At 31.2% G+C, this 57,671-nt stretch carries 47 protein-coding genes and 1 tRNA gene (1 of these 48 running past the window's edge); 9 read left to right on the forward strand and 39 right to left on the reverse strand.

Annotated elements, in window-relative coordinates:
• A partial coding sequence (locus LGK95_RS09790) for a hypothetical protein (RefSeq protein WP_226124515.1) occupies nt 1-432 on the forward strand: 432 nt, incomplete at its 5' end.
• Between the two features lie 188 nt (nt 433-620).
• Here LGK95_RS09790 and LGK95_RS09795 read toward each other — a convergent pair.
• Complete coding sequence (locus LGK95_RS09795) at nt 621-908, reverse strand: hypothetical protein (RefSeq protein WP_226124516.1); 288 nt, start codon at nt 906-908, stop codon at nt 621-623.
• Between the two features lie 125 nt (nt 909-1,033).
• On the reverse strand, nt 1,034-1,645 hold the full coding sequence (locus LGK95_RS09800) for a 50S ribosomal protein L25 (RefSeq protein WP_226124517.1): 612 nt from the start codon (nt 1,643-1,645) through the stop codon (nt 1,034-1,036).
• Between the two features lie 582 nt (nt 1,646-2,227).
• Between LGK95_RS09800 and LGK95_RS09805 the strand changes: the two genes are divergently transcribed.
• Nucleotides 2,228-3,331: an AI-2E family transporter gene (locus tag LGK95_RS09805; RefSeq protein WP_226124518.1), complete on the forward strand. Its 1,104-nt coding sequence runs from the start codon at nt 2,228-2,230 to the stop codon at nt 3,329-3,331.
• Nucleotides 3,332-3,379: 48 nt separating this feature from the next.
• Here the strand turns inward: LGK95_RS09805 and LGK95_RS09810 are convergent, their stop codons facing one another.
• From LGK95_RS09810 to LGK95_RS09850, 9 genes are all read right to left on the reverse strand, one after another.
• Nucleotides 3,380-4,819 (reverse strand): MDR family MFS transporter, encoded by a 1,440-nt coding sequence (locus LGK95_RS09810; protein WP_226124519.1) that lies wholly within the window; start codon nt 4,817-4,819, stop codon nt 3,380-3,382.
• Between the two features lie 238 nt (nt 4,820-5,057).
• A complete protein-coding gene (gene manZ / locus LGK95_RS09815) occupies nt 5,058-5,924 on the reverse strand; it encodes a PTS mannose transporter subunit IID (protein WP_226124520.1) in 867 nt (288 codons plus the stop codon).
• Between the two features lie 18 nt (nt 5,925-5,942).
• A complete protein-coding gene (locus LGK95_RS09820) occupies nt 5,943-6,746 on the reverse strand; it encodes a PTS mannose/fructose/sorbose transporter subunit IIC (protein ID WP_404814417.1) in 804 nt (267 codons plus the stop codon).
• A gap of 99 nt (nt 6,747-6,845) precedes the next feature.
• Entirely contained in the window at nt 6,846-7,319 is a 474-nt protein-coding gene (locus tag LGK95_RS09825; RefSeq protein WP_226124522.1) for a mannose/fructose/sorbose PTS transporter subunit IIB, read from the reverse strand.
• Nucleotide 7,320: 1 nt separating this feature from the next.
• A complete protein-coding gene (gene agaF / locus LGK95_RS09830) occupies nt 7,321-7,752 on the reverse strand; it encodes a PTS galactosamine/N-acetylgalactosamine transporter subunit IIA (protein WP_226124523.1) in 432 nt (143 codons plus the stop codon).
• 253 nt (nt 7,753-8,005) lie between these two features.
• Entirely contained in the window at nt 8,006-10,795 is a 2,790-nt protein-coding gene (locus LGK95_RS09835; protein ID WP_226124526.1) for a sigma 54-interacting transcriptional regulator, read from the reverse strand.
• A gap of 259 nt (nt 10,796-11,054) precedes the next feature.
• Nucleotides 11,055-12,446, reverse strand: a complete 1,392-nt coding sequence (locus tag LGK95_RS09840) for an amino acid permease (RefSeq protein WP_226124527.1) — start codon at nt 12,444-12,446, stop codon at nt 11,055-11,057.
• 511 nt (nt 12,447-12,957) lie between these two features.
• The gene (locus LGK95_RS09845) at nt 12,958-13,509 is read right to left on the reverse strand and encodes a GNAT family N-acetyltransferase (protein WP_226124528.1); all 552 of its coding nucleotides are present in this window, start codon (nt 13,507-13,509) and stop codon (nt 12,958-12,960) included.
• A 120-nt stretch (nt 13,510-13,629) separates the two neighbouring features.
• Entirely contained in the window at nt 13,630-14,532 is a 903-nt protein-coding gene (locus tag LGK95_RS09850; RefSeq protein ID WP_264174520.1) for a DUF2156 domain-containing protein, read from the reverse strand.
• A 400-nt stretch (nt 14,533-14,932) separates the two neighbouring features.
• Between LGK95_RS09850 and LGK95_RS09855 the strand changes: the two genes are divergently transcribed.
• Nucleotides 14,933-16,177, forward strand: a complete 1,245-nt coding sequence (locus LGK95_RS09855) for an HlyC/CorC family transporter (RefSeq protein ID WP_226124529.1) — start codon at nt 14,933-14,935, stop codon at nt 16,175-16,177.
• 86 nt (nt 16,178-16,263) lie between these two features.
• Here LGK95_RS09855 and LGK95_RS09860 read toward each other — a convergent pair whose 3' ends face one another.
• The 5 genes from LGK95_RS09860 to LGK95_RS09880 form a co-directional block, all read right to left on the reverse strand.
• Complete coding sequence (locus LGK95_RS09860; RefSeq protein WP_226124530.1) at nt 16,264-17,370, reverse strand: DEAD/DEAH box helicase; 1,107 nt, start codon at nt 17,368-17,370, stop codon at nt 16,264-16,266.
• A gap of 150 nt (nt 17,371-17,520) precedes the next feature.
• Complete coding sequence (locus LGK95_RS09865; protein WP_226124531.1) at nt 17,521-18,765, reverse strand: O-antigen ligase family protein; 1,245 nt, start codon at nt 18,763-18,765, stop codon at nt 17,521-17,523.
• Nucleotides 18,766-19,035: 270 nt separating this feature from the next.
• A complete protein-coding gene (locus LGK95_RS09870; RefSeq protein WP_226124533.1) occupies nt 19,036-19,596 on the reverse strand; it encodes a hypothetical protein in 561 nt (186 codons plus the stop codon).
• Nucleotides 19,597-19,774: 178 nt separating this feature from the next.
• Entirely contained in the window at nt 19,775-20,470 is a 696-nt protein-coding gene (locus tag LGK95_RS09875; protein WP_226124535.1) for an ABC transporter ATP-binding protein, read from the reverse strand.
• Nucleotides 20,463-21,629, reverse strand: a complete 1,167-nt coding sequence (locus tag LGK95_RS09880) for an ABC transporter permease (protein WP_226124537.1) — start codon at nt 21,627-21,629, stop codon at nt 20,463-20,465. The genes LGK95_RS09875 and LGK95_RS09880 overlap by 8 nt, the downstream gene beginning before the upstream one ends.
• A gap of 224 nt (nt 21,630-21,853) precedes the next feature.
• Here LGK95_RS09880 and LGK95_RS09885 point away from each other — a divergent pair, with 224 nt between their 5' ends.
• Together LGK95_RS09885 and LGK95_RS09890 are read left to right on the forward strand one after the other, a co-directional pair.
• Nucleotides 21,854-23,092: an NAD(P)-dependent oxidoreductase gene (locus LGK95_RS09885; RefSeq protein ID WP_226124538.1), complete on the forward strand. Its 1,239-nt coding sequence runs from the start codon at nt 21,854-21,856 to the stop codon at nt 23,090-23,092.
• 115 nt (nt 23,093-23,207) lie between these two features.
• Nucleotides 23,208-23,915: a tetratricopeptide repeat protein gene (locus LGK95_RS09890; protein WP_226124539.1), complete on the forward strand. Its 708-nt coding sequence runs from the start codon at nt 23,208-23,210 to the stop codon at nt 23,913-23,915.
• Between the two features lie 99 nt (nt 23,916-24,014).
• Here the strand turns inward: LGK95_RS09890 and LGK95_RS09895 are convergent, their stop codons facing one another.
• The 3 genes from LGK95_RS09895 to LGK95_RS09905 form a co-directional block, all read right to left on the reverse strand.
• Nucleotides 24,015-27,266, reverse strand: a complete 3,252-nt coding sequence (locus LGK95_RS09895; RefSeq protein WP_226124540.1) for a DEAD/DEAH box helicase — start codon at nt 27,264-27,266, stop codon at nt 24,015-24,017.
• 240 nt (nt 27,267-27,506) lie between these two features.
• Nucleotides 27,507-30,623: an insulinase family protein gene (locus tag LGK95_RS09900; protein WP_226124541.1), complete on the reverse strand. Its 3,117-nt coding sequence runs from the start codon at nt 30,621-30,623 to the stop codon at nt 27,507-27,509.
• Nucleotides 30,624-30,864: 241 nt separating this feature from the next.
• Nucleotides 30,865-31,812, reverse strand: a complete 948-nt coding sequence (locus LGK95_RS09905; RefSeq protein WP_226124542.1) for a VgrG-related protein — start codon at nt 31,810-31,812, stop codon at nt 30,865-30,867.
• Between the two features lie 283 nt (nt 31,813-32,095).
• On the opposite strand from LGK95_RS09905, the gene LGK95_RS09910 reads away from it, so the two are divergent.
• Complete coding sequence (locus tag LGK95_RS09910) at nt 32,096-32,428, forward strand: helix-turn-helix domain-containing protein (RefSeq protein ID WP_226124543.1); 333 nt, start codon at nt 32,096-32,098, stop codon at nt 32,426-32,428.
• Nucleotides 32,429-32,606: 178 nt separating this feature from the next.
• On the opposite strand, the gene gabT is transcribed toward LGK95_RS09910, so the two are convergent.
• Both gabT and LGK95_RS09920 read right to left on the reverse strand, forming a co-directional pair.
• Nucleotides 32,607-33,971 carry a 4-aminobutyrate--2-oxoglutarate transaminase gene (gabT, locus tag LGK95_RS09915; RefSeq protein ID WP_226124544.1) on the reverse strand — a complete coding sequence of 455 codons (1,365 nt, stop codon included), beginning with the start codon at nt 33,969-33,971 and terminating at the stop codon, nt 32,607-32,609.
• A 338-nt stretch (nt 33,972-34,309) separates the two neighbouring features.
• The gene (locus LGK95_RS09920; protein ID WP_226124545.1) at nt 34,310-34,666 is read right to left on the reverse strand and encodes a hypothetical protein; all 357 of its coding nucleotides are present in this window, start codon (nt 34,664-34,666) and stop codon (nt 34,310-34,312) included.
• A gap of 402 nt (nt 34,667-35,068) precedes the next feature.
• Between LGK95_RS09920 and LGK95_RS09925 the strand changes: the two genes are divergently transcribed.
• Nucleotides 35,069-35,647 (forward strand): NUDIX hydrolase, encoded by a 579-nt coding sequence (locus LGK95_RS09925; RefSeq protein ID WP_226124546.1) that lies wholly within the window; start codon nt 35,069-35,071, stop codon nt 35,645-35,647.
• Nucleotides 35,648-35,776: 129 nt separating this feature from the next.
• Here LGK95_RS09925 and LGK95_RS09930 read toward each other — a convergent pair whose 3' ends face one another.
• From LGK95_RS09930 to LGK95_RS09940, 3 genes are read right to left on the reverse strand one after another with little or no spacing between them, the layout of a single operon-like run.
• The gene (locus LGK95_RS09930) at nt 35,777-37,465 is read right to left on the reverse strand and encodes a [FeFe] hydrogenase, group A (protein WP_226124547.1); all 1,689 of its coding nucleotides are present in this window, start codon (nt 37,463-37,465) and stop codon (nt 35,777-35,779) included.
• Nucleotide 37,466: 1 nt separating this feature from the next.
• Nucleotides 37,467-39,341, reverse strand: a complete 1,875-nt coding sequence (locus LGK95_RS09935; RefSeq protein WP_226124548.1) for an NADH-ubiquinone oxidoreductase-F iron-sulfur binding region domain-containing protein — start codon at nt 39,339-39,341, stop codon at nt 37,467-37,469.
• A gap of 1 nt (nt 39,342) precedes the next feature.
• The gene (locus LGK95_RS09940; protein ID WP_226124549.1) at nt 39,343-39,819 is read right to left on the reverse strand and encodes a complex I 24 kDa subunit family protein; all 477 of its coding nucleotides are present in this window, start codon (nt 39,817-39,819) and stop codon (nt 39,343-39,345) included.
• Between the two features lie 301 nt (nt 39,820-40,120).
• On the opposite strand from LGK95_RS09940, the gene LGK95_RS09945 reads away from it, so the two are divergent.
• Nucleotides 40,121-41,626, forward strand: coding sequence for an alanine/glycine:cation symporter family protein (locus tag LGK95_RS09945; RefSeq protein ID WP_226124550.1), 1,506 nt, complete (start codon nt 40,121-40,123; stop codon nt 41,624-41,626).
• Nucleotides 41,627-41,692: 66 nt separating this feature from the next.
• On the opposite strand, the gene LGK95_RS09950 is transcribed toward LGK95_RS09945, so the two are convergent.
• The 3 genes from LGK95_RS09950 to LGK95_RS09960 all read right to left on the reverse strand — a co-directional run bounded on the left by LGK95_RS09950 (nt 41,693) and on the right by LGK95_RS09960 (nt 44,787).
• Entirely contained in the window at nt 41,693-43,927 is a 2,235-nt protein-coding gene (locus LGK95_RS09950; RefSeq protein WP_226124551.1) for an SPFH domain-containing protein, read from the reverse strand.
• A 106-nt stretch (nt 43,928-44,033) separates the two neighbouring features.
• Nucleotides 44,034-44,110: transfer RNA gene (locus tag LGK95_RS09955), tRNA-Lys, on the reverse strand.
• Nucleotides 44,111-44,226: 116 nt separating this feature from the next.
• Complete coding sequence (locus LGK95_RS09960; RefSeq protein WP_226124553.1) at nt 44,227-44,787, reverse strand: nitroreductase family protein; 561 nt, start codon at nt 44,785-44,787, stop codon at nt 44,227-44,229.
• Between the two features lie 200 nt (nt 44,788-44,987).
• Here LGK95_RS09960 and LGK95_RS09965 point away from each other — a divergent pair, with 200 nt between their 5' ends.
• Nucleotides 44,988-46,613, forward strand: coding sequence for a HEAT repeat domain-containing protein (locus tag LGK95_RS09965; RefSeq protein ID WP_226124555.1), 1,626 nt, complete (start codon nt 44,988-44,990; stop codon nt 46,611-46,613).
• A gap of 81 nt (nt 46,614-46,694) precedes the next feature.
• On the opposite strand, the gene nadE (LGK95_RS09970) is transcribed toward LGK95_RS09965, so the two are convergent.
• The 12 genes from nadE (LGK95_RS09970) to zwf all read right to left on the reverse strand — a co-directional run.
• A complete protein-coding gene (gene nadE / locus LGK95_RS09970) occupies nt 46,695-47,498 on the reverse strand; it encodes an NAD(+) synthase (protein ID WP_226124557.1) in 804 nt (267 codons plus the stop codon).
• Nucleotides 47,499-47,654: 156 nt separating this feature from the next.
• Entirely contained in the window at nt 47,655-48,458 is an 804-nt protein-coding gene (nadE, locus tag LGK95_RS09975) for an NAD(+) synthase (RefSeq protein ID WP_226124560.1), read from the reverse strand.
• Between the two features lie 182 nt (nt 48,459-48,640).
• Entirely contained in the window at nt 48,641-49,507 is an 867-nt protein-coding gene (gene rnfB, locus LGK95_RS09980) for an RnfABCDGE type electron transport complex subunit B (protein ID WP_226124699.1), read from the reverse strand.
• A 29-nt stretch (nt 49,508-49,536) separates the two neighbouring features.
• Nucleotides 49,537-50,118, reverse strand: a complete 582-nt coding sequence (locus tag LGK95_RS09985) for an electron transport complex protein RnfA (protein WP_226124562.1) — start codon at nt 50,116-50,118, stop codon at nt 49,537-49,539.
• Nucleotides 50,118-50,741, reverse strand: a complete 624-nt coding sequence (gene rsxE, locus LGK95_RS09990; protein ID WP_226124565.1) for an electron transport complex subunit RsxE — start codon at nt 50,739-50,741, stop codon at nt 50,118-50,120. The genes LGK95_RS09985 and rsxE overlap by 1 nt, the downstream gene beginning before the upstream one ends.
• A gap of 1 nt (nt 50,742) precedes the next feature.
• Entirely contained in the window at nt 50,743-51,327 is a 585-nt protein-coding gene (locus LGK95_RS09995) for an RnfABCDGE type electron transport complex subunit G (protein WP_226124567.1), read from the reverse strand.
• Nucleotides 51,317-52,324, reverse strand: a complete 1,008-nt coding sequence (locus LGK95_RS10000; RefSeq protein WP_226124569.1) for an RnfABCDGE type electron transport complex subunit D — start codon at nt 52,322-52,324, stop codon at nt 51,317-51,319. The genes LGK95_RS09995 and LGK95_RS10000 overlap by 11 nt, the downstream gene beginning before the upstream one ends.
• On the reverse strand, nt 52,321-53,658 hold the full coding sequence (gene rsxC, locus LGK95_RS10005; protein WP_226124571.1) for an electron transport complex subunit RsxC: 1,338 nt from the start codon (nt 53,656-53,658) through the stop codon (nt 52,321-52,323). Before rsxC ends, LGK95_RS10000 begins: the two co-directional genes overlap by 4 nt.
• Before the next feature lie 73 nt (nt 53,659-53,731).
• Complete coding sequence (locus LGK95_RS10010; RefSeq protein WP_226124573.1) at nt 53,732-54,151, reverse strand: SoxR reducing system RseC family protein; 420 nt, start codon at nt 54,149-54,151, stop codon at nt 53,732-53,734.
• 833 nt (nt 54,152-54,984) lie between these two features.
• Entirely contained in the window at nt 54,985-55,635 is a 651-nt protein-coding gene (locus LGK95_RS10015; protein ID WP_226124575.1) for an aspartate/glutamate racemase family protein, read from the reverse strand.
• Nucleotides 55,636-55,684: 49 nt separating this feature from the next.
• Nucleotides 55,685-56,311, reverse strand: coding sequence for a cyclase family protein (locus tag LGK95_RS10020; protein ID WP_226124578.1), 627 nt, complete (start codon nt 56,309-56,311; stop codon nt 55,685-55,687).
• 1 nt (nt 56,312) lies between these two features.
• Nucleotides 56,313-57,671: the 3' portion of a glucose-6-phosphate dehydrogenase gene (gene zwf, locus LGK95_RS10025; protein WP_226124581.1), read on the reverse strand. The gene runs 156 nt beyond the window's last position; the window shows 1,359 of its 1,515 coding nt (coding positions 157-1,515); its start codon lies off the right edge, out of view; it ends in the stop codon at nt 56,313-56,315.

A 57,671-nucleotide genomic window follows, 5' to 3' on the forward strand; every position in this document is an offset into this window, starting at 1 on the left:
AGTCCTTCTAGTTTAGAAGAAACAAAACAGTTAAATAACCAATCAGCTGGAAATAATAGTGCTAGTGGTGCTTCAAATTATGCTACTTCTAATATTTCTGATACATCTAATCTATCTAGCAGCACTAATCCTGCTACTTTAAATGAGACAAAACAATTAAATAATCAATCAGTAGCAAACAAGGGTACTAGTGGTATTTCAAACCAGAGTGCATCTAACCTATCTAGTAGCACTAGTCCTTCTAGTTTAGAAGAAACAAAACAGTTAAATAACCAATCAGCTGGAAATAATAGTGCTAGTGGTGCTTCAAATTATGCTACTTCTAATATTTCTGATACATCTAATTTATCTAGTAGCACTAATCCTGCTACTTTAGACGAAACAAAACAATTAAATGCTCAATCAACTGCAAATAAAGGTACTAGTAAATAATAAATATTAAGGGAAGCCATACAAAATGGCTTCCCTTCGCTTTTTCATGAATACTTGAAGTATTAGTATGTAATGATATTGATATAGAAGAATTGCTTATTTAGAAATGGTAGATGATCCTGACGTAATTCAACCCCTAAAGTTATTTACATAAAAGATTGGTGTCGGATATGTCTTTTATTAAATATCTATTCTTCTATATAAGTTATATTACCATCAAAAATATAAGTTAAAGAAGTTTTTGTACCTTCTAGTGCGTATATCATTTTTTCTATTACGACTTGTTCTTCTTTGCTAGTAGTTATAGAAAGTATATCTTTTTCATTAACTTCAGACTTTAGTCCAAATTCATATATAAAATCATTTATTAATCTTACCCACTCAGATGTATCATTAGAACCTAAACTTTCTTTTTTTCCGAAATCTTTTAAGACCCTATCTAATTGTTTTTTTGAAAATCTCATTATATTCGCCATTCTATTGCCTCCTATTCTAACTCTAAGCTTGTAATTTAAAGTTAACTGTCTAATATATTTATGAATATAAATACATAAAAGGATGAATTTTAAATTCTCATCCTTTTACTATTTAATCTATTTAATTATTCTTTAACTTCTGTTTCAACAGCAACTGCTTCAGCAACAACTTCTACTGGTTCTTCTTCTTCTTGTTCTTTTGCTTCTATTATAGATGCATAAACTTGGTCTTCTTCATCTGTAACCTTTATTTGGCTATCTAAATCAAAGTCTTTGATTGTAATTGTATCGCCGAATACTTTTTGTGATATATCAACACTTAATGCATCTGGCATTATAACCATTTTACCAAAAACATCTATTTCTGATTTTTGAACTTGTAGTTGAAGTCGTTTAGTAACTAAACCTTCTTCACCCTTAAAAGCAATACGTAATTGTAATTTTACTTCCTGATCTAATGAAACAAGTTGTACGTCTATATGATTAATTATTGCTGATACGGGATGTCTTTGAATTTCTTTTATGAATCCAAATTTTTTATCTTCTCCGTATTGAATATATACCTTAGCATTAGAACCATGTTTCTGAAGTATCTTTTTTAAAGCAACTAATTCAAATTTAACAGAAGTCGCTTCCTTATCGTTACCTCCATAAATTACACCTGCAATAAAACCATCTTCTCTAAATCTTTTATTTGTTACAGGTCTTTCAAATGCATTCAAAATTATTTTTTCCATAATAACTCGCTCCTCTTGGCTTATTAGGCCTTTGTGTTTATTATTTTATATACATATGTTACTAATAATAATCCCCAGTGAAAATTGTGCTGAGCTTTAAAATGATGTAATTTTTACTATTAACCTGAAAATTTAATATATATATTGTAGACATATTAAAAGACAACATAAACTACTCTGCTGTCTTTTTGTCTTTGTAAATACATTCGTTGAATTTCCATATTATATCTATCATTTATACAAATAAATAAAAAAAACAGCATCATTACCTAAAAGACAACATTAGTAATTAAAACATATTTATATTATAGCACATTATAGAGCATATAAGCAAACAGAAGTTGTCTACTTCTTTATCAACTTATCCACTAAAATAATCCTTATCTTCTTGAATTTTTTTCCTAATTTCAAGCAAATATTACGCAAAATTGGTACATTACTGCAGAATGACTTTGAATATATTAAATTAGTACTTTTTTTATGCATATTTAAACTTTATTAAATATGGATATTAATAAAGTGTTTTAAGAATGATATAATTAAATAAGTTAAATCATATCATCATTAATTGGAGGGATTACATTGATTCAGTATAAAAAAATACCTTATATAGAACTTATTCCTATTATTATAATAACTTTTCTGATTTTTAGAGTGGTGAATAACGTTGAGAATATAGGTACAATACTTCATAAAATATTTTCATTACTTAGTTATTTTATCTGGGGGTTTGTTATAGCTTATCTCCTTAATCCACTTATGGTATACATTGAAAAGAAAACGAAAATAAAAAGAATTTATAGCATAAGCATTATGTACATATTATTTGTAGGTATAATAATCTTTATTATTACTTTGGTTACTCCTAATGTTATAAAAAGTGCTGTTGATTTATTTAACAATATTCCACAATTTGCACAAAAATCATATAAGTGGTCTACCAAATTTTTGTCTAACAATCAACTGTTAAATAAATACGATGTAACCTCTTACTTAAATAGTTACCTTAATACATTTAATAAAGATATAACGGCATATCTTTCCCCAGGACTACAACTTATAATTAATAACTTAATGGGTATAAGTTCTTTATTTATGAAACTAATGTCTGGAATTGTAATTTCGTTTTATTTTTTATTGGACAAAGAATCAATTATTCATAATCTTGAAAGACTTATCTATTCTGTTTTAAGTGAAACCGTAACATTTAAAATAATTAATTTTTTAAAAATAGCTAATACTACTTTCAAAAAATATTTTGTTGGAAAAATAATTGACTCTATTATTTTTGGAACTATTACTTTTATCGGATTTATAATATTAAAGATACCCTATGCTCTACCTTTTAGTTTAGTAATCGGGGTAACAAATATGATTCCCTACTTTGGTAACATTATGGGAATGATTCCTGCAGTTATAATAACTCTATTCTTTAATCCAATGAAATCTGTAGAATTAGTGTTATTCGTTGTAACCTTAAGCAATATTGATGGGTGGTTCATATCTCCAAAGATTATTGGAGATAAGGTGGGTCTTAGTCCTCTACTTGTAATACTCGGAATTGTTCTTGGTGGTGGACTTTTTGGAATTATAGGTATGTTACTTGGAGTTCCCGCTATAGCCCTAATAAACACCTTATTAGGAGAGTTTATTGATAAACAAATTAAGAACAAAATGATTGGATAATAAATAATACGGATACGCCAATGCATATCCGCATTATTTATTTCTGTATTATTTGCATAAGTCCTTTTTTAACTTCGAATTAAATAAAAAAGAAAGTGCAAGTGATGCTAAAGCAATTATAATAAATGCTATAAATACTTCATGAAGCCCGGAAGTTAAAGATAGCTTTATTTGTTGCATGCTTACTCCACTACTCATAGATTGCTGCGAATACAAATTATTTGGCTCGATGCCTTTTACTCCTAAATTATTAAAATATTTAACAATATTCGTATTTAATATAGCTCCGAAAATGCTTACTGCTATAGTTTGTCCTAGTGTACGAACTAAAGAATTGGTTGCCGTAGCTGCCCCTCTTTTGTTAAATCCAACAGACTCTTGTACTACTATTGTTAACGTAGTAAAAGCTCCTCCAAAACCAAAACCCATAATAAAACCATAAACTATAACTAATACTAATGGAGATTTAATACTTAAAGTAGATATAAATATACAACTGATAAGCAAAATTGAAGTAGATATACCAATTACTATTTTTTCACCATATTTAGGAATAGCTTTAGTCAATGCAATTGAAGATAATAACCATGCAACAGACATAGGTGCCATAGATACTCCAGAAATAGTTGCCCCAAACCCTAAAATGTTTTGAATGTATAAAGGCATATAAACATCTATCCCTATTAAAATTCCTGAAGCTAAAAAGCTTATGGCATTTACAATATTGCTAGTTTTCGTAAAAATATCAAAAGGTATAATTGGCTCCTGTGCCTTTTTTTCTACATGATAAAATAGGAATAATATAGCAATTGTAACTAACATCGCTATTACAATATTACCTTTTCCACCAGTTAAACTACCTAATAAAAACGTTATTATTGCTAATGAAAATAATACTGTTCCGATATAATCTATTTTATGTTTTTTTCTATCAAAAGTTTCAATAAGGTTCTTTTGTATAAGTACTATAGATATTATCCCGAATGGTAGGTTTATAAAGAAAATCCAATTCCAAGAAAGATTGTCTATTAAAAATCCTCCTAAAAAAGGCCCAGCTAAACTTGCTATTCCCCAAACTGTACTTAACCATCCTTGAACCTTTGGCCTTTCGCCGGCTGTAAAAATATCACCTACAATAGTGTATGTAAGAGTAAATATTGCTCCTGCTCCTATTCCCTGAATTGCACGAAAACTTATAAGCTGATACATACTTTGTGATAGCCCACAAAGACAACTCCCCAATAAATAAATTATTATTCCAATTGTAAGAATGTTTTTCCTTCCATATAAATCAGACAATTTTCCGTATATTGGTGTAGATATGGCTGATGTCAATAAATATGCCGAGAAAACCCAACTTATAAGCTCAAATCCATTTAGTTCTTTAACAATGGTAGGTATTGCCGTAGTTACAACTGTTCCTTCTACAGCTGCAAGAAACATTGCCACCATTAATGCAATTACTATACTTCTTTTTTTAGATTCCATGCTTTGTGTCACTTCCCTTAATACGATGATATACATCAATATTTGATACTATCCTATATCATTCTATCATTAATACATGTATATTCGTATATATGCACAAATTATTTTCTCTTTTTTATTTTTTTGTATTCGCTATATTTCACCTCCTTTAAACCGCTCACACTTACCCTCTTATCACTCATTATATAAAAAAAAAACAGGAACCAGAATGACTTCTGATTCCCATTTATAAATATTCTTATTTTAAAATTCCAAGCCAAAAACCTAAGATACCTACTGCAAATAATCCGAAGATTAACCAAATTGCATTTACTTTTTTCTTTAATAATTTCATACATACAAAAGTTAAAAGTAGAGCAAGAAGTCCTGGCATTAACTTATCTAATATATTCTGCACAGTAGTTACTACAACTACACCGTCTGGGCCCTTAATTTTTGATACAGTTAGTGGTACGTTTATGGTGGTCCACTTATTTACAAGAGATCCCATTACGAAAAGCCCAAGTATAGATGCACCTTCAGTAAGTTTTTGAAGCCTATTTCCACTCACATCTTTAACTATATCTAGTCCTTTACTATATCCGTATTCAACTCCATAATATCTTACTGCAAGACGAACAGCATTAAATAATACGAAGAATAAAATTGGTCCAACTATACTTCCAGTTAGTGCAATGCCCGCTGCAAGTGCAGCAATTACTGGACGTGCAGTTCCCCAAAATATCGGATCACCAACACCAGCGAGTGGTCCCATAAGACCTATCTTAACACCATTTATTGCAGCATCATCTATAGCAGCTCCATTTGCTCTTTCTTCTTCCATTGCAGCTGTAACTCCAAGAATTGGAGCTGCAACAAAGGGTTGTGTATTAAAGAATTCAAGATGTCTTTTCAATGCTTTCTTTCTATCTTCACCCTTGTAGAGTCTTTTTATAACTGGAACCATTGCGAAACAGTATCCTAATGCTTGCATTCTTTCAAAGTTCCAAGAACCCTGAAAAAGGTTAGATCTTATAAAAACATTTCTAAGGTCTTTTTTAGTAAGCTTTAATCTATTTGTTCCATCTGGTAATGTTTCTACTTTTTTAATATTTATATCAGCCATGCTATCTCCCCCTTTTTATTAATCATCAAGCTCGTCGTCTAAATCATTTACAGCTTGTGTTGCTCCTGCTCCTTCTGCATACTTAGGCATATTATATTTTGGGCTTAACTGAATGTATATTATTGCAGCTACCGTACCCATTACACCAAGTGCAACTAAGTTAAACGTAGTGAAGGCTGCAATTACGAATCCAAGGAAGAAAAAAGGCATTAAATATTTCGCTTCCATCATATTAATAACCATTGCATATCCTACAACAACTATGAATCCACCTGCAACTGCAAGTCCACCTGTAATAACAGTTGGTATAGCATTAAGCATATTTTGAACAACACTTGTACCAACAAACATAGCAACTAAAAGTGCTGGTATTGAGACACGTAATGCTTGCACACCTAAAGCACCCATGTGGCATATATCTATTCCTCTTAAATTACCTTCCTGCGCATATTGGTCAGCTTTATGCTGAAATATAACAGTGATAGTTCTTACTATAATGGTAAGTACTTGTCCAGCTGCTGCAATTGGAATTGCTATAGCTATACCTGTACCTATACTTTGATTACCACCTATAACTAGAATGGTTGATATAATACTTGCAAGTGCTGCATCTGGAGCCACTGCTGCACCAATATTCATCCATCCAAGTGCGATAAGTTCAAGAGTACCACCAATTATTACTCCTGTTTGTAAGTCTCCCAAAACAAGTCCAATTAAAGTACAGGCAATTAATGGTCTATGTGTTTGGAATTCATCTAGAATACTGCCCATACCTGATATACATGATACGATGAATATCAGAATGATTTGTACTACGCTTATAGTCATGTTTTATTCCCCCTTATTAATAATTTATAAATTAGTTCTTATTATATATATGTTGTTATATAATACAATTTAACAGACTTTAATTTATGAAGTCTATATTTTTGACATCAATTTTATTTTTGTGTCAGCTACAACTTTTCTTATTTCTAGTTCTATTCCTAATTTGTCTAATTTTTTAAATGCTTCGATATCCTTTTCATCTACTGAAATAGTACCTGTTATCTGTTTTTTTCCTTCCTTGAAAGACATTCCGCCTATATTGATTGTCTTTAAGTCCACGCCACCTTCTACCAATCTGAGTACATCAGTTGGATTAGTGAATAAAAGCAATGCGTTAACGTTTGCATATTTAGGATTATTAAGAACTCTTATAGCCTTTTCAATACTTATAACACTTGATTTAACTCCTGGTGGTGCTACCTGTTCAAGTAAAGTTTTCCTCATAGTATCTGCTGCTACTTCATCATTACAAACTATTATTCTTTCGCATCTTGTTTCTTTTGACCAAGATGTAACAACCTGACCATGAATTAATCTGTCATCAATTCTCGCTAGTGAAATTTTCATTTTATAATTCCTCCTCTGAACTATTTTTTAAAGACTCTTTTAAAGTTTCTTTTAGAGATTTTATTCCAATGTGACCAGTGCTTAGAGCTATTTGCGCGAGTTCGTCAACAGTTGAGTCTTCCCTAGATGAGAATACTTCAAGTAACATAGGAATATTTATTCCAGTTATCACATCCATATTTTCTTCTTTTGCAACTATTCTACTAGCTGCATTGAAAGGGCTTCCGCCAAATAAATCAACCATAAAAAGCACACCATCTTCGCACTGCAAAGATTTTATTGCTTCCTCGTAATTTTTCATTAAGTCATCTGCACCCTCTCCTGGCAAGAAAGTTATTGTAGAAACATTTTCTTGTTCTCCTAAAATCATTTCTGTTGATTTTAATATTTCCTCTGAAAACTTGCCATGGGTTCCGAGTATTATAGCTATCATTAATTTGCCCTCCAATTCAAGTATTTAATACTTAGTTTTATATATATTTATATAGCACAATCCATGCCAAAATAGTGTATTAAAATATATGAATTCTATAAGCCTTTTAAAATAGGACAACCTAGAAGATTTATATATTATTATTAGATTCTGTTAATACACTATTTTTTATTTTTAATACTGTTTTATGAAAACGTATAACATTTTAATATTGATGTTTATTAAATGTTTGTTTATATTCGGAGAATTTGTGTTACTCTGCAAATATTTCGCATATATAATATATTTCATCCTCTTTTAAAGTGATATTAAGTGTATCTTTAAATATGAGGATTGCTTTCTTGACAGCTCTTAATATTTCTCTGTCTATTGCATTTTTATCGCTACTATAGATAAGTGCCTCCTCTATAATCATTCTCTCTAATGCACAGCCTGTATGCAGCATTATTTTTATTTTTAATGAATTACTAAAATTTTTAGTCATTTCTTTTTCTAATGCACTTATAAAATTCATTAATACACTAATAATCTTATGTGGATTTAAAAATGTTAAAAATTCATTTAAGCTATCTTCACAAAGTTCCTTAACCACTATATTTTCTTCTTTTCTGTCTGTTGGTATATTGTTCTTTTGTATAATATTCATAAGACGTTTTTCACCATCGCCTCCAATAAGTGCCTCAATTGATATAAATGGTGCATCTATCTTAGGATTCATAATCCCAACAGTTGCTAAAATATTGTAATTATTTAATAAATTCTCGAGTTCAACCTTAATATTCTTTATTCCTATAGGTATAATAGATATCTCATCCCTTGTTATATTTATTACAATGTTATGAACTAATTCTTTAAGTTTTTTAGCTGTACCTTCACCTGTCGAGCAGATAGTTATTATTGCTGCGTTTCTTTGGATCTCTGCATTTTTAGAATCTTTGCTATATTTCCCATAACCTTTAAAGTCTTTCAACGAATCATATAGAGTATCTAAATCCATATCAAGCATATTTGCTTTTCTAACTGCTTCAAGAACGAGTGGCGTTGATGCCATATCAACAGTCTTAACTCTTATACCTGTTTTTTCAGTTATCACCGTATCAAAACTTGTTAGGGATCCCATATCCACAAGCAAAAGTACTCCGCGGCCCATATCAATTTCGTTTACTTTTTCTATTATATCGTTAAGTACCCTTTGGGGGCTTACTTCAAGTGGCATATCTATTCCCTCGACTACTCCTTCACCTAAAAGGTTTTTTGCCACATCAACCATAGAACTCGCAGTACTACTACCGTGTAGAGCTACTATCACAGCTACTCTTTCATTATTTTGCTCCTCCTGTATAGAACTAAGTAGAAGAGTTAAATAAATCACTTCCATATCAGGTACTATAATATTATATTTCTTCTCGATTAGATCTTTTATTTTAAGTGATATATTAAACTCTTCAGGTTTATCATTGATAGTATTTTTTATATTTGTGTATTGTAAACTACGCCTGTTCTCTACTCTTTTTAGAAATGCACTTATGTGAAGACTAAAAGCATATAGAAATCTTTCATTAAATTTCCTTTTAAGCTCTCTTTCTACAAGATCTCGAACTTCTTCTGCAAATTGAAGTGTATCTTCATTTACAAGTTTAAGTATTTTCTCTCTATCTTGGGCACTATTTTTACTCTTTTTATAAAAACTTTTAAGATGTATGTTAATATCCGTTGTTATGAATTTTTTTATGTATTCGTCATCAGCGCCTTCATCTTTTAAAATGGCTGCCTTGTCTTCAATTATTTTATACAAATTAAATGTAGGCTCAGATGAATCTTCTTCTATTAGAACTTTATACCCCTGTGGCATAACTACTATCTGTTTGTCGAGGTATTGAGTTAACTCCTCCATATCCGATCTTTTACTACTTAAAGAGAATAAACCACTTTTTATATCCGACGGTAATGATTTAAAATCTATCTCAATAAAGTCTTTATTATTTATGCTATTTAAAAATCCAGTAGCACACACTAATTGTATGTTGGATTTCATCTGCCCAATGTTTCCATAGGAGGCACTTCCTATAATTGCTTTTACAGCTTCTGCATCTACCTTTATTTGTTTGTTTACTCTGTGAGCTTCATTTGCTAAGAGAAACTTAGCTATATCTAATTTATCCTTAGCAGGTCGTTCCTCCAATGATGGAAGAGTTATAACTATAGGTATCCTTCTTACAAACGTCTTTAAAAGTGACGACGCAGGATTCTCCGTAGTTGCTCCAATAATAAGCACAGTAGATTTTCTGTTTCTCTCTGTTTCACCTAGTTTATTATAACTTCCAGTATCTATGAAATAAAATATCATTTCCTGCCCCTCAGGTGGTAACCTATGAATTTCATCAAGAAATAGTATTCCTCCATTAGCCTTTGCTACAAGGCCTTCCTTTTCTGCATCAGCTCCAGTGAATGCACCTTTTATATGTCCAAATATATGAGATAAAAGGAGCTGTGGATTATTATAATAATCTGCACAATTAAATAATACAAAAGGAGCATTATTCTCTAATCTCTTAACATACATTGCGTATTTGTACATCATATTAGCAAATAAAGTTTTGCCCACTCCTGTAGGACCTACTATAAGTGTATTCAGTCCATTAGGTGGATAAAGCACCGCAGCTTTAGCTTGTTCAATGTGAGTTCTAAGGCCTGTTTTATATCCTATAAGACTATCAAAGGGATTTTTTTCTTCCTCCTGAGTCTTGTCGTCCTCTATAAGTTCATGAAAATTTTCAAGTTCTATTGGTCCAGTTTGTAATTTATATTCTAAAATTCTCTCTACTGTTCCTCTATCTAAAAATAGTACTGGTCTACCTTTTATCTTAATTATCTTATCTGCTCTAAGTAAATTATTAAGCTCGAGACTTACATTATTTCTTATCATAGATAGACTTTCTGCTATCTCTGCAGCACTAAAACCTTTACCAGATTTAATATCTTCTAAAAGGAGTTCTTTAGATTCTTCAACCATATAGTTATATATTTTTTCAATCCTTTTCATAACTTTCTCCCATTCATATAATTTTTTTAATATTTCTTACTACTATAATACACTTTTATTAATACACTATCCAATATAATATTATTATCTATTTAGTAGAATATTATTATTTATTCAATAAGTAGCCGCAATATAATCACTTGCATATAATGTAATATTCATTTAACAATATAGTCATATAATATAAAATGCCCTTGTAATTTTATAAATTACAAGGGCATTTTTTCAAATTACTATTCTTTACTAACCTTAATAAAATTTAGTGTAGCATTTTCTTTCTTAGATCATCAACTTTTTTATCATCCTTATTATTTTGAAGCATCATGTATAAGTAAATCGGGATGCCTACAAGCATTAGTATAAATCCAAACATTACAACCTCTGCACCGGTTCCATAAATTGCATATATAGTATACCCAAAAGCAAGCAATGCTACAAATGAATTTTTTAAGAAATTCCATATATTAAAGTCTGAAGAATGTTTCTTTAAAAGCACTATATCTGCCGCTGCCGAAAAAGCATAAGCAGGTAAAAATGCCAATGTAGCTAATAATAACATAAAGTTAAATGCTGCATTTAAAGTACTTACGTAGTTTAGTATGAGAAGGATATTAGCTGCGACACCACTTATTACAAGTGATGCAACAGGTGTTTTATATTTGGGATGTATTTTTCCAAATATTTGTGGAAATAACTTATCTTTAGCAGCACCATATGAACTTCTTGCAGTTGTTAATATCCATCCTGCAGTAGCTCCAAGTGTCGATATTATAGCACCTATTGCTATAAAGTTACCACCCCAAGTTCCACCAGTTGCTGAGTTAATTATATCAGCGAGTGGCGCTTTTGAATTAGCTAATGTAGCTTGATCTAAAACTCCCATAGCAACTATTGAAACAATTAAATATATAGCAGCTGAAATCAAAGTACCATATATTGTACTCTTTCTAATATTTACTCTTGGATTTTTAATTTCTCCTGCAGGTACTGTTGCACTTTCAATTCCTACAAAGGCCCAGAGAGCAATTGCAATTGCTGCGGGCAATGTACTCATCCCCGAAACCTTAGCACTAGATACTGTGTTAAGCATTGCAGGATTAAAGTGCATAGCTGCAATTACCACAAATACTACTAAAGCACCTACTTTTAATACTGTTGTTATAATGGTAATTATACCTGCTCCTTTAACGCCTAGAATATTTACAATGGTAAAAAACCACAATACCCCTGAGGTAATTAAGAATGCCATAAGTGGTGTAGCTGTTCCAGGAAAGAAGTATGTGAAATAAAGCATAAATGCAGTTATAATAGCTGCATTTCCTACCCATGCACCTACCCAATAGGTCCATGCAATTAAAAATCCTGCGAAATCACCAAATGCAGCCCTAGTATATACAATAGGTCCACCGGTTCTTGGCATAGCTGTTCCTAGACTAGCAAAGCTTAACGCAATTAGTAATGACCCAATAGCTGTAATTACCCAAGCAATTATAGCAGTTTTAGGGTTTGATGCAGAAGCTAAAGATGCAGCTGAGGTAAAAATACCTGAACCTATACAGTTTCCTACTACTATAGCAGTTGCTGCAGCGAGACCAAGTTCCCTTTTAAGCTCCATTTTGTCTAAATTATTATTCTTATTGTTTTTACTCATAAATACCCTCCTTATTACTCTAATAAACTATTTTACGATAATTGTAAAATGTGTTCGCTTAAATATTACTAAACTATAATTACTCATATTTATTTTTTAATTCAACACTATATATTTATTTCGTTATTATGCAGAACATTATTAAATTGTGTAATTAAATATAAATATATCATATTATCACAATAAAAACGATATTATTATTTAATTTACGTCTTTTTATAATTAATTATTTCCATTTTTGCTATTACAATGAAAAATTATTGTAAACTAATTACTTTTAGGTTATACATGTGCATCTGTATAAGCCAAAATGTTCATATATATTTTATACTAAATCGAGCAAACTATGTACAATTTTAATCCATTATCTGAAAGGAGAATTTGCATAGCGTACTAGGAACAAAAACTAGATAATATTAAAGTAAAAAGAAGACAGTAAACATTAAAACACAGTAGATTTATATTTATTCTACTGTGTTTTAATATTCCTATTACACTATGTTTTTAATGTTTATTCTTTTGTAGCACCTTCCCACTCAGGTCTCAACAATCCATATAAATACATGTCATACCTTCTACCATCCCTATGAATGAATTCTCTATAGACCCCTTCTCTTTTAAATCCTAATTTTTCATATAGTTTTATTGCAGGTTCGTTATATTCCAATACAGTTAGATATATTCTATGAAAATTCAGTTCCTCAAATCCAAACTCAATAGTTAATTTAAGAGCTTCTTTTCCATAACCACATCCCCTGTGCTTTTCATCTCCAATTCCTATATATATTAAAGATGTTCCGTTATTCCAAGATATATTTTCAAACCCTGTAACGCCAATTATTTCTTGTTGCCCAAGCTTCTTTACAGCAAAAATGTATGCAGTATTACACTTTCTAACTTCACTAATCATCTCTAGTACATCTACAAGATTTTTAGGATTTGCACTTACTGTATCATAATTACGCATGAAGAGTGCATCATTGTGCCAATCTTGAATTGTCGTAACATCATCTTCATTAATAGATGTAAGTTTTATTTCCTTACCACTCAAAAGATTTTTCATTTTATCACCTTTCCTAATATCTAATTTTAAATTAAGTATAGTATATATTTCAAAAATAGACTAGCTGCATGCTAGTCTGTTTATTTGATGCTCACTAATTAATGATAATTTATATATTTATTAAACATTTTCAAAACTAAAAATATATTTTTTCTCTAATTTAAAAGGATGATAAGATAATTTAGATTTCCTAAGACCAGCAATTCCAAGGTCCTGTTCCCTATTAATTATTTTAACATCACTAAAATTTCTATCAACAAAAGTTTTGTTAATGAAACTATAAACTCCACTATAATTCACATCTGCCTTTTCTATATGAATCACCGCCAAATCATCATTTAGTTTTTCACCTAAACTAAAAGCTACTATTCTTTCGTCTACATAAACAGCTATACCTTTAGTGTTTACAATATTAATATTTTTAAGTACATCTTTTATTCCTTGTAGTTCATAATTAAGTATATTATCATTGTTATTTCCTTTATTCCATTTTTCTGCAGCTATTATTACATCCTTTATTACTTCTACCTCTTTAATATCTTTAACTTCATAATCGTAACTCTTTATAAAGGAATTATAATGATTTCTTTTCCCATGAAGTTTCTTTCCTGAAAGCCTTGCAAGCTTTTCTGATTCATATAAATAATCGAAATTATCTCTATCTTCTTCTATATAGATACCTACAACGTCATCATATATATCCCTTATTTCTTCCATAAACTCTTCATCGAGATCTTTAAATAAATATTCCATGTTGTTTTCCGTTTTATAAAGCATTAGTTCATCTATAATCTCTTTAAGATTTTCCTTATTATATCCAAGTGGCTGCATAAAGTAGTATTTGCCTTCAAAATCTTTTTTCTTAATTATTAAGGTATCTTTATCAATTGTAAAACAAACATCACAAGCTTTTCTCCATATATATAAAGTTGTAAAAGAATACTCACAACTTAAAAATTTATATGGACATATAAATTTTTCTATTATATTCTTATCTTCAATCTCAAGTCTTTTAAAAATCATAATCTCAACCTTTCCCTTTAGGATATACCATAAATATTGTTATCTATTTATATTCATTCTTCATTTTAGTCTGTTAAATCATTTTTTGCAAGTAGATACTTTTTAAGCCTCTAGTTACCAAATAGATACCTTCTGAATTAACATTAATGTAAATTTTATTTTACTGCATTTCTATTAATAATAGTTTATATAACAGAACTCCTGTATAATATAACTACATAATATTATATCATTACCTGAATAACTTTATGTGGTTATATTAAATTAAAACCTCAAGTATATCTAGCTCTATACTTATGGAAATTGCATTTGCTAGGTCATAAATAACAATTTTATTTAATTATTTTTCATTTTATGATATAATTTTCTTAGGTTATATCTTAAGGAGTGTGAAAATATTATGGACCCCGAAGGTACGTGGCAAATTATATCTTTAGTGATTTTACTAGGATTTTCAGCCTTTTTCTCTGCTTCTGAAACTGGATTAATGACTTTAAGCAAAATTAGATTAAGGCACATGGTAGATTCAGAAATCAAAGGTGCTGATCGACTTAATAAATTACTTAAAAAACCAAATAAACTCTTAGGCGGCATTTTAGTTGGAAATAACATTGCAAATATTGGTGCATCCGCACTTGCAACCTCTTTAGCAATGAAATATTGGGGAGCTTCTGGAGTAGGTATTGCGACTGCTGGAATGACAATACTAGTATTAATTTTTGGCGAGATAACACCAAAGTCACTAGCTGCGCAAAATTCCGAAAAAATTTCTCTAAAGGTCGCTCGACCAATAAGTATAATTACCTTTATTTTAAATCCAATTATTGTAGTATTGATTTATATTACGAATAATTTTATAAAAATACTTGGTGGTGAAGTTGGTAAGCAGAAACCCTTTATTACTGAGGAAGAGTTAAAAACTATGGTTAGTGTAAGTCATGAGGAAGGAGTACTCGAAGTTGAAGAGAAGCAAATGATTTATAATGTGTTTGAATTTGGAGATTCACAAGCAAAAGATGTTATGACTCCAAGAACTGATATGATTGTAGCGAATTCAAACTCAACTTACACTGAACTTATAAAAATCTTCAGGGACGAGCAATTCTCAAGACTTCCTATATATGAAGAAACTGTTGATAATATTATTGGAGTTTTATATATTAAGGACTTAATTTTCTTTGAAGAAGGAAAAGATGAATTTGATATTGTTAAACATATGCGTGTTCCTTACTTTACTTATGAATTCAAAAGCACTGTCGATCTATTTGCTGACATGCGTTTAAAACGAGTACCTATAGCCATTCTACTTGATGAATATGGGGGGACTTCCGGAATTGTTACAATTGAAGATCTAGTAGAAGAAATTGTTGGCGATATAGACGATGAATATGATGATGATACAGATAAGATTCAAGTTATAAAAGAAGATGAATTTATTGTTGACGGCGATACAAAAATAAATATGGTTAATGAAATGATAGGCTTAAATATTGAGTCGGAAGATTTTGACTCTATAGGTGGTTTTGTTACAGGTATTCTTGGACGTCTTCCAAAGACAGGTGAGACAATTAATTATAACGATACAAAATTTATTATACAAAACACTAGTAAAAATCGTATAATGAAATTAAAAATTATAACTTAATAACAAAAACTTAAGGTTAATTATATAAATTAACCTTAAGTTTTTTATTATTTACATTATGTTGATCCAGTAAATTAAATAAATCACTATAAAATTTTTCTAGGTATTTTACCCTTAATTTTCTTTTCTATAGAATCCAAGAGAAATTTGTCTTTTGGGGCTGCAAATAAATAGGTATATCCATCTTCTCCAGCTCTTCCAGTTCTACCTATTCGGTGAATATAAGCTTCAGCAGTTTCAGGTATATCATAATTATAAACATGACTAACTCCGTTTATATCAAGCCCTCTAGATGCTACATCTGTAGCAATTAAATATTGTATATCGCAGTGTTTAAACTCTTTCATTATCTTCTCTCTTTTTGATTGAGTTATATCCGAATGAAGTTTTTTGCAATTGTAACCTCTTTTATATAGAGCTACCTCTAGATCATCAACTCGTCTTTTAGTTCTGCAAAATATGATAGCCATAAAAGGATTATCCTCATCCATTACCTTGCATAAATCTTCTTGTTTTCTTCTATCTGTGGTTTCTATTAAAAACTGTTTTATGTTTTTAAGTGTTGTCTCTTCTTTTTTAACAATTACTTCTTTAGGATCATTCATATATTTGTATGCCATTTTTTTTACGTCTGAGCTCATAGTTGCTGAGAAACATAAAGTTTGCCTGTTTTTTGGTGTTGTTTCTAATATATTTTCAATATCGTTTTTAAATCCCATAAGAAGCATTTGATCTGCCTCATCTAAAACTACTGTCTTAAGATTATCCAGTTTAACCGTACCACGTCTAAGATGGTCTAATAATCTTCCCGGTGTTGCAATGACAAGGTGAATATTTCCCTTAAGTTTTTTAAGCTGTGCACCTATATCTTTGCCACCGTAAGCAGCCAAAATATTCAAGTTTTTAACCCCTGCAATTTTCTTAGCTTCCTCAGTTATCTGTATGGCAAGTTCTCTTGTAGGCGTCACTATTAACCCTTGTATTGTAGTTATATCAGCCGACATATTGTCAAACATTGGAAGTAAAAATGCAAGTGTTTTTCCAGTACCTGTTTGTGCCTCAGCTATAACATCACTTCCACTCTTTATTAATTGAATACTTTGCTCTTGAACTTCCGTTGGCTCAGTTATTCCTTGAATTTTTATCATACTTAAAATATCATCATTAAGACCCAATTTTTTAAATTTTATCATTTTTATTTACCTTTCCATTTAACCATATTTTTAATACATTATATATAAGCTATTTAATTATATCAGATATTTATTATAATAAAAAGAACTTTATCAAATACATTTCTTATATATAGACATTATGGTTTATACACAATATCCTTTAGTACCTTATTTTTTAACTAATGATTTTACTGATACATCTATCTTTTCTGTCTGTAATGAATTAACCTTCGACTTTTTATTACGCACAAGAATACTCTTACATCCATTAAGTAATGAAGTATTCTGCTCCCTTGCAAGAGCATTTATTATAGCTGAGCAACCTATAAATAATAATGCAGCTTGTGGTGCAATCATTGTAAAATCAACCAATCCATGCCCAATTATTACTGCTTGAACACCTGCTAGCATTGGAACCATTTTATTGTTTTGTGTATAAAGCACCTTTAAATTTCTATATAAATTAACTTTTAAATACAAGTATATTGAAATTCCTACTACTCCAAGTGTGGTCATAAAAGTAATCCATATGTTATGACCATGGTATATGGTTGCATAATAATAACTTCCCAAGAACTTTGCCCCATACTCAGAAATCCCCATAAGTCCCCACCCCGTAAGAGGCTTTATTTTTATCATTTTTAAACAACCACTCCATATTCCAAAACGACTATCAAATGAACCATCGAAATCATGACCAGTTATATTATGTAAAATTTGTGATGGCATAAAAGTAATTGCAGCTGTAAGTACAAATATTGTTATAAAGAGCCACAAATCTTTTTTATTACGCTTAAGTAGATAAAAGATAAATACTCCAAACAATAGTCCTATAAAAGCACCACGTGATCCCGTTAAGTATAATGCAATAACAAATAAAAGTGTTGATGTTTGATAAAACAATTTTGTATTTTTAGTTGTAGTGCTACAAAAATATAGACCTACTAGAGTCATTATTGAAAACCAATTGCCCGCTACATTCGGATTTCCAAAGGTGCTATATATTCTATCATTAAATATTGGTTGAGATGTAAATTTAAGAAATCCAGCCCAAATATTAAAATCGAAACACACATATATAATTTTCTCAACAATCCCAAAGACTGCTGAAAACAGTGAAAAACAGACTAAATATCTATATAATTTTTTTACCTTATTTTCATTTTGGCAATAATCTTGTATAAATATCCCAACGCATAAATACATAAATATAATAAAAGAAGTAATAATTGATGTAACACTATAATTTATAATTCCAACCATCAAAGACCATATAAAAAGTAAACAAAGTCCTATGTTCCAATGATTTTTATATATATTAACTTTTTTAAACATGACCACATATGTCATATATATCACTGGGATAATTGTCATATAAGGTGAAATAATCGTTAATAAAACTAAAATCGCCATAATAAAACCTCCTGTGACTATAGTCACATAAGTAATAATAGATAATTATGTGAAAAACTTCAATAAGAAAAGTAATTGTTAACACTTTGTCTTTATTATTTGTAACTTTATAAATTAGTATACATATTAATTTATTATAATTAAGATTTATACACATTATAATATTGATTTTGGAATAAAACGCATAAAAAATAGCTAACCCATTAATTTCCAATGGATTAGCATTTATCAATGTGAATAGTCTCCTACTTTTAAATATATTTATATAACTTATTTTTTCACTGATTGAGTACCACTTATAGAACCGGTTTTATCTAATTTAAATGCAGATTTAAGTGCATCTGTTGCAAAGTAAACATTTCCTTGTACTTTAGCATCTTTTATAGTAAATCCTTTAGCTTCAACATATACATCTCCTACAAATGTTCCACCTTGTATTTTAGAGTTTTCGCTCTTAACTATTAATTTTGGTGCTGTTAAAGTATAGCTAGCAGTTTTTACTCTTTTATCATCTTGTGCATAAAGCGCAAATTTACGTCCTGCTGGAACTTGTTTTGTTTTATCTTTTTTGTCAGCCACTTTAAATGATCCTTCTAAAACAATTTCTTTATCGACCTTTAAATCTTTTGTTATTGCTATAATCCAAGATCCATCTTTACTTACCGCTTTTTGAAAAGCAACTTGTTGATCTACTATTGAAGCTGTTGTTACTACATCTGTTTTTGCTTTTGTAGTTGATGTAGGTACTGTTTTATCCGCTGCTTTAGTACCACAACCCACTAATAAAGTAGCACCTACCGCTAGTGATAATATTATTGCTTTAACTTTCATATGAATACCCCCTAATAATATTTTACTTACATGTACATTGCTTAACAATTTAAGTATATCACATGTGATAAAAATATAACAAGCTGTAATGTGGGAAAATGTAACTGTTTCCACGTACTAAATGAACAAAATTAACAAACCATAATTTAATGCTAATTAAATTCTTAAAATATAGATATTAATACTTTATTGTTTTAATATCCATATTAATTCTTCCGTCTTTTATTTCAATAATTCTATCAGTCTTTTCTGCTATCCTTCTATCATGCGTTATAATTATGAAAGTTGTATTAAATTTTTCATTTATGTCCCTTAGTATAGTATATATATTCTCCGTAGACTGCGAATCTAAGTTTCCTGTAGGCTCATCTGCAAGTATTATTTTAGGATTATTAATAAGTGCTCTAGCAATAGCTGTCCTCTGCTGCTGTCCCCCAGACATATTCGATGCCAAGTTATCTTTTACATTGTATATTCCAACCATATTCATAAATTCCTCAGCCCTCTCTATTATTTCTTTAGAAGGTTTTGGATTATCTATCATATACGGAATAAGTACATTCTCTATTGCTGTAAATTCTGGTAGCAAATAATGAAATTGAAAAACGAACCCTATAGTTTTATTTCGAAGCTCAGCTAATGAATTCTTACTCATACCATCTGTTCTATCTCCGTTTATATAAACTTCACCACTAGTTGGTTTATCTAACGTCCCCATAATATTTAATAATGTACTTTTACCACTTCCAGATTGACCTATAATGGAATTAAAAGATCCTTCTTCAAAACTTAGATTCACATCAAATAACACTTGGGTTTTTACTAAAGACCCATAAACTTTATTTATATTTTTTAAAGCAATAATGTTAGCCATTCTTAATCACCTCAATTGGTTCTAATTTTGAAGAGCTTCCTGCTGGTATAAGAGCAGCAATGGACGCGGAAGCTACTGCAATTACCCCTGATACAGTAATAAATCTATAGTCTATATAGAGTGGTACTATTGCTGTTCCATCAGGATTTAAAGCAAAGTGTGAAAAGATAATCATAAGTGCAATACCTAGTATTATTCCAAGAATTGCCCCAGCAATGCCTAGTAAAAAACCTTCATATAAGAATATTTTGCTAGCATCTCTATCTTTTATTCCCATAGCCTTAAGTATTCCAATTTGTTTTGATTTTTGAACTACTGTTACCGCAAGTACACTTGCTATCCCAAGCGTCACAGAAATAAGTACAAACACTTGTATCATTAAACTTGAAACACTTTGACCGCTAAGTCCACTTAGTAATTCTTCGTTTTGATCTTTCCAATTTTGTACTTCTATATCTTTATCGGCTAATTTTTCTTTTACCTTTATCGAGATTTCATCTGCCTTAAATACATCTTTAGAGTTTAGTTGCATCTCAATAGAGGTTACTTTATCCTTAAAATTAAATATTTCCTGTGAAGTTTTTAAGCTTGTTATTACCCATGATTTATTTATACTTGATACCTTTAAATCATAAAAACCAGTTATTGTAGCATCTTTAGTTTTTCCGTTAGGCGTAATTAACGATATCTTATCTTTAACTTTTAACTTTAAGTCCTTTTGCAAATCCTTACCTATTAGTACTTCATATGATTTTTTAGGAATACTACCTTGATATATTTTAGATTTTATATTATATAAATCCTTTTCCTTATCCAGATTTAGTCCCCTTACTATTATTGGATCAGTTTTATCACTATATTTAATAAACGCAGGGGAATCAGCAGCAGGTGATACTTTTTCTATTCCATTACCTATTCCATTTATTTGGGATACTTTTTCTTCCCAATTTTCTACAGTTTTGTTCTCTTTATTTGATATAACTGTTATTTGAGATGAATTCCCTATAGTTTTATCTATAAGACTTTTCTGAAGACCTTGTATTAATGAGCCTATAAAAATTTGAACCGAAACTCCAATAGCTATCCCTACAACTATTAGAAGTGTTTGTCCCTTACTAGACTTCAGAAATCTTACAGCGACTTTAAATGGTAAATTCATTTTACTTCTCCTTTCGCAAGTTTTTAAGTTAAAGTTTTATACACAATTATGATTATTAATCTTTTATTTACAGAATACTACAATTTTGTTAATTTGTAAATATACTTGATAAATATCTTAAAGCATGCTTTTTTTTATACTTTGTTAATAATAAATCAATTATTGCAGGTATATAAGATGCTGTGGTAATATTACTTAGCTAATAATATTTAGGAGGTAATTTTATGGGAAAAAATTTAATAACTGAGGGAAAAAGGTGCATGCAGTGTGCTAATCCTAGATGTAGCAAAGGTTGCCCTGTAAATACTTCCATTAAAGACATGATAAACATGTTTTTAGATGGTGACATTATGGATGCTGGGGAAATGTTATTCAACAATAATCCACTTTCTTTAGTATGCTCACTTGTATGTCCACATGAAAAACAATGTGAAGGCCATTGTGTACTTGCAATAAAAGGTAACGGTGTACATATAAGTGGCATCGAAAATTATATCTCTGATTACTACTTGAATTCATTCAAGCCAAATTACGTAAAACTACCTGGTAAAAAAGCTGCCATTATAGGGGCTGGGCCTGCAGGAATAACTATTGCATTTATACTGGCATCTAAAGGCTATGATATTACCATTTTTGAAGCTCATGATAAAATTGGTGGAGTTTTGATGTATGGCATTCCAGAGTTTAGGCTTCCTAAAGCTTTGCTCGGTAGAATAAAAGACAAAATGATTGAAATAGGTATAAAAATTAGATTTAATACTTTAATTGGCCCTGTGCTAACAGTAGATAACCTATTTCGCGATGGCTACAAGGCTGTATTTATTGGAACAGGAGTATGGAAACCAAAACCACTTAGTATTAAGGGTGAGAGTCTTGGCCATGTCCATTATGCAATTGATTATCTAAAAAATCCTAATGTTTATAGTCTTGGAAATAAGTTATGCATCATTGGCGCTGGAAATGTTGCAATGGATGTAGCAAGAACTGCACTAAGAAACGGTGTTCGCGATGTTTCTATAATGTATAGGGGCAACATGGATAGTATTACAGCAGACAAGAGTGAGCTTGAATACGCTAAAATTGATGGTGTTAAATTTGAATTATTTAAAAGCCCTGTAGAAATAACAGATGATGGAATTATCTATATACAAACTTTTGTTAATGTAGATGAATTAGGAAAAGAAACCTTTGAAACTGTTACGGGTACTGAAGATTTATTCAAAGCAGATTCTGTAATTATTTCCATAAGCCAAGGTCCAAGGGATAATATTGTTTCCACCACAAGTGGTATAAATATAAGCAACAGAGGTCTTGTTTCTACTGATGTTAGTGGACGAACAACAAGAGAAGGAGTTTTTGCATCTGGCGATGTTGTCACTGGTGCCAAGACAGTAGTTGAAGCCGTACGTCTATCAAAGCATGTTGCTGACGCAATAGATGAGTATGTATTGGCTCATATGTAGTTAATCATATTATAAATAATACTACCTTTCATTAAAAATATTATATGACACATGTATACTGTTTTACATTGTGTCAATAATTTTAATGTGTGATTCACGTGAAAGGGGCATGTTAATGAAAAATAGTATTAACTTAATGAGTGATGAAACTCTAGTTAAGGAATATATAGAAAGAGGTAAGGGTCTTTTTAATGATGGAGAAATTGAAAAGGCATTTAAGGATTTTAATAAAGCAATTTTCCTCAATAATTTTTATGCGGAGGCTTATTTTGTCAAAGCTCAGGCTCATATTGAAATATACGAAGCTTTTGAGGCAGAAGAATGCATAAAGAAATATCTAAAACTAGTTCCAGATGATCCAAAAGGATACTGGAAGTTAATTGAAATAAACGATTTAACTGGTGACTTTGATACATGCATTTACTATTGTGAAAAACTTCTTGAATGGGATAATAAAAATGCAACCACATATTTTAAAAAAGCAGAATTTTTAGCTATTCTTAACGATTTTAATAAAGCTTTGGAATGCTTTGATATATGTCTAACGTTAAGTCCTTACTTTTATGATGCTTTATGTGGTAAAGCGAGAGTACTTTTCTCTCTACATAATAGAAAAGAAGCTATTGATATATACAGTAAAGCAATAGGTGTAGATAATTCTAAAAGTATTGCCTATTTTGGCATGTCTGAAGTACATATGTCTCTTGGTAATAACATAATTGCCTTAGAATTTGCAGAAAAAGCATATAAAATCGAGCCTACAAACGAATGGTATAAATGTCATTACAGCATATTAAAAGATATAAATACAAGTATTAAATAATGAAATGCTCCCACCTAATACAATGTGGGAGCATTTCATTATTTAATATCTGTATTTTGAGCATATGGTAATTGCATTATACAAAATAATTTTAAATACTTATTCCTTGATTTGAAACAACCCAAATATATCTTCCTCACTTAAAGATGCAAAACCTTTGCCACCCGATAACTCATCTCCCATAAGCTCTGATATAAGCTTTTTTTTCTCTTCTTGAAGTGACAGGATTTTTTCCTCTATTGTACCCTTAGCTATAATCTTTATAACACTCACTACATTCTTTTGACCTATCCTATGAGCTCTATCAGTGGCCTGTTCTTCAACAGCTGGGTTCCACCAAGGATCAAAGTGAATTACTACATCTGCAGAAGTTAAATTTAGTCCTGTGCCGCCAGCCTTTAAACTTATTAAAAATACCGAGTTTCCACCCTCATTGAAGTCCTTTACCAAATCCATTCTCTTCTCGGAAGGTACTGACCCATCCAAATAACTAAAGGATATTTCCTCCAATTTAAGTCTCTTTTGTATATTCTTAAGTACAGAGGTGAATTGGGAGAAAACTAGTACTCGATGTCCCTCGTCTATACTTTTATGAAGATGTTCAACAAGAGCTTCTATTTTTGCGCTACCCCCAGTATATTCATTCATAAGTACAGTAGGATCTAAACATAATTGTCTGAGCTTAGTAATATATGAGAGTATCTCAATTTTACTATTTTTAAACTCATCATTCTTTACCTTTTTTTCAATAAGCTCCATCGCATGGTTTGCATAAATCTTATAAACTTTCTTTTGCTCTTGCTTTAAATTTACTAGAAGTGTTTTTTCTATTTTATCAGGTAATTCCTTCAAAACATCTTTTTTTCTTCTTCTTAAAATAAATGGTTTTATAAGCCTATTTAAATCCTCTAGTATCTCTGGAGTTTCCTTAAGCTTTTTATGGTATCTTACACTAAACATCTTTTCATCATATAGGTATCCTGGCATTATAAAATCAAAGATTGACCATAGGTCCATAAGAGAATTTTCTACAGGTGTACCTGATAGTGCAAATCTTGTCTTTGACTTTATTTCCTTCACCGCTACTGCATTTTGAGAGTTTGGATTTTTAATGTTTTGAGCTTCGTCTAATATGCAATAATCAAACTCCAATTCCTTATAATTTTCGCTGTCTCTCTTTAACAAGTTATATGTAGTTATAATCACATCAAAGTTTTTTATATTATTTATAATCTCTTCTCTCGTGTCCTTCGGTCCGTTAACTGCAGCCACTCTTAAACTAGGCGCAAACTTCTGAAGTTCACTTATCCAATTATATATTAGAGATGTAGGTGCTACAATCAAAGTCTTATTCCCAATGCCTGCTAATATAAAAGCTATAGCTTGAATTGTTTTACCAAGGCCCATTTCATCTCCTAATATCCCTCCAAATCCTAAATAGTCTAGTGTTTTAAACCAATTATATCCAACTTTTTGATACTCTCTTAGTTGTCCCTTTAGATCAGCTGGTTCCTTAAAATTTAGTTTTTCAATATTTTTAAGCTTATCTCTTACTTCTTTTAACCCTTTTTTGCCTTTAATATATCTTATGTTATTATCCTCTAGATAACTATCTAGAAATATACCCTTACTTTTAGATATTTCCAGATGATTATTATCACCACCATTTGGAGCAATCACATCTAAAAGCTTTAAGAATTTGTTAAGCTCTAACTCTTCCAAATCAAGATATTCACCGTTTTTAAGTTTATAAAATTTGAGGCTATTTCTAAATGCCCTTAATATATTTATTGTTTCACGAGGCTCAATATCTCCTATTTTAAAATCCATTTCAAAGTAATTATATTTTCCACTCTTAATATCTCCACTAATACCTTTAGTTCCCAAAGATTTTATACCTTTAAAGTTCTCTGAGTAATATACTTCTCCTATCTCTTGAAGCTTTTCTATATCACTTTTGAAAAACTTAAATATATAGTCCTCGCCACGCGCGAAAGAAAAGTCATTATTTATTTCCTGAAAGCCTAATGTTTTCAAAGTTGTAATAACCTGTGCTTCTTTTTTAGAATCTCTATATATTATTTTCTCAGTGCAATCCTCAAATATATTAAATTCATAAGTTCCATACTTGACCTTTAATGTTAAAGTAATACTTTTTCCTTCCTGGTTAAAGTAAAAGTTAAATTCGCTCTTAGCCATTATTACTTTGCCTTTTATAGCCTTAGATAAAACAACACTTGGTGATAAAACATTAAGATCTGGAATAAGCCTTCTTAATATAGTCTCCTCCTCAAGGCTAGCCATAGTTACAACCTTTGCTTCATTAAATATTTGTAGGTATGGACTTATCTTATAGCAGAACTCATAATTGGGAAGATATATAGTGCTTCCATACAAATATACATCATTTTTTGATCCTAAAGAAATAGGCATTCCATTTGAGGATTTCAGAACATAATTATCTTTTATAATTTTTAAATCAAAATCTATTGCTGGTGCCTCATATAAGATTTCTGTGTCCACAGGTCTATAAAAAAAGCCCTCATTTAAATAAACTCTATGCTTAGTTATAATTTCAAAAAATTCTCTAGTTAAGTATTTAGGAATATTAATATATTTACCATCCACATAACGGTCCTCACTCCTATTAACATGCCTTTGGTTTCCCTCCATTGTTTTTAACATTTCAATAAAATCAATAAGCCTCTTATCTTTTGTATTTAATCTTTGATTTTCAGTATTAAAAGTAAAATTTTTGCTGTAATTTATAGGGAAATTGTTGTGATAGGCTAATAAAAAATGATTTATGTCCTTTAAAATGTAAAGATTACTTGATGTCATGGAGTTTAGACCTATTTTAAACTCCGCTGTAAGGTTGTAGTTCCATTGATTTCTATTTATGTAAACCTCTATTTTAGTCTCATCTTTATGTTTTTGATCTCCTAAAAGCAAAGATAATACATTGCTATTGTCAATAGCTATACCCGGGCTTTGAACATCTTCATCGTTTAAAAGAGGGTGCTTAGCTAAATCTTCAAGTGCTTTATAAAATGTTGCAACTAAATGTTTGCAACAATAATTTTCTTTTTTAAATTCATTATTTTCAAAATCAGGACAGCTACAAAATGTAGAAAAAATGCTTCTCTGAGCCGCATCCATCTCTATTTTAGTGTGATATTCATTAAAAAGCTTTTCTGAAATCACATTGCCATCTATACATATTAATTTATCCTCATTTGTAATATCTACAGAAGATACCAAATCATTGCTAAGAACCCTTTGTCCACTTGCATGATTTTTACCACTTGTTCCTTCATTTAATATTTGTAACAACATATCTTCTTTCAACATATATTCTCCCTAATCCTAAATTTTATAATACTCTAATTATAACATAAACTCGAAAAGAACATAAAGCATAAGCGTTATGTTCTTTTATAAAAGTGTATTAGAGCATTCCTACTAATAACTGACCTAAAGCATTAACAAAATTTAAGTCCTCAAATTTAAATTCTTTAACTTTAGTAAAGGTGGTACAAAACAAGAAAGACAGTGAATATTCACTGTCTTTCTATATAAAGATTTATAGCATCAGTATTTAGTTTTTTTAATAGGAGCTATTATTTTATTGAATAAAATTTTATTTTCATTTATCTTAGTCTCGCTACCAACAACGCAATGTAAGTTCTGTTTTATAACATCTTCTAGTAAATTAGCAGCGTTTTTTATGTCATCAGCAGTAGTTGATAATACCTCATTACGTAGCTTTTGAATGTCATCTTGAGTGGTTCCTGAAAAATACATACTGTCCCCCAATACGCCTATGGCATATGGGCTAGTTAAATTATCCATGCTCCCAATCGTCCCTATTATATAATTAGCCATTTCTTTTTCACTTGCTTTAAAGTTTCTTAAATAGTTAACGACTTGATTAAAGGTATTTAAAGTTTCCTTTAAATTTGGGTCGCGGTAGGAATAGAATATAACCTCGTCCCTTGTAAAGCTCATAGCACCCCCATAGGCACCACCCTTTATCCTAAGTTCTGGCCATAGATAATCACTATTTAAAATATTTTCAATCACCTTCATATGACCATTATAGTTGTATCCTTCTTTTTTAAAATTACCAGCCTTAACAACATATTGCACTTGTGACGGAATTACAAAAGCTTCATTCTTATTTGAGTAATCAAAAATATATTTTTGCTTCGATAATTTTTTATCCTTAATTTGTTTCCCAAATTTATTAAAAATGGTTATAAAATTTTTATAATCTTTTTCATCACCAGTATAACTTACAACTAAACCCTCTTTGTTAAATACAATTTCACGAACATCATTTAAATTCTTAAATATTTCATTGTGCTTAACATCAAAATTATCATCTAAATCACAAATAAAGTTATAGTAAGGCAAATAATCCAAATCTTTATACTTCCCACCATTTGACAAATAGGATAGTGTACGATTTGTTGCAAGTGTATTTCCTCCATTTACAAACATAGCTTCATAACTTACCCTCAAATTCCTTATTAAACTCTTCATACGATTTTCATCATCAAACTTAGTATTGTTTGTTATTTCGTTTAATATTTCAAACGCTTTAGGTAATGTACTGTTAAGAGCGTTTATGGAAACACTCATTTTAGGATCGTATTCATCACTATTGGTATTACTTTTAAATGCCGTTGACTTAAAACTAATTCCTCCAGTATTTTTCATCATTATATTTGACAGCTGAGCAATATTATATTTTTTTGTATTCACATTTCCTAAAACATTTGCAAGTAATTTTAAATATAATACTTTATCTTGAGGAACTTTTGAACTGTCAAAATATAAATTAGAATACGTAATTCCATTAGTAAATATAGGATGGCTTAATATTTTTATAGCTCCATCTTCTTTTTCTATTATTGGAATTTTTTCTGCTTTCAAATTGATATCTTTGCGCAAGAGTGATGGTACTTTAGATAACTTTTTCTTTGAATCCTTTGACCCCTGCCATTTCTTTAAATCTGCTGTGTCCGTTTTAATTTTAGCTAGTTCATCTTTTGTTAATGATTTCTTATAGCCTGCAAGTTTCTTTTTTAACTTTTCTTCTTTTGCCTCATTTAAACCATTCGATGGTTTTAACACAACTAAAGAATTATGTTTATTTTCCAGCATGTATTTTTGTACTAATTTTTCAAAGTATCTATTGGATAATTGAGATTTTATTTTATTCAATGCAGGAGTAATTTCCAAATATTCTACAGGATTTTTATCATAATTCCAACAATTTAAAGCTGCAGACATGTAATTCATGCCTCTATTAGCGTCTGAATTTTGAGTACGAAGGCTTAACTCTACAGCAGTGAATACCGAGTTTACTAATTCTTTATCAAACCCTTTTTTTACTACTTGTTTTAAAGAATCATCCACAAGTTTCTTAAATTCACATTTTTCTGATTCATTAGCATTTGTGGCAATTATACTGAAAGTTGGTTGCTTTGTAGACTGGTCAAAACTTGCATAAATATCCGCTCCTATACCTCTATCAAATAACGCTTTCCTAAGTGGTGAAGATTTAGTATTAAGAAGAATTTCTTGCAAAATTTGAAAACCTAAAACATTTTCAACATCTGTTACTTTATCTATTACGTAATTAGATGATAAATAAGTCATATTTGCTGTGCTTGCTTTAATTGACACTGGATATAGTGCTGTTTTCTCAACATTTTGTGTGAATTTTTTTTGTGATTTGATTTCGCTATCCACAGTAGTTTTTTTACTTTTACTTAAATACTTATCATTCATAAATTTTAATGTATGTTTAATATCTAATTTCCCATATAGATATATAGAGCTATTTGATGGAACATAGTATTTCTTATAGGTTTTTATAAACATATCGTAGGTTAGGTCCGGTATATTATCTGGATTACCCCCAGATTCATAATTATATGAATTGTCACTAAAAAGCGATTGATTAATAGAATTTGTTAATAGTGCCTGCGGAGAAGAATTGTTCCCTTTCATTTCGTTGTATACTATCCCATTATAGTTTAACTCTCCTGTTTTACTATTAACTTCATAATGCCATCCTTCTTGTTTAAGTATTTTAGGATCTTTAGTTATATTGGGATAAAATACTGCATCCATATACACACTCATTAAATTATTAAAATCTTTTTCATTTTTACTTGCTACTGGATACATTGTAAAGTCTGGTCCTGTAAAAGCATTTATAAATGTACTTAATGATTGCTTAGTCATAATTAAAAATGGATCTTTAACAGGATATTTCTTCGAACCACATAAAACTGAATGTTCAATAATGTGATTAACTCCAGTATTATCATGTACAGGAGTACGAAAACTTATTGAGAATACCTTATTTTCATCTTCATTCTGTAAATAAATAAGTCTAGATCCACTTTTATTATGTTTAAATATCATTGCAGTTGAATGTATATCTGCAATCCATTTTTTAGATTCTAGTTTAAACCCTGATATTTTATCACCTATCGTTAAGTCTTCTGCCATATCTACTTCAATAGGACTATTTCTTAATTTTCCCTGTTTAGTTTGTAAATTTAGTGCAATTTGTTTACCCTCTGCAATTTGCGCACCTAATGAAGGTTGCGTTCCTGGTGCGCCATTACCAAAAGTAAATAATAATAAACTTAGCAACAATATTGATATTCTTTTTGTGAACTTCTTCATTTTATTTCCCCCTGAAATATAAAATTTTTACTAATACTATTGTTTTTTATCTTGTAAATAGTATGTTTTATTTCTATTTTTTATATTCAAGGCATTAATTAGTATATATTCTATTTTATTTCTAATAAAGAAATTTTTATTTACCTAATTTCATTTTATTATTCTAAAACATCTTTTAAAAATAATGAAACCCAGTAGAATATAAACTCTACTGGGTTTCATTATTTTTTTATATTATTACTTAAACATACTCTCCCTTAACCATATTAAGCATATCTTGCTTTTCTCTTGTGAATCTATTATAAACACTTTCTTTTATCTCAGCTGAACTACCTTTAAAATAAACATTAACCTTCTGACGTTCATTATATAAATCATTAATTATATTACCATCGGTGTTTTTTAAATTAAGTTTTGAGAACACAGATAAAGCTCCTCCTACACCATGTTGAACTACTGTAGACAATAAACTTTCTTTTAGAGCTTCACTTTTCTTACTTATATCAAAACCATATTTTGATTTTAATGATTGAGCTGCAGAATCATAATAATTTTCCTTAATAGAATTTTGTTGCAGTTTTAGAAATTTATCTTTGTTATATCTAGCTATACTAGTCCATGTTGCATCAAAATTTTCCCCGAATTTATTACCATCTTTAGCTTTTGCTCCTGTAAGTTTTGAATAAATGTCTTTATCTTTTGTTTTCAGTGAGATTATAAAAGAATCTAAAGAACCTGTTTTTGAAGAAAATTGCCATGCTCCATACGACTTACCTCCAATATCCCCTGATGTATTACTTATCGTGCCTGGATTAATATTAGATTCATATTTAGCAGATGCGTACCCTACTCCATTGCTATTATTAAGTGCATCTTTACTAGTAGTATTACCTACTAGTGACTTCAGCGCACCTCGTACATTTGTATTAAAATTACTAATAGCACTCAGTGAATCATCTAAACTAAAAGAACTTTGATTTGATAAAGCTGTAGACATAAGCTCTGCCATCATTGAATTTCCTGAATTATCCATCATTTGAACAAGCATTGTTTGAAATGCTGATTCCTGCATTGATTTTTCGTTTTCAACATCACTTGTTTTTTTATTTGCAATATTACTATTATTTTTTATTTGCAATGCATATTGCTTTAACAATGCATTATTAATCATATCTGTAGATAATGTCATCAATATCACCCGATTTACATATATTTTTTTCTGTACATAATATTATCTCATATAATATTATCATACGCTACAAAAATATAGCATAAACTTCATTGACTAAACCTGTTGAATAGAAATAAAATATTTGCACATATTAAAGAAAATAAGCTTAATTATTCAAATAACTATTGATTCAACATAAAATCTAACTAAAATGCAATTTGTATGCAGTGGGCTTATTTATATATTAAAGATTATTTTGTATCATTATAAAGGGCCACTAATATGTTAAAGGGTGAGTAATATGCAAAATGAAATTGATTATGCAAAAATTGGGAATCGAATAAGGATTGAAAGAGAAAAGTTCGATATGACTAGAGAACGTTTTTCAGAACTCTTAAACATTTCTCCTTATTTTTTAGGACAAATTGAAAGAGGAGAAAGAAAAATGAGTATTAACACTTTGATAAATGTTTCTGAATGTCTTCACATTTCCATAGATTACTTATTTTTTGGACAAGTGAATGTTAGTGCAAATACTAATGTTTTACACTCGTTAATTGATAAGTGTTCAGAAAAGGAAGTCAAAGTAATTGAAGGGCTTATAAAGTTGTTATTACCACACCTTGCAAGATAGGAAGTATTAAGAACCCATGTTTTTCAAAAGTGCAAAAAATATGCTAACTATATTTATATGCAGTTAGCATATTTTTTATTTGTTTATTTTATATATGTTTAAAATATATGAATTAAAAAAATAATAATTATAATGATTAAAAAAGAAGCTACCAAATGTAGCTTCTTTAAATTTCTTTTTATACTTTAGAACTTACTTTCTTTATAGCATTTTCTAGTATATCTAATCCAGCATTTAATTGTTCATCTGTAATACATAGTGGCATTAAGCAACGAAGAGTGTTTCCGCGAACCCCACAGTCTAAAATCATTAAACCATTATTACTGCATTCTTTAATTATAGCCTTTACTTCATTTTTAGCTGGTTCTTTTGTTACTCTATCAGTTACAAACTCAATACCCATCATTGCCCCTAGGCCACGAACATCTCCTATAAGATTATATTTTTTCTTCATTTCATTAAATCTGCTCATACCTATTTCTGCAATATGTCTTGCTTTAGCAGCATAATTATCTCTTTCCATAATTTCAATAACTTTTAAAGCTGCAATACATGAAACTGGGTTGCCACCGAAAGTTCCACCAATTCCACCAGCTTGCGCGGCATCCATAACTTCTGCTCTACCAGTTACTGCACTTATTGGGAGCCCTGCTGCAAGTGATTTTGCACTAGTTATGATATCTGCGTATATTCCCTTATCTGCCCAGTAATCACTAGCAAACATTCTACCTGTTCTGCAATATCCTGATTGTACCTCGTCAAATATTAATAATATACCAAACTCATCACATATACGTCTAAGCTCTTTTACATACTCAGTTGGTACTGGAAGGAACCCACCTTCACCTTGTACTGGCTCAATAATTATTGCTGCAACATCTTCTGTATTTATTTGTTCTAAGAAGAAATTGTTTAATTTCTCAATGTAATAGTTAGTTGCGTCTTCTTCTGATACACCAACTGGACGACGGTATATATACGGAAATTCTGCACGATGAATTCCGGGAGCGAAAGGTCCGAACCCAAGTTTATATGGTTTTACTTTACTTGTCATTCCCATTGTCAAACTTGTTCTCCCGTGGAATCCACCTGTAAATACAACTATCTCCTTTTTTCCTGTATACTTACGAGCAATTTTTATAGCATTTTCTACAGCTTCAGCTCCACTATTAATAAACATTGTTTTCTTTTTAGATTTTCCTGGGACAATGTTATTTAACTTTTCAGCTAAACGTAGATAGGATTCATATTGAACTACATTTATACTTGAGTGAAAAAATTTAGAAACTTGCTCTTTAACAACCTCAATAACCTCTGGATTAGAATAACCTATGTTTAAAACTCCTATTCCACCAACAAAATCCAACATAATATTTCCGTCTACATCTTCAAACATTGCACCTTCCCCACGCTTAATAAAAGCAGGTGCCCCATAAGATACTCCACCAGGAACATTTTCTTCTCTTAGTTTTAATAATTCTTTTGCTTTTGGTCCTGGTAATGTAGTTGTCATTTTAGGTAAGCTAATTCTTAATTCTGTCATAATTAAATCCTCCTCGATTATATTTATTTAAGTTTATATTTAAATTTTAAAATATACATATGATTTTTTTTAAAACTATTTTAACTACACATATAAAATGTGTTTTCTTTTATTTTGAATAATAACGTCTCCATTCAAATCATATTTTAACCTCTATCTTAATATTATATTTCGACATTAAATAAACAAAACCCTTTTTATTAATTAAAATGGTTTTGTTTATTTACAATGGTTGAGCAACAATTTTAGGCATACTAAAAAAAATAAACCAGTATCTTAACTAGTTATTTTTTATATATGCCTTATTAAAATAATTAATAATTATTGACTACTTTAAGTTACAACCATTCTTTTAGTATACATTTTATCTTAGTATTAAATAAGATTGTAGAGCATGTCCTACTTAATTTCAATTTCAGATTATGTTCATATTCTTCAAATTGTGTCCCCATTTTTTGTTTAATTCTATTATGTAGAACGTCATGAGTATTATCCAGCTCATCATATGGAATATCTTCTATAACAAAAAATTCCAGTTCCTTTCCTGCAACACCTTTAATCTGAAAATTATTAGCCATTTTATTAATCATGAACCATTTTTTTATATTTTCATATTCTTTAATCATTTTTTCTAATGACATGTTATATATAGCTTCTTCTAAAAATGGCACTTCGTGCAAACAATTCACATTCATAACATTCTCTTCTATGTCTTTTACAAAATAAAATATTTTCCCCACCTCCGCAACCTTACATGTATTAATTAATGTTTATAAATTAAAACAATTATGTAATAGAAACATTGTAACAAATTTTCTTGTGATTTCATATTAATTCTTAAACCCAAATTGTAAACATTTTTACTGTTATTACATATATTCCTACTGGTTATTCAACCATTATAAAATGCAAAATAATATCTACTAGTCAGTATAATAATAAGCTTATGTCTTAAATTATGGCATTCCCACTATTTGTTTTTATCCTTTTAAAGTGCTATTATTAAACTTATATATATTGTATGAAAGTGGAAGCTTACATACATAAACGTATTGCTGTTTATTATAACAAAATTCAGTATAATTGGAGATGAAAACATGAGCATAAAAAACATTAAAACACTGGCTGATACAAGGTATTTAAAACTTTATGATGCAGAGTATATTAATAAAAATGGTGAAACAAAAAATTGGTCCATAGCTTCTAGAAAGGATTTAGACACATTAAATAATATTTATTTTCATGGATCAGAGTGCAGTATTGACGCTGTTGTAATAGTAGCTACTCATACTGATGAAAATAAATTGGTAGTTATAAAGCAGTTTAGGGTTCCTCTAAATGATTATGTTTATGAAATTCCTGCTGGGCTTATAGATCCTGGAGAAGATTTCAAAACTACTGTAGGTCGTGAACTAAAAGAAGAAACAGGACTTGATCTGATAAAGATTGATTATGATAAGACAAAATCTAAGGCATATATTTCAACAGGTATGACAGATGAGTCTGTAGCTTTAGTTTATTGTACTTGTAACGGCAAAATATCAAAAGCATTTTTAGAACCTGATGAGGATATTGAAATAATGCTATTATCAAAAAAAGAAGCTAAAAGTTTAATTACTTCTAATGAGAACATAGATATTAAAGCTTTTCTTTGTATACAAAACTTTATAGGTTAGATGAAGTCCCTAACTATAAACAAAAGATAATTGATACTATAACAACAAGCCCATCGGATATTTATTCTGATGGGCTTGTTAATTTATATACACGAAACTAATTTATATTTATTTCAAACATAAAAGATATTATTTCTTTGTGTAATCTACATGTAATAGCTTATGAAGCTTATCTTTTAACAAACCATTATACAATGATGTCATTAGCGGATTTCCTTCTGATCGCCTTATGCTATTCATTCTATCTGCTTCATATAATAATGCACCACGTTTTAATTTTCCCTTAGCTTTTACAAATGGTTGTCCTGCGCCACCAATGCATCCACCTGGGCAAGCCATAACTTCAACAAAATCATATTGAGCTTCGCCCTTTTGCAACTTTTTCACAAGCTCATCTGCATTTTTAAGTCCACTTACCACTGCTATCTTTATTACGCGTTCACCCACAGTAATGCTCGCTTCTTTAACTCCCCTCATACCCCTAACGCCATTAAAAGCAAGGGCACGTAATGCAGAAGTTGATTTATCTTCTTGCACTCGACGTATAACAGCCTCAGTAACACCACCTGTCACTCCAAATATAACACCTGCTCCACTGCTAACCCCAAATGGCATATCAACTGCCTCAGGCAATATCTCTGAGAATACAATTCCTGATTCTTTTATCATTTGTATGAGTTCTTGCGTAGTTATTACATAATCTACATTTGAAACCCCATTTTCTTTAAATTCATCTCTTTGTGCTTCATATTTTTTTGCAGTGCAAGGCATAATTGCTACATGCACTATTCTTTTATTGGAATCTTTATATTGCTGCTTAATTACAGATGCAAACATTTGCATGGGCGAGCGACAAGAAGATACATTCTTCATTAAACTAGGATAAGTATTTTCGACATAGTTTACCCACGCAGGACAACAAGAAGTAAACAAAGGTAATTTCTCATTATTTTCAAGTCTTGAAAGAAACTCTGCTGTTTCCTCGAGTACTGTGAGATCGGCCCCAGTGGATGTATCAAATATTTCATCAACGCCCATTTTCCTAAGAGAACTTACTATTTTACCCATCACATTTTCATCATTCTTTTGTCCAAGCTCCTGACTAATTCCTACACGTACTGCAGGAGCAATCTGAACTACAACCACTGTTTCCATATCACTAATATCTTTCCAAAGCCTCTGCGAGTCATTTTTTACAATTATAGCACCAGTAGGACACACCGCTGCGCACTGTCCACAGCCAACGCAATTGGTTTCTGCTAGTGGTACATTAAAAGCAGTTCCTACGCTCATTTTTGAGCCCCTATTAACAAAGTCTATAGCTCCAACGTTTTGTACTTCTTCACACATCCGGACACAATCGCCACATAAAATACACTTACTTTTATCACGTGCTATGCATACTGACGAGTTGTCTATTGCCCTCTTTGCAGAAGTATTAGTGAATCTTACTTTTCTTATTCCAAAACGCTCAGCAAGCTCTTGCAATTTGCAATGACCACTTTTGTCGCAAGTGGTACAATCTCTACAATGATCTGCTAGGAGTAACTCAAGTATCATTTTTCTATATTTACGTAGCTTTGGTGTATTTGTATAAATCTCCATATTAGCTTTCGGAGGGGTAGAGCAAGAAGCTTCCATGCCTCCCCATTTGTTCTCCACCATGCACATACGACAAGCACCATACACTGAAAGTTCAGAATAATAACATAAGGTAGGCAAATCAATACCAGCTTTTCTAACTACTTCAAGAATGTTTTTCTCTCCATTTATCTCTACGGGAATATCATCTATAAGCATAAACTGTCCATTCATCATCTTAATCCTCCTTTATAGCTTTGAAAGCACAAGCTTCAATACAGGCACCACACTTAATGCACTTTTCTTTATCTATTGTATAAGGTAATTTAATCTTGCCAGAAATTGCATTAACCGGGCAAATCCTTGAACACTTTGAACAGCCTTTGCAAAGATCTTTATCTATAAATATAGTTTTAAGCCCTGAACAAGTTTTTGAGGGACATTTCTTTTGATTTATGTGAATTTCATACTCATCGCGGAAATTTTTAATAGTACTAACAACTGGTAAAGCAGCTGTTTTACCGAGGCCACATAAAGCAGTATGCGATATAGTATCTGCAAGTTCCATTAACATGTCGATATCGGATATTTTCCCTTCACCCGAAGTAATATTTTTAAGAATTTCAAGCATTCTTTTAGTACCTTCGCGGCAAGGAACACACTTACCACAAGATTCATTTTGGGTGAAGGTCATGAAGAATTTTGCAACTTCAACCATGCAAGTATCTTCGTCCATAACCACAAGTCCACCAGAACCTATCATTGCACCTACTTTTTTAAGCGAATCAAAGTCTAGCCTTAAATCAAGATCTGATGTTATAAGACATCCCCCTGACGGTCCTCCTATCTGCACAGCCTTAAACTTTTTGCCACCTTTGATTCCTCCACCTATACCGAATATTATTTCTCTTAATGTTGACCCCATTGGAACTTCAATAAGTCCTGTATTTTCAATATTTCCAGTTAAAGCAAATGCCTTTGTACCTGGACTATTTTCAGGTCCTATAGATTTATACCACAGTGCCCCATTAATAATAATTAAAGGTACATTAGCAAATGTTTCTACATTGTTAAGTACTGTTGGTTTAGCAAAAAGTCCCTGCTCCACTGTTCTTGGAGGTTTTACTCTTGGCATGCCTCTTTTTCCCTCAATCGAAGCAGTAAGAGCACTTCCTTCACCACAAACAAATGCACCTGCCCCTTTATTTATTTTTATATTGAAATTAAAATTTGTTCCAAGAATGTTTTCACCTAAGATACCGTAACTTGTTGCTTGACTAATAGCATTCTTAAGTCTACTTACAGCAAGAGGATACTCTGCGCGCACATAAATATATCCTTCGGTTGCTCCACAGGCTATAGCTGCAATCATCATTCCTTCAAGCACTCTATGTGGGTCTCCCTCCATTACACTTCTATCCATAAACGCACCTGGATCACCTTCATCTCCATTGCATACAATATATTTTATATCCGTTTTCTGATTTTTTACTTGAGACCACTTGCGACCTGTAGGAAATCCACCACCTCCACGTCCTCTTAGATTTGACTCTTCTATTTCTTCAATGATGTTTCCTGCATCCATATCAAATAATGCTTTTTCAAGTGCACTATAACCTCCTACAGCAAAATACTCTTCTATAGAAGTTGCATCAATATGTCCACAATGTTCAAGTGCAAGCCTAGTTTGGCTTTTATAAAAAGGTATTTCCTCTTGTTTCTTGTATATTTTCCCGTTTTTAGTGTATGCAAGCCTCTCTACGCACTCATCATGTAGTATAGTTTTTTCTAGTATTTCTTCACAATCCTCTCGTTTGACTTTTATATATAGATATCCCCAAGGCTCAATTTTTACAAGTGGGCCCATTTCGCAAAATCCATGACATCCACTTTTTTTAATTCCAACTGATTCGTCATGCGGTTCCTTTTGGAGACCTACTTCACAATCTATCTTTTTATCCTTCATTAACCTTATAAGTTCATCATAAATTTCGAGTGCTCCACCTGCAATGCAACCAGTACCTGCACATATTAGAATTTTTTTCTTTTCTTTTTGGAAACTATCCGTGTATTCATCTCTGATATTAATTAAATCATCTCTATTAAGAAGCATATTATTTTACCTCCTTAAGTGTGCTTAAAATTTCCATTGCCTTTTCTGGAGTCATAGCACCATGTACTTTGTCATTAATAGTTATAGCCGGTGCAAGTCCACATGCCCCAAGACACGAAACCGTTTCCACGGTAAAACTCAAGTCATCCGTTGTAATCTTAGATTCTGAAAGTCCTAACTCTGCCCTCATCTTATCTAAAATAGGAATAGACTTTCTCACATGACATGCTGTCCCATCACATATTTTTATAACATACCTGCCTTTTGGTTCTAAAGAAAAATTATCATAAAAAGTTGCTACCCCATATATTTTTGCCATACTCATGTCAAGCTTATCTGAAAAATATGCGAATACCTCCTTAGGTAAATACCTATATATTTCTTGCGTATCTTGTAGTATTGCAATAATATTACTAGATTTAAACTCATGATTTTTAAGTATGTTATCTAAGTCACTATAATTAATTTGCATATTCATTATTCTTCCCCCTCGATAAATTATTAAATTGTATCTTGTTTTTATTTTACAATATTTAATTCAGTAATACAATATTAATAAATATTAACATCCTTATTATTATATTTACTTTACTGTATAATTTCAGTAATACGATAAAATCTATAAATTTGTTTAAATTGCATTATATATGTCGTTGCATTTAATATCGTACTATAGTGTTTATTGCAATAACCATTATATGTTTATTGCAAAATTTATAAAATTGTGATAATATTAGACTTTATGTTGTATGATGTATTATCAAAATTAGGGGGAATTTATGGAATTCATTATTAATAAAGTAAGCGGACTTATTTGGAGTAACGCACTGATCTTTTTATGTCTAGGTTCAGGTATTTATTTTTCACTTCGAACCCGATTTTTACAAGTAAGGCACCTTAAGCACATGGTAAGCTACTTATTTAATGGCGGTGACTCCAGTCACGGAGTATCTTCATTTCAAGCATTTGCAATGTCAGTAGCTGGTCGTGTTGGCACGGGAAATATAGCCGGCGTTGCTACTGCAATAGCCATGGGTGGTCCTGGTGCTATTTTCTGGATGTGGACTATATCATTTCTTGGTGCAGGTTCATCTTTCATAGAATGTACTCTTGCCCAGGTTTATAAAGAAAACGTCGATGGAGAATATCGTGGCGGGCCCGCATACTACATTGAAAAAGCTATGGGCGTAAAATGGTATGCAATTGCATTTGCTACCGTAACTGTAATTGGTATGGGTATTTTCGCTCCAGGCGTTCAATCAAATAGTATTGTAGCTAGCGTAAATAACGCCTTTGGTATTAGTCCAATTATAACTGGCAGTATAGTAGTTATATTACTTGCTTTTATTGTATTTGGTGGTACAAAGAGGCTTGGAAAAGTTGCTGAAATTGTAGTACCTTTTATGGCACTTGCATACATATTAGTTGCTTTAACAGTTCTTGCATTTAATATTACAGCCGTACCTCATATGTTCGCTTTAATAATTAAAAGTGCCTTTGGTGCTGAGCAAGCTTTTGCAGGTATACTTGGAGTTTCAATTCAATGGGGCGTTAAAAGAGGAATATATTCAAATGAAGCTGGACAGGGAACAGGTCCACAATCAGCTGCTGCTGCCGAAGTATCCCACCCGGCCGTGCAAGGTTTAGTCCAAGCTTTTGCAGTTTATTTTGATACATTATTTGTATGTTCTGCAACTGCATTCATGATTTTATCAACTGGTAAATACAATGTTATAAATCCGGCTGGTGGATTTTTAGTAGAAAACATTCCAAAAATACCAATCGGACCTGTATATACTCAAATTGCAGTTAGTACAGTCCTTGGGAAATTTGGAGGCCCTTTCGTTGCAATAGCATTATTTTTCTTTGCAATTACAACGCTTATGGCATTCTACTATATAGCAGAAACAAATTTAACTTATCTATTTAAAAATTCTAAATATAGCAAGGTCGTTACCAATGTACTAAGAATTGCAATTCTTGCTTCAACTTTTTATGGCTCTATTAAAACAGCAGAAACTGCTTGGGCACTTGGTGATATTGCTGTTGGAACCATGGCATGGCTTAACGTTATTGCCATACTAATTCTTGGTAATGTTGGTCTTAAGGTTTTAAAAGACTATGAAAAGCAACTTAAAATGGGAAGAGATATAAAGACATTTATATTTGATCCCCAAAAACTAGGGATTAAAAATGCAAATGCTTGGTATAAAGTTAATGAAAGAAAAGTTAAAAGAGATGATAAAGAAGAACAAGCTATAATTGATGAACAAAATAATTCTTAATAAAAAATCCAGTAGAATAATAAATTTATTCTACTGGATTTTTTATTGTATTTAATGGTTAAAGTTCTATGATTTAATTTCATGAGTATTTATTTCTTCAGCATTTATATTTTCTATACCTTTTGGCGACACTGCGCTTTTTTCACTTGCCATATTTGCAAGTACCATACTCATTATACCTTCCATTGCATTAGGTGTTTTTCCATCAGCCCCACCCATTATTATAGTTTGAGGTACAAGTGGAGATTTACTTATTTTTAATGCCTCTGCAAATGCTATCATTACGCTTTGTCTAACTTGTAGATCTGGTCCACCATATGCCTCAACTAAAGCTTTTGCAGCTGTTCCCTTTGCAATTCCTACCTTTGTTTCTTGCTCAGCAGTAGCGTCCGCAACTGCTTTAATATTAAGTGCTGTTGCTTTACCTACTGTTTCAAGACTAAACGCCTCAGCACTAGCTTGTAGTTCTACTTGTTTAGCATTTGCACCGGCTGTTAATTCAATAGTTTTTGCCTGAGCTGCAGCCTGAGCTTCCCTTGTATATCTTTCCGCATCTGCTTCTTGAGTTCTTTTATATTTGTCTGCTTCAGCAAGTTTCTGCGTTTTTAATGCTAACTGTTCTGCTAACCTCAATTCAGATTTACCTTTATTATCAGCTACCTCTATGTCAATACTTGATTGTGTAAGCGCAGACTGTGCCATTGCTTTTGCCTGAGCCTCATTTAATTCCCTTTGCTTTTCAGCAGATTTTTGTTTAGCTTCATTTGTCTTAATTTCTTCCATAGCTACTTGCCTATCTCTTAGTTGTGCAAGGATTTTCTCAATTCTTGTATCACTAGCTGAAGCAGCGGGTGTTCCAATTAGAACTTCTTGTAGCTCTAAATCATATAATTTAAATTTACCTGTCATTTCATCTGCTGCCTGTTGCTGAATCTGACTTCGGTCCTGAACTAATTCTATAAGAGTTTTTGTTTGCCCAATATTCTTGAAGTAACCAGCAATCATAGGATCAAGAGATTGCTCAATAAGCATTTTTATATCTCCAAATCTTTGTATAACTGATGATGCTTTTCTATAATCAATATTAAAGACTACTGTTAAAGGTAAATTTGGTTCAAAAGCATCCTTAGTTATTAAACTAATTTCTTTTAAGTTATCATCTAGCTTGTGTACTCCAGATTGACCACTTATCCACTTTAATATTACATTAGTAGTAGGAACTGGCACAACTTTACCAGCATAAGTATTAAATGCGTACTTTCCTGGCATCATAGAATCTCTCCAAATACCTTTTTTACCTTGTTCTACAAGTTCTCCATGAGAGTAACCCGTACCTGAAACATCTTCACCCTTATCACCAAAATAGCTTACCACAACACCTACATATCCAATATCTATTATGCTTTTAGGTACTATATCAACATTTGCAAACATTCTATTAATGAAATAAACTCCATCAGTAAGTACTTGCATTTGCTTACCTTTTCTGCCATCTGCTGCTAAAAACTTCTCTGGCTCCTGAAAGTTATTGTGATAGAACTCATTATTTATACCATCACCAACAATAGGTGCTATAATTGCCCCATTGTCAGGAGTTGGTCCCTCATTAATAGTTACAATACCTATAGTATCTCGGCTACCTGGCTTATTAACTATTTTATTATATGAGGCTTCTATCTCACTACCATCATCCTGCTGGGTATTTGGCTCAGAAGCCTTTGAACTTGATATAATTACAGGATTAAAACCACTTTGTTTTGCTAAATCACTTCGCATTGTTTCTATTTGAGCTGTTTCATCCTTTGAAGTAAATATTGAGTGTACCCTATCTTTCGTAATTATAATAAATTGTGCTAAGTTAAATGCATAAGTACCCTCACGAAGAATTTGCCTTTGTGGTCCTTTTTGCCCACCATTATTTAAAAACGCTACAACATCTTGGAATGACTTACTTTGTGGTATAACCTTACCTAAAGTTTGACCATCGCTTAAACTTTCTCCAGACCTCGAAAATACATAAGCTATTTGACCTTGTGGTATAGTTACGAGCCTTACTTTCTTAACCTTGTACTTGAATGGTGTTTTGAAATGAACACCAGCCCTTAGTACTTCTGGTTGGTAACCCGCTTCTCCTTTTAGTGCTATAAGACCATCAGCAGGTACTGATCCACCAGAGCTCCACCATTTTTCAACAATGCCTACTTCATCTGGTCCTATGCTTGTGGACCCTATTCCATATGCAATTAAAATTAATATAATTATAACTATTCCTGCTATAATTAAGACTGTGTACAAACCCATAACTCCATCCCCCTTTGCAAACTATGTTTTGTTATATTATATGTCTGTATGATAGTATTAGTCTATAAAAAAAAACATCAAGATCATAAGATCTTGATGTTTTTTATGGTGCTCCATCAGGGAATCGAACCCTGGACACCCTGATTAAGAGTCAGGTACTCTAACCAGCTGAGCTAATGAAGCATGTTCGACGTTTGACAACTTCTTTATTATATATCATTTAAAAGCATTTGTAAATACTTATTTATAAAACTAATAGATAAATATTATCCATTAGTTTTATAAGATAAATATTTATATTATTTTATATAATTTACGTTATTTTCTTTTCTTGCTGGGGCATTAGTTATCTCAATTTTTTTATATCCAAGGCAAAACGAATGTATTTGTTTAAACCCTTCTGGTATTTCAAGTTCCTTAACAAATTTTTTACCCTCTTCGCTATTTAGTAGATAGGAAATAAGACCCACCCAACAACCACCAATTTCTAATGATTCTGCGGCTATCAGCATATTTTCCACTGCAACTCCACAATCAACCGAGGCATTGTCATTACTTTCGTCTCCAGATACTAATACTACTGTCGGTGCATTATAAAACACATGGAACTTTTCATTATCTGAAAATCTTCTAATATATTCATTATCAGATTTCATTGCAATTTCTTTAAAAGCCTCACTTAATCTATCTATGATATCTTTTCTTTGAATTATGGTAAAGTGCCATGGTTGTTTATTAGTAGCACTTGGTGCATATAACCCTGCATCTATTATTTCTGTCAAATCTGCGCCATTGACTTGCTCTGGTAAAAATGCTCTTGTACTTCGCCTGTTACGTATGTTTTTTAAAGTTTCATTCATTTTACTAGCCTCCATTTTCATAATATATTCCGTTTTCATAATATGCTATTTTTAAATGTACCTTATATTTATTGATTTGTAAAGCCTTCGGGTAATATTATATTTCTTATATTGGGAGTAAATATCCTATTTTTTTTGTTAGAAAAATATATGTATGATATAATTGAAGTTAATAAATTTAAACATAAGAGGTGAAACGAATGATAGAGATAAATGATACAATAGCAGCTTTCATAGAAAATCTAAAAACTTCAGATGATAAACAAAGATCTGCTATAATAAATAAACTATCCTTAGATTATAATAATGCTATTCCCATGTTATGGTCAAAAATAATAACTGAGGATGACCCACGAACATTACTTTCTGTTATGAGAGATATTCTAAAAAAGGAAAAACCAAAGGGAATGTTCAAAAGAACTATTGGTAATTCAAGGGAAAAGCTTAGTGCTCTTCTTTCCCATTCTGATCCAAAGGTTCGTAAAAATGTATGTGGTGTTATTGGAGAACTTGGGGATCCTGCATATTTAGAGGCTTTGTACAGCGCTTACAACTCCGAAGAAAAACTATTTGTTCGATATTCCTATGTACTTGCAATAGGAAACTGCGGCAGTGCACATGATGCAGAGAGGTTAAAGAATATGTTTGATGAAGTAGTTAAAAATGAAAAAGCTTCTAAAGACAATGACTCACGAGTAACAACTAATAAACATATTAATGAGGAAAAGCTTGCACTTACGAGAGCAATAGATAAATTATGCCCAATGCCACGTCATGAATTTAAGGGGTTTGAAAATCCCGTATCCATATTACTCACAGTTATGAATTATCAGTATCAACTTACAATAAAGGAACTTGATGATAAATTAATTGATGGCAGACTCATAGATGATGGTATCCTTATATTTGAGAAGGATATAGACAAAGTTTACACTTGCAGGACATTTTATGAACTATTATATCCTTTAGCTGATTGTAATGATTTAGAATTTGATTATAAGGTAATAGCTTCGGAAATTATGAATGCAAATATAGTAGGCTTTTTAAAGGAGTGTCATTATAGTGATATTAAATCTCCTTTTGGTTACAGAGTTGAATTTAAAACTATGGATTCTAATAGAGATCGGTCTGATTTTGTAAAAAACTTGTCTAGAGAATTAGATGAGCTTTCCTGTGGAGACTTAAAAAATAGCCCTTCTTCTTATGAAGTTGAAATTAGAATACTTGAAAAAAATAATCTATGTAATGTTTTTGTAAAGTTATATTCCTATAAGGATAATAGGTTTGAGTACAGAAAAAATGATTTAGCTACCTCTATAAATCCAGTAACTGCAGCTATCGTTATAAAATCCATACAAAAATGGTTAGAACCAAATGCTAACGTTATAGACCCATTTTGTGGTGCTTCAACAATGCTTATTGAAAGAGCTAAGTTAGAACAGTATCAATCTTTAACAGGCGTTGATATATTTAGAACTGCTATAACAGCTTCAACAATAAATTCCAAGTTAGCTAATGTAAGTATTGAGCTTATAGCCGACGATATACTGGAATTTAGGCCTTATGACCTATATGATGAAATTATAACAAATATGCCATTTGATAATAAGTCCACTACCCATAATAAGTATGCTGAGTTATATAAAGAATTTGTAGACAAAATACCTAATCTTATTAAACCAGAAGGAATAGCATTTATCTATACAATAGAAAAACAATTATTTAGGGAAGTTCTCTTAGATAATGATCAGCTTGAATTACTTCAAGAAATAAAAATTGAAAGTGGCAGGCTCACACCTCATGTATTTGTTTTAAAGTTAAAATAAGGACATGAAACATATTACGAATTAAAATTATAAAGGAATAGATGCACCTAACCATTAGGCGCATCTATTCCTTTTACTATATTATTTAATCCACCAAGTATCTTTTGGGGAAACTGCCGAATGTCTTTTATGTTTAGACACTGTATATAATTTTAAAATTTGCTTCTCGTATTCTTCTGATATATCTTCACCTCTTAAATACATACAAACCTGATGATTTAAGGCTGTTACTTCATCTAAATTAGATTTATTGTCCCACATACCAGTAGTTGGGATTTTATTAATTATAGACTGGGGTGCCTTAAATATTTTTGCCATTTCACAAATTATACTTTTTGTTATTCCAGCTAGTGGTTTTACATCTGCTGCATCGTCGCCATACTTAGTAACCATTCCTAGAGTTAGATTAGTTACACTTGAATAACCAGCAACTAGAACATCATAAACTTCAGCTATTCTATATATTACGGTCATTCTTATTCTTGATTTTGTGTTTCCTATGTCTACTTTTGATGAAGGTAGATTATGAAGAAGATCAATGGATTCATTTACGGGACCCATTATATCATATGTCCTAAATACATCTGGTTTTATAATACGTATTGCAAGTTCTACATCAGCTCTGTCTGGTTCAATGCCAAATGGAAGTGATAAACTAATTAGCTCAAGTCCTGATTTTTTTATAAGCATACTTGTAACAAAACTATCTATTCCACCTGAAAGATGGCAAACATAACCTTTTTTTCCAGTGCTTTGAGCGTAATCTTTCAAAAAAGTAGTGATTTCTTCTATCATTCTATATGCATACTTTTCATCTGACTCATCTTGCAGAGGAGTAGGTATACCAAATTCATTAACTATTTCTTGTTGTTTTACTTTATCCATATCGAGCCTCCTTAAACTTATTTATACATTTAGTATAACACACTCTGTCTACAGTATGTTAAAATATTAACAATATTATTTTATATCTTTGAGTGCATACACAAGTAAAGGAAAGAGATGCTTCTAACCATTAGATGCATCTCTTTAACTTAAATATTATTTATTCCACCAAGAATCTTTTGGAGATACTGGTGAATTTCTTTTGTGTTTAGAAACTGTGTACAATTTTATGATCTTTTCTTCATATTGTTTTTCTATGTCCTCTCCTCTTAAATACATACAAACCTGATGATTTAATTCTGTAACTTCTTCTTGGTTCGCTCTATTGTCCCACATACCCGTGGTGGAAACTTTATCAATTATAGTTTGAGGAGCATTAAATATTTTTGCCATTTCATAAATTATGCTTTTTGTTATTCCCGCAAGCGGTTTTACATCTGCTGCATCATCACCATACTTAGTAACCATTCCTAAAGTAAGCTCGGCCACATTTGAGAAACCAGCAACTAATACATCATAAACTTCAGCTATTCTGTATAATACGGTCATTCTTATTCTAGATTTTGTATTACCTATATCTACTTTAGAAGATGGTAAATTACGAAGTAGCTCAATGGATTCGATTACAGGTCCCATAACATCATAAGTCCTAAAAACATCTGGCATTATAATTTTTTTTGCAAGCTCTACATCAGCTATATCCGGTTTAATTCCAAATGGAAGTGATAGACTGATTAGTTCTAGCCCTGATTTTTTTATAAGCATATTTGTTACAAAGCTATCTACTCCACCAGTAAGATGACAGACATAACCCTTTTTTCCAGAGCTCTTAGCATATTCTTTTAAGAAAGAAGTGATTTCTTCTATCATTCTAAATGCATACTTCTGATCTGACTCATCTTTATGAGGAGAAGGTATAGCAAATTCATTCATTATTTCTTGTTGTTTAAGTTTATCCATGTTGAGCCTCCTTAAATTTATCTATAATAATAGTATAACACATCACATGAAAATTTTGTTAAAATATTAACACATATTAATGGTTAATATTTTATTCACCTCCAATATAGATTATAAAGAGAAAAAGTTTCAAAATGTACAATAAATTTTGAAACTTTTTCTCTAAAAGCATATTATTCTCTTTAATCTGCGAGATTTTGATTTTTAACCACTTTTGCAGCTATACTTTGCTCTGGCATTTTTTCTATACGCCCTTCAATTGCGCCCGTTGGGCATTTATATAAGCATGTATTTTCACTACACAATGAAACACAAATTTCTGTATCAACTACTGCTAAGTTATTTTCAATTTTTATTGCATTATGTGGGCAATTTTTGACGCATAGGCCACATCCAATGCAACCAATACTGCAAAGTTTACGTGCCTTAACACCTTTGTCATGTGAATTACAATTTAATGCTACATGAATTCCAAGAGGAACTAATTCAATAACTTTCTTTGGACAAACTGTTTGACATTTTCCACAACCTGTACACTTTTGTTCATTAATAATTGGTAATCCTTCGTCACTCATTGTCATTGCATCAAAAGGACAGTTTTTAACACAGGTTCCAAAACCAAGACATCCATATTGACATCCCTTTGGTCCTCCCTGTAGTAATGAAGCTGCAACACAATCTTGCACGCCTTTATATTCATATGCCTTTTTAGCTTTACTTACTGAACCCGCACATTTTACAAAAGCTACCTTTGGTTCTATCTCCGCTGCTTTTTTACCAGTTAATTCTGCTACCAGTTTCGCAATAGGTGCTTTACCTGGAATGCAAAGATTTGGTTCTACATCTGGATTTATAACCACGGCTTCTGCATATGCCATACACCCAGCAAATCCACAAGATCCACACTGTCCTTTTGGTAATATATCTTCAACTATATGAATCAATGGATTTACTTCAATGGCAAACTTTTTATTGGCAAACGCCAAAACTAAACCAAATACTAGTCCAACTAATGTCATTACAACTAAAACTGCAATTGCAATATCTATATTACTCATATTAATTTCTCAGCTCCCTTCTATACTGCTATCATCCCAGAAAAACCTAGGAAGGCTAATGCTAACATACCTGCTAAAATAAACGCGATGCCAAGCCCCTCAAGTGGTTTAGGGACATCTGCGAGTCTTAATTTTTCTCTTAAACTTGCCATAAGTACAATTGCCAAAGCAAAGCCTAAACCGGCACCGACTGCAGATACTGTACTTTCTAAGAATGAATAACTATTCTCTACATTTAAAAGTGGTACACCAAGTACAACACAATTTGTAGCGATTAGTAATAAATAGATACCCCACATATTATATAATGTAGGTGCATGTTTTTTAATAATCATTTCTAAAAGCTGCACAAAACTAGCAATCAAAAGAACAAACACCGCTGTTGTTAAAAATGTTAAATGAAAAGGAGCTAATACAAAATGATATACCACCCATGCGAGCATAGAACTTAGTGTCATAACAGAAGTTACAGCCATTCCCATACCAATAGAGGCGTTTAAACTTTTAGAAACTCCAAAGAAAATACAAAGTCCTAAAAATCTTGTTAAAACGTAGTTATTTACAATAACCCCACTTGCAAGAAGTGTTAAATAATGACCCATTATACTTCACCTCTCTCAAGTTTAACTTTTTCAGTGTGTTCAGTCCACATCTTAAAACCAGCTACCATGTAACCAATTAGTATAAATGCACCTGGTGGTAAAATCATGATAAGTGCCGGATTATACCAAGAACCAAGAACTTTTATTCCAAATATAGCTCCTGTACCAAGAAGTTCACGAATTATCCCAATAGATAAAAGCGCAAGTGCAAAACCACATCCCATTCCTAATCCATCGAAAAAGGATGGGGTAACTTTATTCTTTGAAGCAAAAACTTCTGCTCTAGCTAAAATAATTGCAAAAACAACAATCAAAGCCAAATATATACCTAAAGCCTTAAAAAGCACAGGTAAATATGCCTGTAATACCAACTGTACCACCGTTACAATTGTTGCAACTGACGTAATATACACGGGTACACGTACCTTAGGATTTACTACTTTTCTAAAAATAGATACAATAACATTATTTACAGTAATAACAAACATTACTGCAAGTCCCATAACTAGGGAATTTATCGCACTACTGGTTACAGCTAAAGCAGGGCAAAGACTAAGTGCAAGAACAAATATCGGGTTCTCTGCAATAATCCCTTTTTTGAATATATTCCATAGCTCTCTCATATTATTTTCCCCCTACAAACTGTGTAACTTGTTGCACAGCTTCTTTGATGCCTTTAGTTACCGCTTTAGACGAAATGGTAGCTCCAGTCATCGCTTGAATATTATTTACTTTTGTTGGGTCTTTTACAACTTCTAAATCTTTGACTGCTTTACCTTTGAATTGATTTCTAAAAGGATCTTTACTTGCATTATCTCCAAGTCCAGGTGTTTCCTTACTCTCTAATATATTAAAGTCAATAACTTCACCTTTTGGTGTAACTGATACAAGCATACTTATAGCTCCACCATACCCTTTGCTTTCTGCTGGTACAACATATGCAATTATTTTTCCATCTTTTTCTGCAGTAAACCAATCTGGTTTAGTTTTTATCGCAGTAAAAGTTTGTGCATTTGTCACTAGTGACCTCATTGCATCAGTCTTAATTTTTGCTGCCGTTTTTACTGAAACTGGTGCTGTTATAAAATAGGTTCCAGCAATTATTGCACCTGATATAAAACAGGCAACTGTTAAATTTATAGCAATTTGAAAAATACTATACTTTTTTTCGTGATTAACCTTAGGATCAATATTATTCTCATCTGACATTTTTCGCTACCCCCCTCGCTCCAAATTTAACTGGCTTCATAAAGCGATCAATAAGTGGTGTAACTGCATTCATTAATAAAATAGAATAACAAACCCCTTCAGGGTATCCACCCTTAAGCCTAATTAGGACAGTAATCGCTCCAGCTCCAATTGCAAAGACTATCTGACCTTTCTTTGTGATTGGAATAGTAACCATATCTGTAGCCATAAAGAAAGCACCTATAATAAGTCCTCCAGCCATTATATGAAAGAGTGGATCTCCAGTGAATAAACCAGTTGGTCCACATACCCAAGTTAAAATACCTACAGTTGCAATCATAAATACAGGTACTATCCAATTTGCATAACCTTTATATATTAAATATATACCTCCAATTAGTAATAAAACTGTAGAGGTTTCACCAATACTTCCATTACGAGCACCAATAAACATTGATTTATACATTTGAGGTGCACTTCCAAAAGTATCAATTAATTTTGAATATCCTTGTTGTTTTAAAATACCGAGTGGTGTTGCAGAAGCTACTGCATCTACCTTTCCGCTCAAACTTGTCCAGGTTGTCATTGCTATTGGCCATGACACCATAAGTGCAGCTCTACCTACATGAGCGGGATTAAAAATATTATACCCAAGACCACCCATAGAGTGTTTTGCTATAACAATAGCAATAAAAGAACCAATTACTGCCATGTATGCTGGAATAGCTGGTGGTAAACACATTGAAAGCAAGAATCCTGTCAAAAATGCACTTCCATCAGATACTGTTATTGTCTTTTTTCTAAGTTTTTGCACTATGTACTCAAATGCCACTGCTGACAAACTTCCCGCAAGTAGTACTATTAAAGCAGGAGTTCCAAAGTGATAAATTGCAAAAATCGCTGCTGGAGTTAATGCCAGACTTACAGTCCACATAATTTTAGAAATAGATGCTTCTGCACGTATATGCGGAGACGTTGATATAGTAAAAAGATTATCTTGTAATTTTATTTCACTCATTTAGCTAGCGCCTCCTTTTTTTTTGCAGCATCAGCTGTGTTTCTCATCTTGCTGTATTTAATGTATTGTACGATATTGCGCTTAGCAGGACATACATAAACACAACTTCCACATTCTGCACAGTCAAATAGATTTTGTTCAAGTTTTGCTTCTTCATACATGTCTTTTTCTCCCAATATACTAAGCATACTTGGATTGAGTCCACAGGGACAAACAGTTACACATTTCCCACAACGAATACAAGGTGATTGCGTTCCGTTATTAATATCTTTTTTGTTTAATCCAAGGATCCCAGAAACTCCTTTAATAATAGAAATATCTAAATTTGATTGAGCAAATCCCATCATAGGACCACCCATAATAATCTTAGCTGGTTTTTCTGAAAATCCACCACAATTATCTATTGCATCTTTAAATGTTGTTCCAATTCTTAAAAGAAGATTTTTAGGTTCTTTTACTGCACTTCCACTTATTGTAGTTACTCTTTGAATTAGTGGAATACCTTTTACCACTGCATCATTTATTGCAACAACTGTACCTATGTTTTGAACAACTACGCCCACATCCATTGGTAAACTTCCTGATGGAACCTCACGATCAGCAATTACCTTAATTAGCATCTTTTCTGCTCCTTGTGGATATTTAGTTGGGATTGCCTTAACTTCCACTGTAGTTCCTTCAAATGCCTTTTGCATAACACTTACTGCATCAGGTTTATTGTCTTCAATTCCTATGACTGCTCTTTTAACTCCTAGAACCTGCATAATTATTTTTACACCAGTAACAATTTGCTCTGGATACTCAAGCATCATTCTATGATCTGCTGTTAAAAACGGTTCACATTCTGCTGCATTTATAATAAGTAAATCAATTTTCTTTTCCTTTGGTGGTGACAATTTTACGTGAGTTGGAAATGTTGCTCCTCCCATACCAACGATACCTGCATCTTTAATGATGCCTTTTATTTCATTGTCATTTAATTTTTCCCAATCTCTTTGGACTGGAATTCCTTCTATCCACTCATCGAGTCCATCATTTTCAATAACAATAGAAAGACACTTACCAAATACTGGATGAGGATATTCTGCAACATCTGTAACAACACCAGATATAGATGCATGAGCCGGACTAGATACAAAAGCTGAACTATTTGCTATAACTTGTCCTTTTTTTACCAAATCGCCCTTAGCTACCATAGGTGCACAAGGCGCACCTATATGTTGCCTTACAGGAATAATAACCTTACTTGGTAGTAGGGCTATTTCTATAGACTTATCAGCTGTATAACGTTTATTATCATTTGGATGTATTCCTCCACGAAAACTTTTAATCACTTTCCCACACCTCTTTTAGCATATTTAAAATACATTGAATTATATAGATATTTAAAATCTAGAATAATTTTATTTAAGATATAATTTGAGTAATAACTGGTTGCATTTTGTCATTATTATGAGCATATCTATCAAATTTCTTTATACTGAGCATTGATAATACGAATGTTATTATTCCGCCACCTATTTGAAAACCTCGCATCGAATAACCAAGTTTTTTAGCTATTACTTGTCCAACAATAATACCTATTACAACTGAAACTAATGGGGCTATATATACAACAAAAGCCGCCATTAACATATTTGTCTCTTTCATTTGGAACGAAATTCGTTGTCCAGTTTTAGCTCCTATTGGATTTTTAGCTTCTATTACAACTGAACTGTCACCTGGGCATGCTCCACAATTTTTACACTCATTGTGCCTGCCTACTTTGACTTTTGCAATATTATTCTCAAATATTTCTATTATAATTCCTTCTTCTTCTTTTACCAATTTTTCTACTCCTCCCCCTTGCTACAATACCAAATATATTATATTCACAGGGATAATTTCTATTCTAGTTACTCCACACCTCTTAACTAGAATAATAATTCTATTATAAGGTTACGATAAATTCTTATATATTACCTGTCGAATTATATATAAATTACAAGTTCTATACCTCAAGATAGTTTTATTTCAGTTAAAAGTCAATAATAATCTATTTTTTAACAAGTATCTTTATAAGAGTTAATTAGGTTTATATAATATAAACGCTTTTTAAAATGTATACAGCTTGTTAATTATCAATTTTTATTTTTGATAATATATTCTTGCATACTATTGTTTTTCACAATGTAGGAGAATAATAATTCGTTACTATAATAAGAGTTTATAGATTGCTGTTATATTTATATCCTCCAGTACTAATACAGTGCTTGTAAATAATATTCTTTTATTTTATTATGTTTTAACTATTATTGCCGGATTTAGTTAAATATTTAACAATCACTCATCTAGTGAATCTAAATTAGATATGCTTTTAACCTCAGTAATAGGCAAATTGCTGGGTTCATGCAAAGCTATTTATAATGTCTTAACCTTGAAAATGTACCTTATTCACTAGGTTATCTTAATTATATTATCCATTTAAGAAAAAGTTCTTTCTATATAAGAAAGATAAATAGAGATACAATTTAATTGTATCTCTGTACTATAATTTATGTCTATGTTGATATTACTTCTCTTTTTTAAAATATTCTCGTTTTTATATTTGTAATTATAGATAAAGTGTATTAAATATGTTTTATTGATAATTATTTAACTAACTTCTATGATGTTATAATTTATTCTAATATCATTTTATACATAAGTTCAGTTGGATCAAAAATAGGAATATCTGAATACTTTTTTAATTGATCATATAAATAAGGAAAGTGAGTGCATCCCAATATAATAGCTTCTACTCCGATAGAATTATAAAACTCCATAACATTCCTTAATGCATATTTATCTACTATTTCTTTAGCAGATATACCTTTTTCTATTGCAACAACTATAGGGAGTATTCCTAATCCGATAACATCACAATCAGGATTTACACTTTGTATTACTTTTTCAATTCCTGCGGAGCTTTGATTATTAGCTGAAAGCACCCCAATATTGTGATACTCACATGCAATTTTCTTATAAATATCGAATGGGGTTATTATTCTTATATCTTTTTTTCTAGATAACTTGTCCATATCAACTGCAGCACTTATAGAATTGCAATATATAACTACTGTATTAATGTTTTCATATTTTATCCGGTTTATTATATTACTAATTTTATTTGCAAGTTCAAATGGGGACAATATTTGCATCTTTGATTGTTCCTCAGAGCACAAGGATACTGGGTATCCTAATGCCTTAATCCCTTTAGAATTCAAGAAATCCACTCCCATTTTAGTATCCACAGGAGTTCCTGCAATAACCGCAACTAATATATTATTCATTTGTATTACCTCTCATCATTTTTTTTGTACATTTTATTCCATTCATTGGCTATATTAAATCTTTTATTAATACTATCCTAGCAGGAGAACCATCTACGCCTTTAATTTTAAGTGGTAACGCACACATAAAATATTCTTCCTCAGTAATTTTTTTAAGTCTTACTCCTTCTATAATAATTATCCCTTTATTAAAAAGTATCTTGTGAGTTTCATGATCCGGTTGAGCTCTCTCAATTCCAAAAGAATCTATAGCAACGCCTACTATACTTTTTTCTGCTAAATACTCAGCCCCACTCTTTTCAACATACACAAAACCAGGTTCAAATTCTTCTGTAAATGAGTTTTTAGTTTTTAGTAATAAGAATTCACCAGATTTAATGTTTTTATCCATAAGGTCTTCTTTCGTAATACCACCTATTACTTTTGTTAGGTCTAAAACCCTACATTTTGTAATTAAATTATTTAAATCAATATCATCAATGGTAGACCCCATATTATCTACGTGATATGGAGCATCTACATGAGTTCCTGTATGTAAATTCATATACATACTAGATTCATTAATACTATCCTTTGGAATTTTTCTTTCATATTTAATAACTGGCCTTTTTTCCTCTTTATTCTTATATACTCCCATTTTCGGCTCTATTGTCATAGATATATCATAAATGATCATTTTATATCTCCTTATAAGGTGCAGTATTCCACCACTGTCTGCCATCCTTCTTAATTAAATTTATTGCTTCTTCTGGTCCTGGTGTGCCTGCTGCGTAATTAGGATAATTAGATATATCGCTTTCATATCCCTTTTCTATGCTTTCAATAAATTTCCATGAATGTTCAAGTTCATCCCACCTTGTAAACAAAGATGAGTTATTTCTAATTGCCTCTAATAATAGCCTCTCATAGGCTTCAGGCGAATCATTTACATACTTACAGCTTTGGCAATAATCTAATTCCACCTTTTCCATTTTAAAATCATTACCAGGTTTTTTAGCATTTATCTGAAAGAAAAAGCCCTCTTCTGGCTGAATTTTTAAAACTAAAAGATTATGACCAATTTCATTAAATTCCTTATAATAATTGATCCCAGCAAGTTTCTTAAATTGAATAACTATCTCTGTACTTTTTGTATCCATTCTCTTTCCTGCTCTTATATATATGGGTACTCCTCCCCATCGAAAATTATCAATATATGTCTTAAGAGCTATAAACGTATCTGTATTAGATTCTCTTGACACTCTATCTTCTTGTCTATATCCCACTGCTTTTATTCCATTGACGATTCCCTCCCCATATTGACCCCGAACTATGTCTTCCTTAACAGATTCCTCAGTAAAAGGTCTGAGTGATCGTAGAACCTTAACTTTCTCATCTCTTATTGATTCAGGATCAAAGTCTACCGGAGGTTCCATTGCAATCATTGTTAACATTTGTAATAAATGATTTTGAAGCATATCTTTTAATATACCAGCCTTTTCATAATATGCCCCTCTATTCTCTACACCTAAAAGTTCATTAGATGTAATTTGAATATTATCAATATAATTTGCATTCCATAGGGGTTCAAATAAAGAGTTACCAAATCTGATTGCTAATATATTTTGAATCATTTCCTTCCCCAAATAGTGGTCTATTCTAAATATGTCCTCTTCTGGTATAAGTTTTGATATATTATGGTTTAAAATTCTAGCTGTTTTCAAACTTGATCCAAAAGGTTTTTCGACCATTATCCTCTGCCATCCTGTTGCCATACATACCATATTATTATTCTTTAAATTTCTAATTATTCCTTCAAAAAATTCTGGTGCAACTGCTAAATAATATAATCTCCTACCTCCAGTTAAGTATTCAGTCTCCACATTTATTAAAAATGAATCTAAATCCTTGTACCCTTCCTTGTCTGATGTAAAATCAAAGTTTTTATAGAAAATTCTTTTACTAAAAGTTCGCCACAATTTATCATTTAAAGGAAACCGGCAGAATTTTATTGCAAATTCGTACATTTCTTCTCTGTATTGTTCATTTGTTTTTTC

The organism is Clostridium algoriphilum (assembly GCF_020443705.1).
Lineage (GTDB): Bacteria > Bacillota > Clostridia > Clostridiales > Clostridiaceae > Clostridium_AD > Clostridium_AD algoriphilum.

Bases quoted from the DNA above. Each gene is read 5' to 3' on its own strand.
- LGK95_RS09795 (WP_226124516.1), bottom strand. From the start codon at position 908: ATGGCGAATATAATGAGATTTTCAAAAAAACAATTAGATAGGGTCTTA.
- LGK95_RS09800 (WP_226124517.1), bottom strand. From the start codon at position 1,645: ATGGAAAAAATAATTTTGAATGCATTTGAAAGACCTGTAACAAATAAA.
- LGK95_RS09810 (WP_226124519.1), bottom strand. From the start codon at position 4,819: ATGGAATCTAAAAAAAGAAGTATAGTAATTGCATTAATGGTGGCAATG.
- manZ (WP_226124520.1), bottom strand. From the start codon at position 5,924: ATGGCTGATATAAATATTAAAAAAGTAGAAACATTACCAGATGGAACA.
- LGK95_RS09825 (WP_226124522.1), bottom strand. From the start codon at position 7,319: ATGAAAATTTCACTAGCGAGAATTGATGACAGATTAATTCATGGTCAG.
- agaF (WP_226124523.1), bottom strand. From the start codon at position 7,752: ATGATAGCTATAATACTCGGAACCCATGGCAAGTTTTCAGAGGAAATA.
- LGK95_RS09835 (WP_226124526.1), bottom strand. From the start codon at position 10,795: ATGAAAAGGATTGAAAAAATATATAACTATATGGTTGAAGAATCTAAA.
- LGK95_RS09840 (WP_226124527.1), bottom strand. From the start codon at position 12,446: ATGAGTAAAAACAATAAGAATAATAATTTAGACAAAATGGAGCTTAAA.
- LGK95_RS09845 (WP_226124528.1), bottom strand. From the start codon at position 13,509: ATGAAAAATCTTTTGAGTGGTAAGGAAATAAAACTTACATCTATTAAT.
- LGK95_RS09850 (WP_264174520.1), bottom strand. From the start codon at position 14,532: ATGATTTTTAAAAGACTTGAGATTGAAGATAAGAATATAATAGAAAAA.
- LGK95_RS09855 (WP_226124529.1), top strand. From the start codon at position 14,933: ATGGACCCCGAAGGTACGTGGCAAATTATATCTTTAGTGATTTTACTA.
- LGK95_RS09860 (WP_226124530.1), bottom strand. From the start codon at position 17,370: ATGATAAAATTTAAAAAATTGGGTCTTAATGATGATATTTTAAGTATG.
- LGK95_RS09865 (WP_226124531.1), bottom strand. From the start codon at position 18,765: ATGGCGATTTTAGTTTTATTAACGATTATTTCACCTTATATGACAATT.
- LGK95_RS09870 (WP_226124533.1), bottom strand. From the start codon at position 19,596: ATGAAAGTTAAAGCAATAATATTATCACTAGCGGTAGGTGCTACTTTA.
- LGK95_RS09875 (WP_226124535.1), bottom strand. From the start codon at position 20,470: ATGGCTAACATTATTGCTTTAAAAAATATAAATAAAGTTTATGGGTCT.
- LGK95_RS09880 (WP_226124537.1), bottom strand. From the start codon at position 21,629: ATGAATTTACCATTTAAAGTCGCTGTAAGATTTCTGAAGTCTAGTAAG.
- LGK95_RS09885 (WP_226124538.1), top strand. From the start codon at position 21,854: ATGGGAAAAAATTTAATAACTGAGGGAAAAAGGTGCATGCAGTGTGCT.
- LGK95_RS09890 (WP_226124539.1), top strand. From the start codon at position 23,208: ATGAAAAATAGTATTAACTTAATGAGTGATGAAACTCTAGTTAAGGAA.
- LGK95_RS09895 (WP_226124540.1), bottom strand. From the start codon at position 27,266: ATGTTGAAAGAAGATATGTTGTTACAAATATTAAATGAAGGAACAAGT.
- LGK95_RS09900 (WP_226124541.1), bottom strand. From the start codon at position 30,623: ATGAAGAAGTTCACAAAAAGAATATCAATATTGTTGCTAAGTTTATTA.
- LGK95_RS09905 (WP_226124542.1), bottom strand. From the start codon at position 31,812: ATGACATTATCTACAGATATGATTAATAATGCATTGTTAAAGCAATAT.
- LGK95_RS09910 (WP_226124543.1), top strand. From the start codon at position 32,096: ATGCAAAATGAAATTGATTATGCAAAAATTGGGAATCGAATAAGGATT.
- gabT (WP_226124544.1), bottom strand. From the start codon at position 33,971: ATGACAGAATTAAGAATTAGCTTACCTAAAATGACAACTACATTACCA.
- LGK95_RS09920 (WP_226124545.1), bottom strand. From the start codon at position 34,666: ATGAATGTGAATTGTTTGCACGAAGTGCCATTTTTAGAAGAAGCTATA.
- LGK95_RS09925 (WP_226124546.1), top strand. From the start codon at position 35,069: ATGAGCATAAAAAACATTAAAACACTGGCTGATACAAGGTATTTAAAA.
- LGK95_RS09930 (WP_226124547.1), bottom strand. From the start codon at position 37,465: ATGATGAATGGACAGTTTATGCTTATAGATGATATTCCCGTAGAGATA.
- LGK95_RS09935 (WP_226124548.1), bottom strand. From the start codon at position 39,341: ATGCTTCTTAATAGAGATGATTTAATTAATATCAGAGATGAATACACG.
- LGK95_RS09940 (WP_226124549.1), bottom strand. From the start codon at position 39,819: ATGAATATGCAAATTAATTATAGTGACTTAGATAACATACTTAAAAAT.
- LGK95_RS09945 (WP_226124550.1), top strand. From the start codon at position 40,121: ATGGAATTCATTATTAATAAAGTAAGCGGACTTATTTGGAGTAACGCA.
- LGK95_RS09950 (WP_226124551.1), bottom strand. From the start codon at position 43,927: ATGGGTTTGTACACAGTCTTAATTATAGCAGGAATAGTTATAATTATA.
- LGK95_RS09960 (WP_226124553.1), bottom strand. From the start codon at position 44,787: ATGAATGAAACTTTAAAAAACATACGTAACAGGCGAAGTACAAGAGCA.
- LGK95_RS09965 (WP_226124555.1), top strand. From the start codon at position 44,988: ATGATAGAGATAAATGATACAATAGCAGCTTTCATAGAAAATCTAAAA.
- nadE (WP_226124557.1), bottom strand. From the start codon at position 47,498: ATGGATAAAGTAAAACAACAAGAAATAGTTAATGAATTTGGTATACCT.
- nadE (WP_226124560.1), bottom strand. From the start codon at position 48,458: ATGGATAAACTTAAACAACAAGAAATAATGAATGAATTTGCTATACCT.
- LGK95_RS09985 (WP_226124562.1), bottom strand. From the start codon at position 50,118: ATGGGTCATTATTTAACACTTCTTGCAAGTGGGGTTATTGTAAATAAC.
- rsxE (WP_226124565.1), bottom strand. From the start codon at position 50,741: ATGAGAGAGCTATGGAATATATTCAAAAAAGGGATTATTGCAGAGAAC.
- LGK95_RS09995 (WP_226124567.1), bottom strand. From the start codon at position 51,327: ATGTCAGATGAGAATAATATTGATCCTAAGGTTAATCACGAAAAAAAG.
- LGK95_RS10000 (WP_226124569.1), bottom strand. From the start codon at position 52,324: ATGAGTGAAATAAAATTACAAGATAATCTTTTTACTATATCAACGTCT.
- LGK95_RS10015 (WP_226124575.1), bottom strand. From the start codon at position 55,635: ATGAATAATATATTAGTTGCGGTTATTGCAGGAACTCCTGTGGATACT.
- LGK95_RS10020 (WP_226124578.1), bottom strand. From the start codon at position 56,311: ATGATCATTTATGATATATCTATGACAATAGAGCCGAAAATGGGAGTA.